This window comes from Ruegeria sp. SAZD013 (genome assembly GCF_059612525.1).
In genome coordinates this window covers 225,795-280,959 of the sequence record NZ_JBXWQT010000013.1, presented here as the reverse complement: position 1 = coordinate 280,959, position 55,165 = coordinate 225,795, and the positions used below count along the sequence as shown (strand labels likewise).

56 protein-coding genes (2 of these 56 only partly in view) are annotated in these 55,165 nt (G+C 58.9%); 26 read left to right on the top strand and 30 right to left on the bottom strand.

The genetic code is table 11. The features are described 5' to 3' along the window. Together AC2FLU_RS03500 and AC2FLU_RS03495 are read left to right on the top strand one after the other, a co-directional pair. A protein-coding gene (locus AC2FLU_RS03500) for a formate/nitrite transporter family protein (protein ID WP_496811864.1) crosses the window boundary here: on the top strand, positions 1-6 show its final stretch. 786 nt of this gene lie to the left of the window's left edge; 6 of the gene's 792 nt are visible here — the last part of the coding sequence; its start codon lies beyond the left edge, outside the window; the stop codon is at positions 4-6. A gap of 110 nt (positions 7-116) precedes the next feature. Continuing rightward, entirely contained in the window at positions 117-824 is a 708-nt protein-coding gene (locus tag AC2FLU_RS03495) for an ORF6N domain-containing protein (RefSeq protein ID WP_496811863.1), read from the top strand. A 15-nt stretch (positions 825-839) separates the two neighbouring features. Here AC2FLU_RS03495 and AC2FLU_RS03490 read toward each other — a convergent pair whose 3' ends face one another. The 6 genes from AC2FLU_RS03490 to AC2FLU_RS03465 all read right to left on the bottom strand — a co-directional run bounded on the left by AC2FLU_RS03490 (position 840) and on the right by AC2FLU_RS03465 (position 6,791). Further along, on the bottom strand, positions 840-1,268 hold the full coding sequence (locus AC2FLU_RS03490) for an excalibur calcium-binding domain-containing protein (protein ID WP_496715001.1): 429 nt from the start codon (positions 1,266-1,268) through the stop codon (positions 840-842). 132 nt (positions 1,269-1,400) lie between these two features. Then, positions 1,401-1,808 (bottom strand): universal stress protein, encoded by a 408-nt coding sequence (locus AC2FLU_RS03485; protein WP_480475256.1) that lies wholly within the window; start codon positions 1,806-1,808, stop codon positions 1,401-1,403. 64 nt (positions 1,809-1,872) lie between these two features. Beyond that, the gene (locus AC2FLU_RS03480; RefSeq protein WP_480475254.1) at positions 1,873-2,199 is read right to left on the bottom strand and encodes an antibiotic biosynthesis monooxygenase family protein; all 327 of its coding nucleotides are present in this window, start codon (positions 2,197-2,199) and stop codon (positions 1,873-1,875) included. Between the two features lie 140 nt (positions 2,200-2,339). After that, positions 2,340-4,628, bottom strand: coding sequence for a glycosyl hydrolase family 28-related protein (locus AC2FLU_RS03475; RefSeq protein ID WP_496808282.1), 2,289 nt, complete (start codon positions 4,626-4,628; stop codon positions 2,340-2,342). A 138-nt stretch (positions 4,629-4,766) separates the two neighbouring features. After that, positions 4,767-5,168, bottom strand: coding sequence for a DUF4864 domain-containing protein (locus tag AC2FLU_RS03470; protein WP_480475250.1), 402 nt, complete (start codon positions 5,166-5,168; stop codon positions 4,767-4,769). Between the two features lie 48 nt (positions 5,169-5,216). Next, positions 5,217-6,791: a lysine--tRNA ligase gene (locus AC2FLU_RS03465; RefSeq protein ID WP_480475248.1), complete on the bottom strand. Its 1,575-nt coding sequence runs from the start codon at positions 6,789-6,791 to the stop codon at positions 5,217-5,219. 390 nt (positions 6,792-7,181) lie between these two features. On the opposite strand from AC2FLU_RS03465, the gene AC2FLU_RS03460 reads away from it, so the two are divergent. From AC2FLU_RS03460 to AC2FLU_RS03450, 3 genes are all read left to right on the top strand, one after another. Then, positions 7,182-7,919 (top strand): class I SAM-dependent methyltransferase, encoded by a 738-nt coding sequence (locus AC2FLU_RS03460; protein ID WP_480518561.1) that lies wholly within the window; start codon positions 7,182-7,184, stop codon positions 7,917-7,919. Further along, the gene (locus AC2FLU_RS03455) at positions 7,916-8,290 is read left to right on the top strand and encodes an EamA family transporter (protein WP_480604824.1); all 375 of its coding nucleotides are present in this window, start codon (positions 7,916-7,918) and stop codon (positions 8,288-8,290) included. The genes AC2FLU_RS03460 and AC2FLU_RS03455 overlap by 4 nt, the downstream gene beginning before the upstream one ends. Positions 8,291-8,391: 101 nt before the next feature. Next, on the top strand, positions 8,392-8,814 hold the full coding sequence (locus AC2FLU_RS03450; protein ID WP_480518559.1) for a tellurite resistance TerB family protein: 423 nt from the start codon (positions 8,392-8,394) through the stop codon (positions 8,812-8,814). Between the two features lie 26 nt (positions 8,815-8,840). On the opposite strand, the gene dacB is transcribed toward AC2FLU_RS03450, so the two are convergent. The 3 genes from dacB to AC2FLU_RS03435 form a co-directional block, all read right to left on the bottom strand. After that, positions 8,841-10,319 (bottom strand): D-alanyl-D-alanine carboxypeptidase/D-alanyl-D-alanine endopeptidase, encoded by a 1,479-nt coding sequence (gene dacB, locus AC2FLU_RS03445; RefSeq protein WP_496808283.1) that lies wholly within the window; start codon positions 10,317-10,319, stop codon positions 8,841-8,843. Positions 10,320-10,385: 66 nt separating this feature from the next. After that, positions 10,386-11,006, bottom strand: coding sequence for a nicotinate-nucleotide adenylyltransferase (locus tag AC2FLU_RS03440; protein WP_480518555.1), 621 nt, complete (start codon positions 11,004-11,006; stop codon positions 10,386-10,388). Between the two features lie 32 nt (positions 11,007-11,038). Then, positions 11,039-11,509, bottom strand: a complete 471-nt coding sequence (locus AC2FLU_RS03435; RefSeq protein WP_496808284.1) for an MOSC domain-containing protein — start codon at positions 11,507-11,509, stop codon at positions 11,039-11,041. A 137-nt stretch (positions 11,510-11,646) separates the two neighbouring features. Here AC2FLU_RS03435 and ettA point away from each other — a divergent pair, with 137 nt between their 5' ends. Further along, on the top strand, positions 11,647-13,314 hold the full coding sequence (gene ettA / locus AC2FLU_RS03430) for an energy-dependent translational throttle protein EttA (RefSeq protein WP_480518551.1): 1,668 nt from the start codon (positions 11,647-11,649) through the stop codon (positions 13,312-13,314). Between the two features lie 51 nt (positions 13,315-13,365). Then, positions 13,366-14,160 carry a hypothetical protein gene (locus AC2FLU_RS03425; RefSeq protein ID WP_496808285.1) on the top strand — a complete coding sequence of 265 codons (795 nt, stop codon included), beginning with the start codon at positions 13,366-13,368 and terminating at the stop codon, positions 14,158-14,160. Positions 14,161-14,255: 95 nt separating this feature from the next. On the opposite strand, the gene AC2FLU_RS03420 is transcribed toward AC2FLU_RS03425, so the two are convergent. Next, on the bottom strand, positions 14,256-14,510 hold the full coding sequence (locus AC2FLU_RS03420) for a transposase (RefSeq protein ID WP_496811862.1): 255 nt from the start codon (positions 14,508-14,510) through the stop codon (positions 14,256-14,258). Between the two features lie 215 nt (positions 14,511-14,725). Beyond that, positions 14,726-15,163, bottom strand: a complete 438-nt coding sequence (locus AC2FLU_RS03415; protein ID WP_480518543.1) for a hypothetical protein — start codon at positions 15,161-15,163, stop codon at positions 14,726-14,728. A gap of 533 nt (positions 15,164-15,696) precedes the next feature. On the opposite strand from AC2FLU_RS03415, the gene AC2FLU_RS03410 reads away from it, so the two are divergent. Continuing rightward, complete coding sequence (locus AC2FLU_RS03410) at positions 15,697-15,903, top strand: cold-shock protein (protein WP_209506380.1); 207 nt, start codon at positions 15,697-15,699, stop codon at positions 15,901-15,903. Positions 15,904-16,072: 169 nt separating this feature from the next. Next, a complete protein-coding gene (locus AC2FLU_RS03405; protein WP_209506382.1) occupies positions 16,073-16,627 on the top strand; it encodes a L,D-transpeptidase in 555 nt (184 codons plus the stop codon). Between the two features lie 18 nt (positions 16,628-16,645). On the opposite strand, the gene AC2FLU_RS03400 is transcribed toward AC2FLU_RS03405, so the two are convergent. Continuing rightward, the gene (locus AC2FLU_RS03400; RefSeq protein WP_480604886.1) at positions 16,646-17,272 is read right to left on the bottom strand and encodes an arylesterase; all 627 of its coding nucleotides are present in this window, start codon (positions 17,270-17,272) and stop codon (positions 16,646-16,648) included. 65 nt (positions 17,273-17,337) lie between these two features. On the opposite strand from AC2FLU_RS03400, the gene AC2FLU_RS03395 reads away from it, so the two are divergent. After that, positions 17,338-18,033, top strand: a complete 696-nt coding sequence (locus AC2FLU_RS03395) for an ABC transporter ATP-binding protein (protein WP_480554174.1) — start codon at positions 17,338-17,340, stop codon at positions 18,031-18,033. Then, positions 18,030-20,558, top strand: a complete 2,529-nt coding sequence (locus tag AC2FLU_RS03390; protein WP_480604809.1) for an ABC transporter permease — start codon at positions 18,030-18,032, stop codon at positions 20,556-20,558. Before AC2FLU_RS03395 ends, AC2FLU_RS03390 begins: the two co-directional genes overlap by 4 nt. 2 nt (positions 20,559-20,560) lie before the next feature. Here the strand turns inward: AC2FLU_RS03390 and AC2FLU_RS03385 are convergent, their stop codons facing one another. Continuing rightward, complete coding sequence (locus AC2FLU_RS03385) at positions 20,561-21,007, bottom strand: RrF2 family transcriptional regulator (RefSeq protein ID WP_267366061.1); 447 nt, start codon at positions 21,005-21,007, stop codon at positions 20,561-20,563. Between the two features lie 93 nt (positions 21,008-21,100). On the opposite strand from AC2FLU_RS03385, the gene AC2FLU_RS03380 reads away from it, so the two are divergent. Then, a complete protein-coding gene (locus tag AC2FLU_RS03380; protein ID WP_480495485.1) occupies positions 21,101-21,670 on the top strand; it encodes a gamma-glutamylcyclotransferase family protein in 570 nt (189 codons plus the stop codon). A 52-nt stretch (positions 21,671-21,722) separates the two neighbouring features. Here AC2FLU_RS03380 and gltX read toward each other — a convergent pair whose 3' ends face one another. Together gltX and AC2FLU_RS03370 are read right to left on the bottom strand one after the other, a co-directional pair. After that, on the bottom strand, positions 21,723-23,048 hold the full coding sequence (gene gltX / locus AC2FLU_RS03375) for a glutamate--tRNA ligase (protein WP_496808287.1): 1,326 nt from the start codon (positions 23,046-23,048) through the stop codon (positions 21,723-21,725). A 75-nt stretch (positions 23,049-23,123) separates the two neighbouring features. Next, positions 23,124-23,558: a DUF1801 domain-containing protein gene (locus tag AC2FLU_RS03370; RefSeq protein ID WP_496808288.1), complete on the bottom strand. Its 435-nt coding sequence runs from the start codon at positions 23,556-23,558 to the stop codon at positions 23,124-23,126. 116 nt (positions 23,559-23,674) lie between these two features. On the opposite strand from AC2FLU_RS03370, the gene AC2FLU_RS03365 reads away from it, so the two are divergent. Beyond that, positions 23,675-24,607 carry an MBL fold metallo-hydrolase gene (locus AC2FLU_RS03365; RefSeq protein WP_480554179.1) on the top strand — a complete coding sequence of 311 codons (933 nt, stop codon included), beginning with the start codon at positions 23,675-23,677 and terminating at the stop codon, positions 24,605-24,607. Positions 24,608-24,611: 4 nt separating this feature from the next. Here AC2FLU_RS03365 and AC2FLU_RS03360 read toward each other — a convergent pair whose 3' ends face one another. From AC2FLU_RS03360 to AC2FLU_RS03350, 3 genes are all read right to left on the bottom strand, one after another. Further along, complete coding sequence (locus AC2FLU_RS03360; RefSeq protein ID WP_496811861.1) at positions 24,612-25,943, bottom strand: NAD(P)/FAD-dependent oxidoreductase; 1,332 nt, start codon at positions 25,941-25,943, stop codon at positions 24,612-24,614. 137 nt (positions 25,944-26,080) lie between these two features. Continuing rightward, entirely contained in the window at positions 26,081-26,305 is a 225-nt protein-coding gene (locus AC2FLU_RS03355; protein WP_245220582.1) for a hypothetical protein, read from the bottom strand. A gap of 308 nt (positions 26,306-26,613) precedes the next feature. Next, a complete protein-coding gene (locus tag AC2FLU_RS03350) occupies positions 26,614-28,272 on the bottom strand; it encodes an NAD+ synthase (RefSeq protein ID WP_496808290.1) in 1,659 nt (552 codons plus the stop codon). Positions 28,273-28,425: 153 nt separating this feature from the next. Here AC2FLU_RS03350 and AC2FLU_RS03345 point away from each other — a divergent pair, with 153 nt between their 5' ends. Then, positions 28,426-29,907, top strand: a complete 1,482-nt coding sequence (locus AC2FLU_RS03345; RefSeq protein ID WP_496714941.1) for an MORN repeat-containing protein — start codon at positions 28,426-28,428, stop codon at positions 29,905-29,907. A gap of 4 nt (positions 29,908-29,911) precedes the next feature. Here AC2FLU_RS03345 and AC2FLU_RS03340 read toward each other — a convergent pair whose 3' ends face one another. Continuing rightward, complete coding sequence (locus tag AC2FLU_RS03340; protein ID WP_496714939.1) at positions 29,912-30,577, bottom strand: SDR family NAD(P)-dependent oxidoreductase; 666 nt, start codon at positions 30,575-30,577, stop codon at positions 29,912-29,914. A 289-nt stretch (positions 30,578-30,866) separates the two neighbouring features. On the opposite strand from AC2FLU_RS03340, the gene AC2FLU_RS03335 reads away from it, so the two are divergent. After that, entirely contained in the window at positions 30,867-32,435 is a 1,569-nt protein-coding gene (locus AC2FLU_RS03335) for a 2-isopropylmalate synthase (protein ID WP_480483242.1), read from the top strand. Between the two features lie 48 nt (positions 32,436-32,483). On the opposite strand, the gene AC2FLU_RS03330 is transcribed toward AC2FLU_RS03335, so the two are convergent. Further along, a complete protein-coding gene (locus AC2FLU_RS03330; protein ID WP_496808291.1) occupies positions 32,484-34,223 on the bottom strand; it encodes an adenylate/guanylate cyclase domain-containing protein in 1,740 nt (579 codons plus the stop codon). A 118-nt stretch (positions 34,224-34,341) separates the two neighbouring features. Next, positions 34,342-35,130 carry a 23S rRNA (adenine(2030)-N(6))-methyltransferase RlmJ gene (locus tag AC2FLU_RS03325; RefSeq protein WP_496808292.1) on the bottom strand — a complete coding sequence of 263 codons (789 nt, stop codon included), beginning with the start codon at positions 35,128-35,130 and terminating at the stop codon, positions 34,342-34,344. A 155-nt stretch (positions 35,131-35,285) separates the two neighbouring features. On the opposite strand from AC2FLU_RS03325, the gene AC2FLU_RS03320 reads away from it, so the two are divergent. From AC2FLU_RS03320 to AC2FLU_RS03295, 6 genes are read left to right on the top strand one after another with little or no spacing between them, the layout of a single operon-like run. Next, positions 35,286-36,332, top strand: a complete 1,047-nt coding sequence (locus AC2FLU_RS03320; RefSeq protein ID WP_480475196.1) for a rod shape-determining protein — start codon at positions 35,286-35,288, stop codon at positions 36,330-36,332. Positions 36,333-36,390: 58 nt separating this feature from the next. Continuing rightward, positions 36,391-37,293 carry a rod shape-determining protein MreC gene (gene mreC / locus AC2FLU_RS03315; RefSeq protein ID WP_480554186.1) on the top strand — a complete coding sequence of 301 codons (903 nt, stop codon included), beginning with the start codon at positions 36,391-36,393 and terminating at the stop codon, positions 37,291-37,293. Next, complete coding sequence (locus AC2FLU_RS03310; RefSeq protein WP_480554187.1) at positions 37,286-37,822, top strand: rod shape-determining protein MreD; 537 nt, start codon at positions 37,286-37,288, stop codon at positions 37,820-37,822. The genes mreC and AC2FLU_RS03310 overlap by 8 nt, the downstream gene beginning before the upstream one ends. Then, a complete protein-coding gene (gene mrdA, locus AC2FLU_RS03305) occupies positions 37,819-39,768 on the top strand; it encodes a penicillin-binding protein 2 (protein ID WP_480475190.1) in 1,950 nt (649 codons plus the stop codon). Before AC2FLU_RS03310 ends, mrdA begins: the two co-directional genes overlap by 4 nt. Further along, positions 39,765-40,904, top strand: coding sequence for a rod shape-determining protein RodA (gene rodA / locus AC2FLU_RS03300; RefSeq protein WP_480475188.1), 1,140 nt, complete (start codon positions 39,765-39,767; stop codon positions 40,902-40,904). The genes mrdA and rodA overlap by 4 nt, the downstream gene beginning before the upstream one ends. A gap of 15 nt (positions 40,905-40,919) precedes the next feature. Next, on the top strand, positions 40,920-41,852 hold the full coding sequence (locus tag AC2FLU_RS03295; protein WP_480554188.1) for a 2-hydroxyacid dehydrogenase: 933 nt from the start codon (positions 40,920-40,922) through the stop codon (positions 41,850-41,852). Positions 41,853-41,854: 2 nt separating this feature from the next. Here the strand turns inward: AC2FLU_RS03295 and AC2FLU_RS03290 are convergent, their stop codons facing one another. The 6 genes from AC2FLU_RS03290 to AC2FLU_RS03265 all read right to left on the bottom strand — a co-directional run bounded on the left by AC2FLU_RS03290 (position 41,855) and on the right by AC2FLU_RS03265 (position 48,425). Continuing rightward, on the bottom strand, positions 41,855-43,870 hold the full coding sequence (locus AC2FLU_RS03290; protein WP_496811860.1) for a M3 family metallopeptidase: 2,016 nt from the start codon (positions 43,868-43,870) through the stop codon (positions 41,855-41,857). Between the two features lie 75 nt (positions 43,871-43,945). After that, on the bottom strand, positions 43,946-44,995 hold the full coding sequence (locus tag AC2FLU_RS03285; RefSeq protein ID WP_496714926.1) for a HesA/MoeB/ThiF family protein: 1,050 nt from the start codon (positions 44,993-44,995) through the stop codon (positions 43,946-43,948). Beyond that, complete coding sequence (gene dut / locus AC2FLU_RS03280; RefSeq protein WP_496714924.1) at positions 44,995-45,450, bottom strand: dUTP diphosphatase; 456 nt, start codon at positions 45,448-45,450, stop codon at positions 44,995-44,997. The genes AC2FLU_RS03285 and dut overlap by 1 nt, the downstream gene beginning before the upstream one ends. A gap of 15 nt (positions 45,451-45,465) precedes the next feature. Then, positions 45,466-46,662, bottom strand: a complete 1,197-nt coding sequence (coaBC, locus tag AC2FLU_RS03275) for a bifunctional phosphopantothenoylcysteine decarboxylase/phosphopantothenate--cysteine ligase CoaBC (protein ID WP_496808294.1) — start codon at positions 46,660-46,662, stop codon at positions 45,466-45,468. A 63-nt stretch (positions 46,663-46,725) separates the two neighbouring features. Next, on the bottom strand, positions 46,726-47,550 hold the full coding sequence (locus tag AC2FLU_RS03270) for a ChaN family lipoprotein (RefSeq protein WP_496811859.1): 825 nt from the start codon (positions 47,548-47,550) through the stop codon (positions 46,726-46,728). Further along, positions 47,547-48,425: an RNA polymerase factor sigma-32 gene (locus tag AC2FLU_RS03265; RefSeq protein WP_480475174.1), complete on the bottom strand. Its 879-nt coding sequence runs from the start codon at positions 48,423-48,425 to the stop codon at positions 47,547-47,549. The genes AC2FLU_RS03270 and AC2FLU_RS03265 overlap by 4 nt, the downstream gene beginning before the upstream one ends. A 100-nt stretch (positions 48,426-48,525) precedes the next feature. On the opposite strand from AC2FLU_RS03265, the gene cobU reads away from it, so the two are divergent. The 4 genes from cobU to AC2FLU_RS03245 are packed head-to-tail and all read left to right on the top strand — an operon-like array spanning position 48,526 to position 52,126. Then, a complete protein-coding gene (gene cobU / locus AC2FLU_RS03260) occupies positions 48,526-49,047 on the top strand; it encodes a bifunctional adenosylcobinamide kinase/adenosylcobinamide-phosphate guanylyltransferase (RefSeq protein WP_496714920.1) in 522 nt (173 codons plus the stop codon). Next, positions 49,044-49,622, top strand: coding sequence for a histidine phosphatase family protein (locus tag AC2FLU_RS03255; protein ID WP_496714919.1), 579 nt, complete (start codon positions 49,044-49,046; stop codon positions 49,620-49,622). The genes cobU and AC2FLU_RS03255 overlap by 4 nt, the downstream gene beginning before the upstream one ends. Before the next feature lie 58 nt (positions 49,623-49,680). After that, complete coding sequence (locus AC2FLU_RS03250) at positions 49,681-50,565, top strand: glutathione S-transferase (protein WP_496714918.1); 885 nt, start codon at positions 49,681-49,683, stop codon at positions 50,563-50,565. A gap of 46 nt (positions 50,566-50,611) precedes the next feature. After that, positions 50,612-52,126 carry a YifB family Mg chelatase-like AAA ATPase gene (locus tag AC2FLU_RS03245; RefSeq protein ID WP_480494275.1) on the top strand — a complete coding sequence of 505 codons (1,515 nt, stop codon included), beginning with the start codon at positions 50,612-50,614 and terminating at the stop codon, positions 52,124-52,126. Here AC2FLU_RS03245 and gshB read toward each other — a convergent pair. From gshB to rsmI, 3 genes are all read right to left on the bottom strand, one after another. Continuing rightward, positions 52,123-53,055: a glutathione synthase gene (gshB, locus tag AC2FLU_RS03240; protein ID WP_496808295.1), complete on the bottom strand. Its 933-nt coding sequence runs from the start codon at positions 53,053-53,055 to the stop codon at positions 52,123-52,125. The genes AC2FLU_RS03245 and gshB overlap by 4 nt on opposite strands. Positions 53,056-53,116: 61 nt before the next feature. Further along, positions 53,117-53,488: a YraN family protein gene (locus AC2FLU_RS03235; RefSeq protein ID WP_480494278.1), complete on the bottom strand. Its 372-nt coding sequence runs from the start codon at positions 53,486-53,488 to the stop codon at positions 53,117-53,119. A gap of 1 nt (position 53,489) precedes the next feature. Then, entirely contained in the window at positions 53,490-54,347 is an 858-nt protein-coding gene (gene rsmI / locus AC2FLU_RS03230; protein ID WP_496808296.1) for a 16S rRNA (cytidine(1402)-2'-O)-methyltransferase, read from the bottom strand. 88 nt (positions 54,348-54,435) lie between these two features. Between rsmI and AC2FLU_RS03225 the strand changes: the two genes are divergently transcribed. Then, on the top strand, positions 54,436-55,165 hold the 5' portion of the coding sequence (locus tag AC2FLU_RS03225) for a penicillin-binding protein activator (protein WP_496808297.1). 443 nt of this gene lie beyond the right edge of the window; the window shows 730 of its 1,173 coding nt (coding positions 1-730); it begins with the start codon at positions 54,436-54,438; its stop codon lies off the right edge, out of view.

The window sequence follows — 55,165 nt, the reverse complement described above, 5'->3', positions numbered from 1 at the left end:
GGCTGAGCACGCGGTTTATCAGGTTTAGGGCAGGGAGATCCCCACACTCCACCCTTGCACCCCGCCCCACCCTCCTCCACGTTTGAAATCACAAATTGTGATTCCAAACGGCTGCCATGACGAACCCGAAAAACCTGCCCAGCGCGCATGAGGTCAAAAGTGCCATTCACAGGGTACGCGGCACCCGTGTGGTGCTGGCCGAGGATCTGGCGCAGTTCTACGGAAAATCCGTCAGTGCCTTCAATCAGGCGGTGTCGCGCAACACCGACCTGTTCGAAGGCTACCGCTTTCAGCTTTCCGATGCCGAGGTTGCCGATTTGCAATCACAGAATGTGATTTCAAAACCCAAAGGCCGCGGCGGGCGGCGGGTCAATCCGTGGGTCTATACCGATTACGGCGTGGCCATCGCCTCGGCCCTGTTCAAGGACCCGCGCGCGATCAAGATCACGCGGATGATCACCGAAGCCTTTGTCGATGGCGCGAACGCCCTGGCCGAGACCCCGCGCAGCGTGCCGGAAATCCTGCCCCCCGAACAGGCCCCTGCCCCGCTGCTGCCCAATGGCGACCAACTGCGCGAACTGGCTGAAAACATCCTCGATTCCGGCCAGCAGAGCCTTGTCGATTACATCGCCAACCCCACCACCAAACGCCAACAGGCCGTGGCGGTGATCATGAAGACGCTGGCCGAAACCGCCGGGGAAGAGGTCCGCACCCAACAGGAACGCCTGCGCCTGCGAATCGCCGAACGGCTGGCCACCGGCGATTATGCCAGTGACGACGACCGCAAAGGGTTGTTGGAACTGCTACAGGCGATGAAAGGCTAAACCCTTCCCCCGAATTCAGGGGCGCACGAACTTGGCGCTTCCCACCGACCGTTCGCGCGGCTTCAGCTGGTCTTGCGCCTGCACGGTGGTCGCGCGCGGCAGCTCCAGCTCGGCATACCCGCAGGCCACCCCGTCACCATCCGGGTCGTTGCGCTCATGATATCCCGGCTGCCCAGCGCGGAATGGACCGATCCCCATGGCCTGTGTCGCATCACATCCCGCCAGCGCGATCAGGTGGATCACCGCCTCGTCCCGCTCATAGCCCGAGGTGCGCAGAAAGACGCCCGTGGCAATCAGCGCGGTCGTCAGCGGCAGCAGCAGAACCATGACCAGTATCCTCAGCGGGGACAGCGCCTGCCGCCGCGCCGCCTCGGCGCGCTGGTGTCGTTTGGCCGAGCGCGGGTTCAGGTCAGGTGCTTCCTGCGTTGGTTTCTTGAACAACATGCCCAGACCCATAAGGGCAATATGTGGCAAAGCCGAGGCAACACAGTTCCACCGGATTCAAAAAATATGGCCCGGCCTGAAACCACCGCCCGCACAGGCACAATTTTGCTTACTGCCAGTGATGTCCGACTGTCACCGAACCACATGCACCGCACAAGGGGCGTGGCGCACGATATGGGACGCGGTTGACCCCAACAGCAGATCCTGCATCCCCGGCCGGTGCGAGGCCACGATGATCAGGTCCGGGTGATGCGCCTCGGCCCAGTCCAGAATGGTCCGGCCGGAATGCCCTTCGATCACGACGCCCGTGGCATTCGGCAATTGCGACGCCAGCGTATCAAGCTCTGACTGAATCGCCTTTCGGGCCTCGGTCAGATATTCGGACGGCATGTACGAGATTGCATAATTTGGAATATGCTCAACCACATGCAGCAATGTGACTTGCGCGTCCGGCGTGGCCAGAACCCGGGCCAGTTTCAACGGCCCGGACGTGTCTCTTTCAGCATCGAAAGAGATCGGAACGAGAATGTTGTGATACATAGCATGCGCCTCCGTTTTGCAGGCTTACTTTGAAACAGACATGCACGGCAGGCTTTGATTCAGGTCAGGTAGAGCCAAATGTCTCTGCAACGTCATACATGACCGGCTCAAAGCTCTTGCACAGCTCGTTGATCTTGCGGTTGCGGTCGCGCATCTCGGCGGTCCGCAGCATGGCCAGGAAATCCTCGCGGCGTTGCCATTGCGAATAGTTGGCAATCCGGGTTTGCGCATCATTCACATGAAGCCCGGCAGAAACAAAGCCGGGCTGCTTCGAGATGAACTCGGAATAGGCGTCGGTCAGCGCCTCCAAAAGGTCCTGACAGGTGCCGGGCGTCATTTCAAACGTGGTGATAACTGTCTGAACACTGGCGTTTTTGGCGATTTTCGGCATCGGGATTCTCCATTTCTTTCCCCAAGCCTAGCACATCAGATTGAAACGTCGCCTATTTCCTTGCCGCTGCGCCAATCCGCGCTTTTCTGCGCCCGTTTGTCAGGTGGCTGGCCACCCGGTATGGGCGACCAGCCGCTGTTTCAACGCTCCATGCGCATCGTGACCGAGACTTCGCCTTTCAGGTGATCTGGCCAGCGCAGAATAAGACTGTCGCCACTGGCCCCCTGTTCGGTCAAAACATGAGGGGCCGAATAGACAAGGTTGTTGAACACCCCGGTCAGCGACCCGATGGCAGTGACCCCATCGCAGCCGCGCGCCTTGCCGCCAAATGGCAACTCGCCGTTTGCCGAAACCGCCCAGACATTCGCGACCGAGTTCTGCTGGCTGCGGACGCGCAGCGGGTTCGATGATCTCTTGGCAATCCCGTGATAGGTATTGTTCTCGTAGGTCACGTTCGAATGCCTGTTATTGTCCAGATCGGCAAAAGATGTATCGACCCGTTCCGCCCGATCGATCGAACCGCTGGTGGCGCGGAACTTGTTGCCGGTCACCGTCACGCCATTCAGGTAATGGCCAGCACCATAGGGGCGGATGATGATATAGCTGAACCAGGCCGGTGCATCGCTCGAGAAAAAGATATTGTCCGTGATGCTCATCGAACTGAACGAAAACCCGCTGGTATAGGTGGGCGCCGCATCCCGTTCATTGGTCCATTCGATAAAGCAGTTGTCGACATAGTTCTCGGCAATGGTCGAGGTGTTGTAGGTGCCGATCATGATCAGCCCTGCGGTACGGACCCCCTGCGGGATGCCGTCGCCCTGAAAGAAATGGTTGCCCAGAACCAAATTGGTGCCACCGCCCAGAACGGCAAAATGCTTGAACCGCACCGCCTGATTGTGACGCAGCTTCACATCGTTCGAGTTGGTGTTCAGCCCGATGGAGTTCCGGTCCGTCACGTCGAGCGCCTCTTCTGAGGACAGGAACTGGCAATTGTCGATCAGCAGTCCCTTGCACCCCGTCGCGGTCGAGGTCAGGCCCCGATCCTTCGGGCGACTGATAAAACAGTCTTTCAACGAAAACGTACTGCCCGAGGCCGCCAGACGAATGCCGCTGCACCGGCTGTTGCACTGAAACTCGATCTGCTCCATGCCGAACTTCCGCAACGTATCGAAACCGCTGAAATCCAGCAGGTATTTGAACGACTGAAAGGTAAAGGTCTGGGTACCGGCGGCGTCATAGATGGGCGCGCTCAGGGTCATCTCACCGGCGCCTATGTTCTTCGAGCGCACGTAAACCTCACGCCCGACACCACTGCCCTCAACCAGCGATCCCACGGGAATATTGGCCACATTGGCGACATTGGTCAGACGTGTCTTGTCCAGGGGGTCATAGGTGGCGACAGAGGTGAAGGTTTCTGTGTCCCAGGCGGTTCCGCTTTTGACATCGAACTGCCCGTTGCGGATCACGCGCCGCGTGGAAAAGCCGCTTTGCTTGTTGGGAACCGCAGCGGCCATGTCGATCGGCGCGGAAACGGAAATCTTGCGCCCGCCCAGATCCAGCGAATCGTGGTCCGAATTGTTCAGCAGCGCCTGAAACGCCTTCTTGAAGGCCAGCTCCTCATCTCCGAACGCCTCGATATATGCGGGCAGATGGAAATCCTTGGTCAGCAACAGCATCTTGTCATCCGGCATGGTGACGGTGCCTTCGAATTCAATCTCCGCATCGATGCTGGTGTTCTCCGCAAGGTGATAGGTGCCTTGCGGAACAAAGACCCGGCGGCCACCGGCGGCCTGATCCGCCGCCTCAAACGCAACCGAGTCATCCGTCACACCGTCACCAACCGCACCAAAGTCGCGTACGTCGACCAGGCTGATCATCTCGCGCAGAAAGAACCCGGTGACATCGGTGATCTCAAGATCATCGACGCGCACCAGCGCGCCGTTGGCCCCTTCGATATCCAGGCCGAAATGCCCGTAAAGGGCGGCCAGCCCCCAGGGCATGTCCACGCCCGGGCGCTGGCCGGTGCCGACAATCGCGGTGATCTCGTGAATCGTGCCATAGCCCGACAGCTGGGTGGCCGGCCCCTGCTCCACAACACCGGCTACGTGCACATCACCCGCGCCACCGGCCCAGGCTGCAATACGCACCGACGCCAACGGGCCACTGATCGCCTTGACCCGGGCTTTGATCTGCAAATAGCAACCGGGCAGAATCGGCGTCTGCCCCATGTAACGCAATTGCTGCGTTGTGTTGACCTTCAGGATTTCAAGACAACCGGCAAAATCCGCATCCGCCGGAACAAATACGCCCGTGCCGGACCCGCCATATGTGGGCGATCCAGGTGTTCCGTCCCCCGCAGACCAAACCGTCAGACCATTCGCGAATTGAGGCGGCATGAACACGATGCCGTCGGTGATTGCCTTGTTCATTGAAAACCCTTTCCCAATCGCGTCGCGCAAATCCGGCGACGCGTCCAAACCCCGTGTTCAGGTCCGCCCCGAACGCGACAGTCTGGATATCGAAAAGGAATTAATCACGGCTCATATCACCGTGACGGTGGTGTTGCCTCAGGCCGCAGGGTCAGCGGCACCCAACAGTTGCACCCCGTTGATCTTCCAGCCTTCCGTCAGCGGGATCATCTGATAGTCCAGAAGATGCACCCGCCCGTTACCGTCCGTAATCATCACCTTCTGCCACAGCGCGCCATCAACCTCGCGCAGTTCCAGAAAACGCACATCGGCAGGACGCCAGACCATGGGATAGCCATTGCGCACCATCGCGCCGAAATTGTCGGGGTTTCGAAACAGACGCTGGATGCTGGGGCTGGCAAAGGTGAAGGCGGTCGCAAAGTCATCCGCCCGGAAGGCCTGTATCTGCGCCGCGATATTGGCCTCGATCTCGGCACTCTGCGCAAACGCGCCCGACGCCAGCCCGGCGCTCAGGGATAATGCAAGCAATAATCGACGCATGGGGCCACCTCCTGTGCCAAGGATAGCCCCATGCCGGTTCAGGTCAAATCAGACCAGCTCTCCGGCCAGTGCCTTGTCGATCAGCGCGATGGTCTCGGGCACGCCGTAAAGCGCGATAAAACCCCCGAAGCGCGGCCCTTGCGAGGCCCCCAGCAGCACCTCATAAAGCGCCGAGAACCATCCTTTCATTGGATCAAACCGCTCGCGGCCGATGGCATAGACCACCGATTGCAACGCTTCATCCTCGGTCGGGCCATCATATGCCTCAAGCGCCGCCTTCAGCGCTTCCAGCGCCTCGCGCTCCTGATCCGTCGGCGCGCGATGCTTGCGCGTCGGCTTGACGAAATCGTTGAAGTACCGCACGGCGAAACCAGCAGCCTTGTCCAGATCGGGATGGCTCTCTGCCGTTGCCTCGGGCGCATAGCGGCGAATAAAGCCCCACAGCGCCTCCTTGTCTTCGGCACCGGAAACCGATGCCAGATTCAGCAGCATCGCAAAGGGAACGATCAGGGTCGATTCAGGGACGTCGCCGCCGTGAATATGCCAGACCGGGTTGTTCAACTGTGCCTTCAGGTCCTGCCCCGGATAGGCGCGCAGCTGCTGATGATACTCATCATAGGCTTTCGGGATCACGTCGAAATGCATCCGCTTGGCCGTCTTGGGCTTTTGGTACATGAAATAAGCCAGCGACTCGGTCGGCGCATAGGTCAGCCATTCGTCGATCGAGACACCATTGCCCGACGATTTCGAAATCTTCTGTCCGTTCTCGTCCAGAAACAGCTCATAGCTGAAATGCTCGGGCGCGCGGCCACCCAAGGCCCGGCAGATCCCGTCATAGATCTTTTCGTTGGTCGCGTGTTCCTTGCCGTACATCTCGAAATCAACGCCCAGTGCCGCCCAGCGCGCCCCGAAATCCGGCTTCCATTGCAGCTTCACGTTGCCACCGGTGACGGGAACGGTCCATTCCTTGCCGTCTTCATCATCGAAGGTAACGGTATAGGTTTCGGCGCAGACCTTTTTCATCGGCACATACAGAACCCGCCCGGTTTCCGGGTGGATCGGTAGGAAGATCGAATAGGTCTGCTGGCGTTCTTCCCGCAGGCTTTTCAACATGATGGCCATCACGTCGTCGTAGCGTTCAACCGCACGCTTCAGAATCTCGTCGAACTGGCCCGAGCGATAAAAGTCGCGCGCCGAGTAGAACTCGTATTCGAACCCGAAGGTATCAAGGAACCGGCGCAACATCGCGTTGTTGTGTTCGCCAAAGCTGTCAAATTCGCCAAACGGATCAGGAACCGAGGTCAGCGGGCGCTGCAAATGCTCTTCCAGCGCCTCGGGGTTCGGCACGTTGCTGGGAACCTTGCGCATCCCGTCCAGATCGTCCGAAAAACAGATCAGCTTGGTCGGGATATCCGACAGCGCTTCAAAGGCGCGCTTGACCATCGTGGTCCGCGCCACCTCGCCGAACGTGCCGATATGCGGCAGGCCCGACGGGCCGTATCCGGTTTCAAACAGCACATACCCCTTTTCCGGAGCACCTTTCTGATAGCGTTTAAGCAACCGGCGCGCCTCTTCAAAGGGCCAGGCCTTGGACGACATCGCGGTTTCGCGCAGTTCAGACATTTCAATGTGCTCCATTGGGGAAACGGTCGCGGCTGCACCACGCAACCCGACCGGCTCCTCCTATTGTGCCAGTGCAGCATGAGTCAATAAAGCACCCGTGTTTTAACTGCCCGGAACCCGTGGAAAACCGCCTTGTCACGGGGTTTTGCCGCTAAATGACTGTACTGCCCGCCCTCAGCCTCTGATCCACGCCAGGAGCGTCCGCAATCCCGTACCGGTTTTTCCATCCGCAAGCCTTACTCCAGCCACACTCATAAGATGGGTTTGGCGCGCGAAACATAAAAGACACGGGCGACAGGCTTTGACCTGACCCGGATATTTCACGTGTTTGCACTGCGGTGCTACGATAGAAAGACGCCGGGAAACCTCCCCGGGACCAAAGGAAACTAGATGCGACGCGAAACCAGCAACCTAATCCGCTTTGTGCTCGAGGATATCGTCCCGCCGATCCTTCGCGACAGCGCCGCTTTTCACTGGCTTGCGCGCCGTGTCTGGGGGGAACACATTACCCGGCTGGCAGCGTTCCGCGAACGCGCGCCTTTTCTGACGGACGAAGAATACGAAACGCTCTACCGGGAACACCCGCGCGTGCATGATGGTACTGACAATTCCGACGCCTGCATTGACCGGATCGCCAGCGACATTGTTGGCAACAGCATCTGCGACGTCGGCTGCGGCACCGGGGCTCTGCTGCAACGCATCCGCGCCCTGCGCCTGGACATCACGGCCATGACCGGTGTCGATTTCGTTATCGATGACGCTGAAGCCATCGAAAACATCAGATATGTTGCCGCCCGGATCGAAGACCTGCCTTTTGAGGATAACAGTTTCGACACGGTCATCTGCACCCATGTGATCGAACATCTGCTGGATTACCGCCGTGCCATCGCTGAATTGCGCCGGGTCGCGCGCAAGCGGGTTATCATCGTGGTCCCGCGCGAACGGGAATATCGCTACAGCTTCAACCCGCATTTCAATTTCTTTCCCTACACCCACAGCTTTCTGCGCGCCGTGCATCCCAGCCCCAGCCTTCACACCTGCGAGGATATCGGGCGTGACATCTATTACTGCGAGGATCGACCGGCCGAGGAATCCACCGGAAAGCCCCTCAAGGATCAGGCTGCATGAGCGCAACCGCACCCACAGCACTGGTCTGGACCGGGCTGCTTCTGACACCTGTCATGATTTCGGTCGGACAGGTATTGTTCAAACTCGCTGGCGGGCGGATCGAGGGTCGCACCGCGACCGGTGCGATGGGGCTGTTGCATACCCTGCTCGACCCTTTCTTGCTCGTCGCGCTGGCGATTTACGGCACTGCAACGATACTCTGGATTTACGTCCTCAGGCATGTGCCGCTGTCGCAGGCCTATCCGTTCATGGCCCTCAGCTTTGTCTTGGTCCCCCTCGCCTCGTGGCTGTTCTTCGGTGAAACGCTGGGGCTGCGCTATTGGATCGGGGCGGGCCTTTTGCTCGGCGGTATGGCGGTAATGAACACCTGACCGGCTCAACCTGCCGCACAGTGGGGCAAAACAAGATGTTGAACCTGCCTTGCCCCCCTTCTATCCTGCGCCATTGACGAACCCCAAGCAGGATGCACCGAATGACCGAGCAAGTTCCCCACCCGATGTCCCCACAGGATTGCCTTGTGGCGATCATGGTTGCGATTTCGGCCTCCGACGAAAACATCCGAACTGCCGAGCTGGTCAAGATCGAGGTCGCCGTGAACATGTTGCCGGTCTTCGCCGGGTACGACATCGACCGGATGCGCCACGTGTCGCAGATCGTGTTTGACCTGTTCGAACAGGAAGACGGGCTGGATGCGCTGTTTGGCCTGATCCGGGACAACCTGCCCGAACGCTTGAACGAAACGGCCTATGCTCTGGCCTGTGACGTCGCTGCCGCTGACGGAACGCTGGCCGAATCCGAACTGCGCCTGCTGGAAGAAATCCGGTACGAGCTGAACATCGACCGCCTGCACGCGGCCGCGATCGAGCGCGGGGCCAGGGCGCGCCATACCGTCTGACGCCCGCTTCAGGCGGGTTTCAGGTTTCAGCTTCCATAAAGTGACCCCCAGCGCTCCAGCAAAGCGCGCTGCAATTTTCGCGATCTGCTGTTCCAGCTGCGTGCACCGTCCGGGCGCTCACGCTGCGCGCGTGGGATCGTTGCGCGATGGTCCACGTCGGCGGTGAATATCGCAAAGGCCAGATCGACCCCGTCCGCAGTCGTCAGGAAACCGCCCAACCCGGATACAAAGTTCAATGTCCCTGTCTTGGCATCAACCTTGATCGGGTGGTTCTTGACGGGCCGCCCGTTCCGGTCGGTCAGTGCAAAAGGTTTCATCAAGGGCCGCAACATCCCCGACTTCTGTGTTGCGACAAGGGCCGCAACCAAATCCTCCGGTACCATGCGCGAGGCATCGCTCAGACCCGAATGATCGACCATGGCGATTCCTGTCACGCCGAAACGACTGGCGGCCCACCGGTTCATCTCGGCTGCCGAATCCGCCAGGGTGTGCGGGTCAACACCGCGCGCCCTGGTCGCGGCCAGCCCGACCATCTCGGCCGTCAGGTTGGTCGAGTATTTCAGCATCCCGCGCAGGACACGATCCAAACTGTCGCTGCGATGCACCACAAGATCGACACCCTGCACGCTCTGGCGTGTCACCTGAACGCGCTTCAAAACGATCCCGTTCGACCGCGCCAAGGTGCGAAATACATCGCCCGCGTACAAAGCGGGCTTGCGCACCGGCAACCAGCGGGCCCCGCCATTGCCCAGCGCGCCCTTGGCCACGGTCCAGCGATCCTGCCGCGCGCTTGCCTGATAGGTATAGATCGGCAGGCTACGATCCTCGACCCGCATGGCCGAGACATCCACCGCAGGCACATAACGCTCGCTGCGGGCATCCATGGTTATGTCATAGCCACTCCCTGCGCGTTTCCATTCGAAATGGACGCGATTGAAGTTCAGGGAAATGCCGCTGACGGCCGGGCTATAGCCCACATGATCCGGCTGCTCGGGATCGATGCTGAACACATAAGGCAACGCCCCGTCGTAAACCCTGAACGCGCCGCGCACTTCGATAATCCCGGCCTCGCGCAAATTGGCCGCCATCGTAGCCAGCGCATCCGTATCCAGCAGCGGGTCGCCGCCCCCAACCAGAATCAAATCGCCGTGCAAAACGCCCTTCTCGATCCGGCCATCCGCCACCAGACGGGTCTCGAACCGGTGTTCCGGCCCCAGAACGTCCAGCGCATAAAGCGCGGTCATTGCCTTTCCGACGCTGGCCGGGGGCAGACTTGCGCCCTCGCCAAACACTTCCAGCTGCGCCCCGGTCGCCACATCCGCAACCGCAAACACAACCTCGCCCTTCAGGCCTGCTGCGGCCACCAATCGCTCGGCACCGCTTAATATGACCCCGCGCGCCTGCGGCCTAAGCGATACAAGCGGCGCCTGCGCAAGGCCCGCTGCCGGGATCAGGGACGCCCCTAATCCCCCCAGAAATAAACGACGTGAAAAACGACCAGCCATAGCCGAATTAAAATCCCACAGATCAAAAGCACACAACCACCGTGTTAGATTATGCGCCCGTTGGGGCTATTCCGGCAACACTTCTGCGCCCCATTCGCCGCGTGTCCGGAGTTCGGTCGAACTGACATCGATCATCGGCACGTTCACGAAACACCAGGCCGGAGCCTGCGCCTGCCCCAAAAGGTGCCGCGCCTGCCCGTCAATCCGGTACTTCGCATAAACCCGCGCCGCAGGTGACATCCGGGCCGAGATCCGCTCACCCGGCCGCGCCACCACGCCCACCGGCACAGTGTCCATGATCAGCCGCCAGTCTTTCCAGCGATGAAACTGCGCCAGATTGTCCGCGCCCATCAGCCAGACAAACCGCACCTGCGGGTAAAGCCGCCTGAGCGCTGTCAGAGTGTCCGCCGTTGCCCGCGTGCCGACCAGCGCCTCGATATCCGTCACGTCGACCTTCGGATGCTGCATCACCCGCCGCGCCGCCGCCATGCGCCGCGCGATCGGCGCAGGCCCCCGCTCTTTCAACGGATTGCCGGGTGACACCAGCCACCACGCCCGATCCAACCCAAAGGCCTTCATCGCCTCACGCGTCACATGCACATGGCCCTGATGCGGCGGATCGAATGACCCGCCGAACAACCCAACGACCTGCCCGGGCCGCGCGTAAGGGATGTCGTACCGCTCCATAACCTGCTGATGTTCAGAACCGGGCCGCGTTGTCAATCAATCGGTTGCACGGCGTCGCCCAGCGCAACCCGCCCCGGCCTGACAACTTCGGCGCACCATCCCCCATGCCCCCGCACGGCAGAATAGCCGCCCTTGCCCAGCGCCTCTTCCATCCGGCTGCATGGCGCACAGATCACGGTAAAGCGCAAAACCGCCTCACCCACCTGCACCTCACGCCCCTTGAGCGCGGCCAGATTGATCCCCGAAACCACCAGATTGCGCCGCAGGGTTTCGGGGGCAACCGGTCCTTGCCCCAGATAAGAGCCAATGGCCGCCAGATGCTCCCGCTGGATCAAAGAAACCGCCCGCTTACCCGCACGGCCCCGGTCACCGTCGAGCCCATCGGCTGAGACCACCGCCTCCCTCACCACCTCCACCCCAACCCGCCGCTCGGGCCGCAGGCCAATCCACTCCACCCGCCCCGGTTGCGCCCAGCCTGATATCAGTTCCGCCAGTTCCACCACTTCATGCCCCTCATACAGCCCGGCAAACCTAGCCCATGCATATACGGGACGAAATTCACAAAACCACCAGCTTGCCCCGCCCGCCCCGCTCGGATATCCAGCGTTTCAACCCAATTTCCCGACCCAGAGGACGCGACATGGCCGCCTATCAATATGTCTACCACATGCAGGGTGTCTCCAAGACCTATCCCGGTGGCAAGAAGTGCTTTGAAAACATCCACCTCAGCTTTCTGCCCGGCGTGAAAATCGGTGTTGTCGGCGTCAACGGCGCGGGTAAATCGACGCTGATGAAGATCATGGCCGGGCTCGACACCGACTTCACCGGTGAGGCCTGGGCCGCCCAAGGTGCCAAGGTCGGTTACCTGCCGCAGGAACCGCAGCTGGATGAATCCCTGTCGGTCCGTGAAAACGTCATGCTGGGCGTGGCTGCTAAAAAGGCCAAGGTCGACCGCTTCAACGAGATTGCCATGGAGATCGCCGAGAATTACTCGGACGAGCTGATGGAGGAAATGACAACCCTGCAGGACGCCATCGACGCGGAAAACCTCTGGGACCTCGACAGCCAGATCGACGTGTCGATGGAGGCACTGCGCTGCCCGCCGGACGACGCCAACATTGCCAACCTTTCGGGCGGTGAAAAACGCCGCGTGGCGCTCTGCAAGCTGCTGCTCGAAGCGCCCGACATGCTGCTGCTCGACGAACCGACCAACCACCTCGACGCCGAGACCATCGCCTGGTTGCAACAGCACCTGATCGACTACAAGGGCACCATCCTGATCGTCACCCACGACCGTTATTTCCTCGATGACATCACCGGCTGGATCCTCGAACTCGACCGGGGTCGCGGCATTCCGTACGAGGGCAACTACTCCGCATGGCTGGAACAAAAGGCCAAACGGCTGGAGCAGGAAGCCCGCGAGGACAAGTCCAAGCAGAAGACCCTGCAACGCGAACTGGAATGGATGCGTCAGGGCCAAAAGGCCCGTCAGGCCAAGTCCAAGGCCCGGATCAACGCCTATAACGAGCTGGCCGAACAGTCCGAACGCGAAAAGCTGACCCGCGCCCAGATCGTCATCCCCAACGGCCAGCGCCTTGGCGGCAAGGTGATCGAGGTCGAGGGCCTGTCGAAGCACATGGGCGACAAGCAACTGATCGAAGGGCTGGACTTCGCCCTGCCCCCCGGCGGCATCGTCGGCGTCATCGGCCCCAACGGTGCCGGTAAATCGACGCTGTTCAAGATGCTCACCGGTCAGGAACAGCCCGACAGCGGCACCATCACGCTGGGCGACACGGTCGAGCTGTCTTATGTCGACCAGTCCCGCGACGACCTGAAAGACAACGACACCGTGTGGGAGGCGATCACCGGCGGTGCCGAGATCATTCAGCTGGGTGACGCGCAGGTCAATTCCCGCGCCTATTGCTCGTCCTTCAACTTCAAGGGCGGCGACCAGCAGAAAAAGGTCTCGCTGCTATCCGGCGGTGAGCGCAACCGCGTCCACATGGCCCGCCTGCTGAAAGAGGGCGGCAACGTCCTGCTGCTGGACGAACCCACCAACGACCTCGACGTCGAAACCCTGCGTGCGCTGGAGGACGCGCTGGTCGATTTCGCTGGCTGCGCCGTCGTCATCTCACACGACCGCTTCTTCCTCGACCGGATTTGCACGCATATTCTGGCCTTCGAGGGCGATGCCCATGTGGAATGGTTCGAGGGTAACTTCGAGGATTACGAAGAGGATAAGAAGCGGAGGCTCGGGCCTGATGCGTTGGAGCCCAAGCGGTTGAAGCATAAGAAGTTTGCGCGGTAAAGAGTACATACCTAGGGTTTTAGTCGTTGCATTTAAATCAGGAAATTGTCGGTGAAAAAGAAAGACCTTTATGACTTTGTATACTTTGGGTCCTGTGTCCAATACTTAAGGCGGGCAAAAAACTTGGACGTCTGCTGGTATCGCGGCGATGGGTTCATCAAGTACAACCTGTCCGTTTTTTTTGAGTTTTTGACCGAAAACAACATGCGCGTCACTAAGAATGCTTGTGGTGAACTGATTGAACTAGAAGAAAAGTTCGACGAGAAATATCCGGACGATACTGATGAAAAAATGAGCGCAGAAGACATTAAAGAGTTGTCGGATTGCTTTAATAAATTGGATATCGTCATCAATGCTGAGGCTCAAGAAATCTGTGCCTTTTTTACAAACGAGAAGAGGTACAACATAGACTTTCTTTTTGAGAGAATTGACAAGATTTTTGGCGAGAGTACATTTAACTCTCTTCCACAAAACGCAAAAATTGATTTTGAAGAAGCGGGACGCTGTATTGTTCTTGAGCGACCTACAGCAGCAGCATATCATTTAATGAGGGGAACTGAGTGTTGCCTAAAGCAACTGTATTTTTCGGTCATTAAGCAGAAAAGAATGAAGAAACCAATGTGGGGTCCAATGGTGCAGGCGCTTGAAGGGCGCAAAGCGCTTGATGCTGCCTTGAGCGGAACGCTGGACAACTTCAGAAACGGATTTAGGAACCCAGTAGCGCACCCTGACAAATTTTATACCATTGATGAAGCTCAAGATCTCCTTGGCACTACTACCCAACTTGTTTCACTTATTGTCAACCATGAGAAGTACTCACCCCCAAAACAAACAAGCATAGGATAAGCGCTCGCACCCCTCACGCCAACTGGTAGGCCGGGCTTCAGCCCGGCACCCCTCGAAACACCCACACCTTTACCAACATCCGCCGATGAATGGCCTCAAAACCCTTCAATCGCTCTGAGGGGAATGGTGGATGCCGGGCTGAAGCCCGGCCTACGGTTTGTCTTGTTCACGCGTATGGTGAACCGCGCTTTGATCGCACCCCACCGCGTGGAATAATCCGCATCGCCCGGCGGCAAGGTCCACACCGCGTGCAGATGATCGGGCAACACCACAAACGCATCACACCAGCACGGACGCTCCCGCCGCGCTTCGGCAAAAGCCGCGCGCAGCTGCGTCACCTCGCGGATCAACAGGTCTCACGACCGGTCGGCCAGCGAAACCGTGAAGAAATATCTGGCACCGGGAATGCGGACGCGGCGATAATCACTCATGCGCGCAAGGTGGCGCAGGTATGACTACCAAGTGGTTAACACGCGCCTTTGCAGGCAACTGCCGCAGGTCGCATGCTCCACCGACCCCCGGTGTCCCATATCACAGCATTCAAGGATGGTTGCAGACGCGGCGCTTACCCGAACCGGTTGCCACGCAGCCGTCCGACACCGAACAGCCCCGTCAGCGCACCAAGCAGCAGCAGCCAACTGGCCGGAAGCGGCACGGCCGAGACGTTCACGTCCACCGGCGTTTCTTCGGACCCGGGCTCATTGCACCACAGCTCGCAGAACTCAGGCCCGGATTCCTCCACGACCTCTGTCCGTTCAGTCAGTATCTCGGGCAAATGCTTGGGTCCACCAAGCTCGACAAGACGACGACGTCTTTCATTACGGCGCGGGTTCTCTTTCGCGAAGACCGGAGCCTTCAGCTCGTGTTCAAATTCGAACATGTTGTAGAGTTTGAGCCCGCCTTCACGCGCGGTCGGCATAAAACCCTCTGTCCCATATGGAACAGTCAGGGCCTGCGCGGCTCCTGCCCAGCACAACAAGGTTATCGTATAAACAGCTTTCATATCCGCCCCCACAGCTGCCACGCAGTATAGCACCAGATCGCAAGTTTTTCAAACATAGCGATTTATGAATAAAAACCGTCAGTTGTGAGGGGAACCCACGCTGAACCGGTCAGAATGACACTGGTCCTGAACACGTGCCTGCGACGAAAAAGTGTCACCCTCCCGCGCAGGCGTGGCACGTGGCGACCGCTCGGCATGGCCGACCGGGAAAGTGTGGATCCGGGTTTTTCACTGCCGTCGCGCGCGTCAACAGACAGGGTGACCAGAGCACCCAGAATGCTGTCAAACATCGCCAAAATCAGCCTGAAACCCATCAGCGGATTCTTGTACAAATCAAGCTATCTGCCCTCTGGCACTAGTACAATCCGTACAAACCACTCTTGCCACAGGCTTACCTCAATGCCATATGCAGGGTGCTAACGTTTTTCTATTTCGACCTACTGTCTCCTTCTACGGCGCTCAGTCTATCGATACAGACATACGACGCCAGGCTGCCGCAACTCCGTGGGCAGCACCAAACAGGAGACACGGAAATGCCAGCAGGCACCGTAAAATGGTTCAACACCACTAAAGGCTACGGCTTTATTGCGCCCGAAGATGGCGGCAAGGACATCTTCGTCCACATCTCGTCCGTCGAACGCTCGGGCCTGACCGGTCTGGCCGACAACCAGAAAGTCACGTACGAACTGCGTTCGGGTCGTGACGGCCGCGAGAGCGCCGACAACATCCAGCTTGCATAAGCTCTTGAAAGGGTGAGGGAAATTCCTCACCCTTTTGTTCAACCGCTGCCGTTTCAGGTGGCCGATTGATCACATCACGGATGCGTGATGCTTGCCCCAGAATTGACCAAATAACATATCATGATGAAACTGGTTCTTGGGTTTCATTGGTCAATTGATGAGGGTTTCGATGTTTACACGCCGAGTTTTTCTGGCCGGAACAGCGGCCACGCTGCTGCCGGGCATCGCCAGCGCCAAGAAAGCGGTCGAGTATGATCCGACACCGCAATTCGTGCGCATCAAAAAGCAGTTCCTGCCCGGGCAGCTGCTGGTCGCCCCCCGTTCATTCTATCTTTACTATGTCACCGAACCACGCAAAGCGATCCGCTATGGCTGCGGTGTCGGCAAGGCAGGTCTGGAATTCACCGGCACCGCTACTATCGATGTGAAAAAGGAATGGCCGACCTGGCGCCCGACCCAAGAGATGATCCAGCGCGATCCGGTGGCCTATGCAAAATTCAAGGACAATGACTATGTCCAGCCGGGAGGTGGGGATAACCCCCTCGGCGCGCGTGCGATGTATTTGTTCCAGAACGGTGTCGATACCTATTTCCGAATCCATGGCACGACCCAGCCACAAACCATAGGCAGGGCGGTGTCAAACGGGTGTATTCGGATGCTGAATGAACATGTCATCGATCTGTATAACCGGGTCCCTATCGGAACGGTTGTCACGGTCGTCTGATCGCTATCGCGGGAATGGTTAACCTTCCCCGCCCGCCTGCGTCACAAGTTGCAACACAGAGGGGCCCAGCGCTTCGACGATCTTCGCCACCCCGGCCGCATTTGGATGAATGCCGTCCGATTGCATGAATTGCGATACGGCTGCGGGGTCACCCTCCGCTGCAAGCCCTTCAAAGAAACTGCTGAAAAACAGAACTTCAAACTCCTGCGCCAGTGCAGGGTAAATGCCATCGAACGCCTGCTTGTATTCAGCGCCGTAGTTGCCCGGCGCCTGCATTCCGATCAACAAGACAGGAACCTTTGTATCGCGTGCAACCTGAAGTATCTTGCGCAGATTGGCTTGCGAAACTGCAGGATCGATCCCGCGCAACACGTCATTCCCGCCTAAGGCAACGATCAGTCCGTCCACATCGGGTGTCAGGGTCCATTCTACCCGCGCAGCGCCACCCGCCGTTGTATCGCCCGAAACGCCTGCGTTGATAACGCGAACATCTTCGCCCTTCGCCTGCAACCAACGGTCAAGCTGGGGAACAAACCCGTTCTCCTCCACCAGCCCGTAGCCTTGCGTCAGCGAGTCCCCAAGGGCTGCGATCACCACCTGATCGGCTGTGGCCGCAAAACCGCAGAACACAAATGGACTTGCCATCAAAACCTTGCGCAATACGGTGATCACTCCATATCCCAAAAACCGCTCCTTTATCGGGAAGACCCATGACGCCTGCTGTTCTCGCTCTTCAGAATGCCGCTTTATCGCTGGATGGCAATGCCGGGCGGGTCGATATTTTGCATGACATCACGTTGACCGTGAACAGGGGGGAAACGCTGGGGCTGATCGGGCCATCGGGGTCGGGAAAATCGTCGCTGTTGATGCTGATGGGTGGGTTGGAACAGGCAACAAGTGGTCAAATCTTGGCCTTGGATCAGAATTTGACAAGCATGGACGAGGACGCCCTGGCGCGGTTTCGGCGCGACAACATGGGCGTCGTGTTTCAGAATTTCCACCTGATCCCAACGATGACCGCGTTGGAGAACGTGGCGACACCGCTGGAACTGGCGGGGCACAAAGATGCGTTCGACCGTGCCGAGACTGAACTGAATGCCGTGGGGTTATCCCATCGTCGCGATCATTACCCGGCGCAGTTGTCGGGCGGCGAGCAGCAACGAGTTGCCCTGGCGCGTGCATCGGCACCACGCCCCAAGATCTTGCTGGCGGACGAACCAACCGGGAATCTGGACGAGACAAACGGTGCCGCGATTGTTGATTTGCTGTTCGGGCTTCGGCGCAAATATGATGCGACGCTGGTTCTTGTAACGCACAGCCGTTCACTGGCTGAACGATGTGACCGGGTGATCAGGCTGCGCGACGGCAGGATTGCCGAAATGACCCGGCAGGAGGCCGCAGAATGAGCCTTCGGCTGGCCGCGCGGCTGGCCCGTCGAGAGTTGCGCGGGGGCCTGCGCGGCTTTCGCATCTTTCTGGCCTGTCTGGCCTTGGGCGTCGCAGCCATCGCAGCCGTCGGATCGGTGAGTCAGGCGATTCAGACCGGGCTGACCCGTGAAGGCGCATCCCTGCTGGGCGGCGATGCCGAGCTTGAGTTCACCTATCGTTTTGCTACTGAGGCCGAGCGCCTCTGGATGCAGCAGTCATCCGAACAGGTGTCAGAAATTGTCGATTTCCGCTCGATGGCGGTTGTGCCCCGCGACGCCGGGCCGGAACGTGCGCTGACCCAGGTCAAATCCGTCGATAAGGCTTACCCGCTCATCGGATCGGTCAAACTGGAGCCGGGCATCACGCTGGACGACGCCCTGAATGGCAGGTCCGGATTACCCGGTGCCATTATGGAACCCGTTCTGATAGACCGGCTTGGTTTGTCGGTCGGTGATCACTTCGCGCTTGGCACGCAAGAGTTCATTCTGATGGCCGCACTTCGGAATGAACCCGACAGCGCCGCAGCTGGTTTTGCCTTGGGGCCACGTACAATGGTGCGTACCGAAGCGTTGCAGGCATCTGGCCTGCTGGAGCCCGGAACGCTTTTTTCGACCAGGTACCGGCTGACCTTGCCCCAAGACGCGAACCTGTCGGAGGTGTCCGCAAGAGCCAGCGCGGCGCTTGAAGGCTCGGGGATGCGCTGGAGCGATGCGCGCAACGGCGCGCCGGGCATATCGGAATTCGTCAACCGCCTGAGTGCCTTTCTGGTCCTTGTCGGATTGTCGGGGCTTGCCGTCGGTGGCATCGGTGTGTCCGCCGCCGTGCGAGCCTATCTGAGTCAGAAAACGGAAACCATTGCGACATTGCGGACATTGGGGGCGGATCGCTCCACCATTTTTCAAACTTACATGATTCAGATCGGGGTGCTGTCCCTGACTGGCATTGTAATTGGGCTGGTACTGGGCGGGATGGCACCGCTTTTGCTGGCACCGCTGCTGGAATACCAGTTGCCCGTTCCAGCAGTGTTTTCTCTGTATCCGCAACCGCTGATAGAGGCTGCGCTTTATGGCCTGCTGACAGCATTTCTTTTCACGCTCTGGCCGCTGGCCAGAACCGAAGATGTGCGCGCCGCAACCCTGTTTCGCGATGCGCTGAGTGCGGCTCGTCCCATCCCACGCGCAATTTACGTCGTGGCAAGCGGGATTGGATTGGCGTCCCTGATCGCGATTGCGTCCTGGTTCAGCGGCTCAACGCGCCTAACCCTGTGGACTAGCGGCGGACTTGCGGGCGCACTGATCCTGCTGGCGCTCGCAGCCCATGCCATTCGCAAACTGGCACGGGCTGGGACACCTTTGGCGCGGGGCCGCCCTGCCCTGCGATGGGCTTTGTCCGCCATCTCTGATCCGCGTGAGGGTGCGGGGTCAGTGGTTTTGTCACTTGGTCTGGGTTTGTCAGTGCTGGCGGCGGTTGGGCAGATTGACGGCACGCTGCGCAACGCGATCTCCGGCAATCTGCCGGATGTCGCGCCCTCATACTTCTTTGTCGATATTCAAAAAGACCAGATGCCCGGTTTTACCGAACGGCTGCAAACCGATCCTGCTGTCAGCCGCATTGAAAGCGCACCAATGCTGCGGGGCATCATCACCCAGATAAACGGTCGCCCTGCGCGCGAGGTGGCCGGAGATCATTGGGTTCTGGAGGGAGATCGCGGCGTCACCTATTCAGCCCGCCCCCCGGCAAATGCACGGGTGACAGCGGGGGAGTGGTGGGCAGAGGATTATTCTGGCGCACCACAGATCAGCTTTGCAGCCGAAGAAGCCGAAGAGATGGGTCTGAAACTGGGCGATCAGGTAACTGTCAACATCCTGGGGCGGGATATCACCGCAGAGCTGACCTCAACCCGAGAGGTGGATTTTTCCACAGCGGGTATGGGTTTTGTCATGTCGATGAACCCGTCGGCACTGGCGGGTGCGCCACACAGCTTTATTGCGACGGTATATGCAGAAGAACAGGCCGAGGCCGCCATTCTGCGAGATCTTGCAGGCCAGTTCCCGAACATCACGGCCATCCGTGTGCGCGACGCAATTGACCGTGTTTCGGGCCTTTTGGCAGGGATCGCCGCCGCAACCTCGTATGGCGCGGGCGTGTCTTTGTTGACAGGATTCCTGGTGCTGATCGGGGCGGCAGCCGCCGGCGAACCCGCCCGCAGATACGAGGCGGCAATCCTCAAGACGCTGGGGGCTGACCGTGGCCGCATCCTGCGCAGTTTTGGACTACGCTCGGTCCTGCTGGGCGCCGCAGCGGGCTGCGTCGCCTTGCTGGTTGGCATCCTGGGCGGATGGGCTGTGGCCACCTACATCTTCGACACAGGTTTTACCGTGATCTGGTCTTCGGCCTTTGGCATCGTTCTGGCCGGTGTCGGCGTCACGCTCTGCGCAGGTTTCGCATTCGCGCTGCGCCCTCTCTCTGCCCGGCCAGCCCGCATTTTGCGGGCCAGCGACTAAGGTCAGCGTACGCAGGCCACGGGCTGCAACAGCTTCAGCAACGGGTCGTTGTCACAAACCAGCGCATCCAACGACACTTCGTCCAGAGATGCATAGAAAACTTCCGCCGCATCCTGCAATGCCAGCCGCAGCCTACAGGCATCGGTCAAAGGACAGGTGTTGTCCGCATCCGCAAAACACTCGGCGATGGGCAAGGCCCCTTCGACGTGCCTGAACACCGCGCCGATCCGGATTTGGCTTGCCGGACGCGCCAACGACATACCGCCGTTGCGGCCGCGCTGAGTGCTCAGGTAATTCAACTGGCTTAACTGGTTGATCACCTGAGCCAGATGGTTTTCCGAGATGTTGCAGACTTCGGCGATCTCGGCTTTGGTGACCAGCCGGTCCGGGTGTGCGGCGCAATACATCAACAGGCGCACAGCGATATTCGTCCGTTTGGTAATCCGCATGAAGGCCTCCCTGAATAAAAGATGAAGCCTTATTGCATGTCGCGGAAAAAAGCGGTTTGACATACATCAATCGACCCAAAGGACACCTCTCGCATGGCCGACCCCTATTTCTTTGGTTATGGAAGCCTTGTGAACCTCGCCACACATGATTTTCCCGACCCCCGCCCAGCAAAACTGAAGGGGTGGAAACGCGCATGGCGACACACTGATCTGCGCCCGGTCGCGTTCCTGACAGCTGTCCCGGACCCCGAGTCTGAGATCGAAGGCATGATCGCACATGTCCCCAAGAACGACTGGGCTGCGCTGGATGAACGGGAATGGGCCTATGACCGAATTCCGGCAACCCGGTCGGTTTCACATCCGCTGAAACATGAAGTTGAAATAGCTGTCTACGCCGTCCCGCAGGATCGGCACAACGAGCCCAGCAACCGCCATCCCTTGCTGCTCAGCTATATCGACGTTGTTGTTCAGGGTTATTTGCGGGCGTTCGGAGAAGACGGGGCAGACCGGTTCTTTGCAACAACCAGCGGCTGGGATGCCCCGATCCTGAATGACCGGGCCGAGCCACGTTACCCGCGACATCAACAACTCAAACCTGTCGAGCGTGATTTTGTCGATGACCGCCTGACCGGTTTGTCGGTTCGGATTGAACAACCGGTTTGACGACAAAGGGCCACTCCGAAGGCGTGGCCCTTAAATGTCGCGTACTACCGCGTTAGACGCGCGCGCGGATCACCTGCAGCAACGGCAGCAACGCCGCCATTTCCGGGCCACGTTCTGCACCTGTCAACGCCTTGCGCAGCGGCATGAACAGGCCTTTTCCCTTGCGGCCTGTTGCCTCTTTCACGGCATTGGTCCAGGCTCCCCAGGTTTCACCATCGAACGGGCCTTCGGGCAGCAGCGACATGGCCTGAGCGATGAATTCGCGATCTTCATCGGCAACCAACGGTTCGGCGCCGTCACGGCACAGGTCCCACCACCCTTTGAGGTCGGCCAAAGTGGTGATGTTTTCGCGCGCCATGGCCCAGAACGGTTCGGCCAGTTCGGCAGGCACCCCGGCATCCGCGACAGCATCGGCCACATTCGCCAGCGGCAGCGATTGCAGGTATTTGGCGGTCAGCGGGAACAGGTCCTGCACGTCGAACTTGGTCGGCGCGGCACCAAACCGGCTCACGTCAAAGCCGTCGATCAACTCGGCCATATCCGAGCGCAGCTCGACCGGATCGGACGAACCCAGTCGCGCCATCAGGCTCAGCAGTGCCATCGGCTGCACGCCCTGTTCACGCAGATCGCGCAGGGCCAGCGTACCCAGGCGTTTCGACAGAGCTTCGCCCTGCGGGCCGGTCAGCAGCGAGTGATGCGCAAAGCGCGGGCAATCCCCGCCCAGTGCCTTGATGATCTGAATCTGGGTCGCAGTGTTGGTCACGTGATCCGAGCCGCGCACGACATCAGTCACGCCCATTTCAGTGTCATCCACCACCGACGCAATCGTATAAAGAACCTGCCCATCACCACGGATCAGAACCGGATCAGAGACAGAGGCCGCATCGATCGAGATGTCGCCCAGAATTCCATCGGTCCACTCGATCCGTTCGTGATCCAGCTTGAAACGCCAGACACCGTTGCCACGTTCAGCGCGCAGCGCATCCTTCTCGGCATCCGACAGGTTCAGCGCGTCACGGTCATAAACCGGCGGCTTGCCCATGTTCAGCTGTTTCTTGCGCTTCAGGTCCAGCTCGGTGGGCGTCTCAAACGCTTCATAGAACCGCCCCATCGCGCGCAACTTGTCAGCCGCTTCGGCGTAGCGATCCAAACGCTCGGATTGACGCTCGACGCGATCCCAGTGCAAACCCAGCCACTCAAGATCCTGTTTGATGGCATCGACATATTCCTCTTTCGAGCGCTCGGGGTCGGTGTCATCGATGCGCAGGATGAACGTACCGCCCGCCTTGCGGGCGATCAGATAGTTCATCAGGGCGGTGCGCAGGTTGCCCACATGGATGTAACCGGTGGGCGACGGGGCGAAACGGGTGGTTGTCATGGGTGTCTCCTGTTGGCGCGGCTCTTGTCACATGGGCGCGTTTTTGTCCAGCCGCCGCTTGATCCATCAGGTGATTCAACGCGGTTCCACGGGCCATATCCTGTCAAGGTCGTCTAACCCGGCGCGAATGAGTTCCGACAGAACCTGCATGTCGATATCCACCAGCTTGTTCACGTACAGGCAGGACTTGCCCAACTTGTGCTTACCCAACCGGGCCAGAATGCCGCCAAAATCCGCGTAACCCAGCATGATATAAATCACCAGCGCCGACTTGCGCGGGGAAAATCCGGTTGCCAGAAAATCGCCCTCTCGGCCCGAGGCGTAGCGATAGTGATAACGGCCATACCCTATCATCGACGGGCCCCACATGACCGGATCAAATCCGGTGGTAGCCCGAAACAGGTCGTCCAGAGCGCGCGTCTCTTCGGCCCGACGTTCTGATTGGACCGAATTAAGGAAGTCTTCTACACTTTGATCCGTTGGAACGGTTTTGTTCTGCGATCGCGACATGAACAAAAATTAACACGTATTGTTCATCCATGCACCCTGCGTGGATGTCGTAACATCTGGTCAGAATCTCACACCGTTCTAGTTTTTCCAAAGGTGTTCTGACAGGGAGAACGATAATGACGATCAAACTTACTCGCCGCGCCGCCTTGGGAACTGCTGCCGCCTTACCCTTTGCCACGGCAGCAGCGCCGGTTTTGGCCGCAGGCTCTGACGCCAAGGCCAACTCGACCATCGCCAAGTCATTCCATGTCGGCGACTTTACCGTCACGACCTTGCTGGATGGCAGCCTGCCCCGCGATGGCGCCCAGGATATCTTTGGCGGCGGAGCGTCAGATGAAGACTTCGCAAAGGTTTCGGCCGAGAACTTTATTCCCGCCGACACCGCCCAATTCTTCTTTACCCCCTCACTGGTCAACACCGGATCGGAACTGGTATTGTTCGACACCGGTCTTGGGCAGGGCGGCATTCAGGCCGCTTTGGCCGATGCAGGTGTCAGCCCGGATCAGATCGACGTTGTCGTACTGACCCACATGCATCCCGACCATATTGGCGGCATGACAACGGATGGCGCACCGACCTTTGCCAACGCACGCTATGTGACTTCGGCAACGGAATACGATTTCTGGTCCGCGCAGGAGGCCGGAAACAATGTCGGTGATCTTGTGGCCGCAAAAGTCACACCGATGGCCGAGAAGATGAGCTTTGTCGGTGATGGAGAGCAAGTGGCGTCAGGCATAACTGCGGTTGCGGCCCACGGCCATACCCCGGGTCATACGGTTTATCATCTGGAGAGCAACGGACAGCGCCTTCTGCTGACAGCGGACTTGGCCAACCATTACGTGTGGTCCTTTGCCCATCCGGAATGGGAGGTTCGGTTTGACATGGACAAGGCCGCCGCAACCGCCGCGCGCCGAAACGTTCTTGGCATGCTGGCAGCCGACAAGGTGCCGATGGTCGGCTATCACATGCCCTTCCCTGCCGCGGGCTTTGTCGAGACACGGGGCGAGGGCTTCCGCTTTGTTCCAGTCAGCTATCAGATGATGGGCTAAGCCCCTAGTAACCTGGATCCGGTCGCACTTTTGAGCCGTCAGTGAACCGAGACAGACGGAACGCGGTCGGATCCACACAAGGGGTTGAATCAGTGACAAGGTCCGCTGTCAGGCGGCCGGCGCCGGGCCCGATGCCAAAGCCGTGGCCGGAAAAGCCCGTGGCGATATACATACCCGGCATGTCATCCACGCCCGAGATTACGGGAATGGCGTCGGGGGTGACATCAATCATACCCGCCCAACTTTGGACGATTTCACTATCCAGCAAGGCAGGAAATCCTTTTCGTGCACTGGCCCAGGCTTGTCGCAAAAACTTCTGCGAAGGTTCAGGATCCAAAACCCGGCAGAGCTCGAACGGGGTTATGTCGGTCGGCAACCATCTTCTGTTTTGACGGGCCTCGATAGCCCACTGATTTGACCAGCGAAAGCGCAGGGATTTCCATTCCTGCGCAAAGGCAAAGCGAAACTGCAACCCCAGCCGGAAACTGTCCGGTACGATATCGACCGTGTTCTGATGTCCGGACGCGATGGTGTGCCCCCCATCAGCGCGCTTTCGGATCGCAACATCATCCGACCATAGCGCAGTTTCGGGCCCATCTTTCACCGGAGAGGTCCGCAGAACCGTATTCAGAACCTTAAGCTGCGGCAGGTTGATACCTGCATTACCCGCAAACAAACGCGACCACGCGCCCCCCGCCAGAACCACGCGCCCGCAGGCGACCTTGCCGCGCTCGGTGAATACACCCGCGATACGCCCATCCTGAATATCCATACTTCGCACGGCGCAGCCTGTCATGATTACAGCACCCAGACGCCGTGCGGCTTCGGCTATGGCCGGGGCAGCCCATTGCGGCTCGGCGCGCCCGTCCTGCGGCATGTACAGGGCAGATGTCAGGCCGGTTTCATGCCCGTGCAACAACTCTGCCAACTCGCGTCCCGACACCATTTTTGCCCCGGTCTGTAATCCTTCTACATGGCGCATCCAACGCTTCAGATTGACTTCGCCCCGCTTGCCGGACGCGCCAAAAAGAATGCCGGATTGCCTATATCCGGTATTGCCATCCAGGCGGGCATCAAGGGTCGGCCATATCCGCAACGCCTCTTGCATCAGGGGAATTTCGCGGGGGTCTCGCATACCCAAACGCACCCACCCCCAATTGCGCGAGCTTTGTTCAGCCGCAATCTGTCCCTTTTCGCACAAAAGGACGGAAGCGCCGCGCTCTGCCAGTTCCAGCGCTGTTGAAACGCCGATTATGCCGCCGCCAACAACGACGACATCAACAGATTTGGGAAGGGCAAGATCGGATTCTACGGGGTTCGGTTTTGGTGCCGTCATAAATACGCATTACTCTGTCGCCTGAACCCGTATGGGGACCAAGGTCTAGAAGTTTGGCAACACAAATTGTCTCAATGTTGGCACTATTTATGACGCCTGTGGCCCAGACGCCAACGGCATCGAAAATCCTCAGCACATCACGCTGCGCCGGACAGTTCCGCCCATTTCTGACGCAGCTTCGCGGTCAACCCGGTGTCTTTTTGCACGGTCTGGGCGGTTACGTCCTTCTGCGGCAACAAGCTTGGAAACTCAGCCCGAAGCGACGCCGCTGCCTGTTCGTCGGACAGCCGCTGTTCATTCAGGACACCGGCAATCGCCGCTTCCAGCTTTTCCTCATCCAACTCCTGCGGCGGAGATTCCATCGTCCGCCGTTTCAAAAGAGCATGATGCGATCTCTGATATTCACTATACATGTCAAAACCAAACCATTTACTCAGACATCCAACCCCGGATGCGCCACACATTATCAAAATCAGCTTGCGACTTTGAGAATTGCGCCGCATCCGCCCCACATGGGGCAATTTTCAAGCCAAAATGTGGCAGAAACTTGGCGCAACAGCAAGTCAGAGGCCGGTTTTAGCGCCCCTGGCGGATCAAAGAAGAAAAATATGAAAACAATAGGCGCGCTAAGCCTCTCACAGTTTCCAATTCAGCGCGCGAATTGCGGCAATCAAGGGCGATCACGCCAGCGATTCACAATCGGATACCGCCGGTCCAGCCAGAACGCGCGGTTGCTCAGGCGCGTACCGGGGGCGGACTGGAACCGTTTATACTCGCTGATATAGACCAGATGTTCGACCCTCTGAGCATCTGCTTCGTTGTACCCGGCGGCGACGCAATCCGCGATCGATCCGTCCTGATCAACCAGGATCTCAAGTATTCCGTCCAGCACCGGGTAATCCGGCAGGCTGTCGCTGTCTTTCTGATCTTCGCGCAGTTCCGCACTGGGCGGTTTGTCGATGACAGAGGGACGGATCACTTCGCCTGCAGGGCCCATCATCCAGTTGCGGTGATTGGCATTGCGCCAGCGACAGGTTTCGAACACACGGGTCTTGTAAAGATCCTTGATCGGATTATAGCCGCCGTTCATGTCGCCATAGATCGTGGCATAGCCCACGGCGACCTCGGATTTGTTGCCGGTGGTCAACAGCATTTCGCCAAACTTGTTCGAGATCGCCATCAACAGCAACCCGCGCAGGCGGGATTGAATGTTTTCTTCGGTCAACCCTTCATCCAGCCCTGCAAACAAGGGTGCCAAAGTGCTGGTAACGGCTGCACGGCTGTCCGAGATCGGCACGTAGTCATAATGCACGCCCAGCGTTTTGGCGACCGCCTCGGCATCGTCAAGCGAGGCCTGACTGGTGTATTCCGACGGGAGCATCACGCAGCGGACATTTTCGGCCCCGATGGCATCGACTGCAATGGTCGCGACCAGCGCGGAATCAACCCCGCCGGACAAACCCAGCAGCGCCTTTTTGAAACCGGTTTTCCCCATGTAGTCGCGAAGAGACTGCACCATCGCGCGGTAATCCTGCTCCCACTCATCCGGTTGGGGCACGATTTCACCTGATGCGATCCGCCAGCCGTCTTCGCCGCGCTCAAGGTCGACTTGAGAGAGTAGCTCGTCGAAAACAGGCATCCGGAACGCCAATTCCCCGCCCGGGTTTAGGCCAAAACTGGCACCGTCAAAGACCTGATCATCCTGCCCGCCAACCATATTCAGGTAAATCAGTGGCAGTCCCGTTTCGACCACGCGCGCGACCATATGGTTCAACCGCACATCGTATTTATCCCGGAAATAGGGCGACCCGTTGGGGACCAACAAAAACTCGGCCCCGGTTTCCTCCAGCGTTTCTGCCACGTCCGGGTGCCAGCTGTCTTCGCAGATCGGGCTGCCAATCCGGAAATTCCCTACCGAATACGGCCCACCCAGAGGTCCCGCATCGTAAAGGCGCACTTCGTCGAACACCGTCTCGTTCGGCAGGTGGTGCTTCAGAACCTTGCTGGTGATCCGGCCACCCTTCAGGATCAGGTAGGCGTTGTACAGCTTTCCATCATCGACCCAGGGACCACCTATGGCAATTGCAGGACCTTCGGCGCATTTTGCAGCCAGCGCTTCAACCGCAGACATGGCTGCGCGGTGGAATACCGGTTTGAGAACCAGATCCTGCGTGTTGTAGCCGGTGATGAACATCTCGGGGAAAGCCACCAGATCCGCGCCCGCTGCCTTGCCTTGTTCCCATGTCGCAAAGGCCTTTGCTGCGTTGCCTTCGATATCGCCAACGGTCGGGTTCAGTTGCGCCAGAGTGATGCGGAAACGGTCGGCCATGCTGCCCTCTTGCCTCGTAAGTCCTATTGCCATTTAGCAGATCACCGCGCGAGTAAAAGACCAATGCGGCAAAAGCCGTTGCTCTGCCTGCAACGGTACCTTAGTTTTGCGCAAGAGATATCACCAGCGACGACCGGGCAGACAGGACCAGAAATGAACGTGATCCGAAACTCAATTTTGGCAGCGGGGATGAGCCTGGCAGCTGCCACTGCTTTCGCGCAGGACGGGACTGTCATCGTCAAGGATGATGAAGTTGGCGGTGTCTATGAAGGCACTTACGAGAACGGGTTGCGGCACGGGACAGGAACGTATCGGCTGCCGAATGGGTTTGAATACACGGGGCAGTGGGTAGAAGGCGAAATTCAGGGTCAGGGTACGACACGCTACCCCGACGGGTCAGTCTACGAAGGCATGTTCGCCAAGGGTCAGCCCGAAGGGCGCGGCAAGATCATCTATGCCAATGGCAGCAGCTACGAGGGCGATTGGTCCAAAGGGTCAATCAACGGCACCGGCATCGCTGAATTCGCGAACGGCACGCGCTATGAGGGTGAGTTCAGGAACGCTCAGCGACATGGCAAAGGCGTGCTGAGTTTTCCCGACGGATATATCTATGATGGCGACTGGGTCGACGGTGAGCGGCAGGGCAAGGCCAGGATCACCTATACGGATGGCAGCGTTTACGACGGCGACGTCAACGCAGGTTTGCGCGATGGAACCGGCACGCAGACGATGCCCGACGGAATGGTGTATTCAGGGGATTGGTCCGGCGACCAGATCACCGGGACGGGCAGCCTGACTTATTCCAATGGCGATATATACGAAGGCGAACTTCAAGAAGGGCGCCGCTACGGTAAGGGCAAAGTGACCCACGCGCAGGGGGATGTTTACGAAGGCGATTTTGTCGACGACCGTCGCCACGGCAAAGGAACGTTCACCGGAACAGACGGCTTTGTGTATACCGGCGACTGGAACGCCGGGCAGATTGAAGGCCTAGGCGAAGTGACCTATCCGGATGGCTCTGTCTATGTCGGCGATTTCGTTGCCGATCTGGCCGAAGGAAACGGCAGCATCACCTATCCGGACGGATCGACCTATGAAGGCGAATGGATCGCGGGTGTTATCGAGGGTCAAGGCACGGCCACGTATACCAATGGTATGATCTACAAAGGCCAATTCAAAAACGCGCAAAGCCACGGCAAAGGTGTGGTTACGCGCGCAGATGGCTCGGTATATGACGGCGACTGGGTTGAAGGTGTGCGTCAGGGCAAAGGCAAGGCGACCTATTCCGATGGCACGGTCTACATCGGTGATTTCCAGAACGGAAAACGGCATGGCAAAGGCGAAATCGTAACCCCCGCCGGGTTCAAATATTCGGGCGACTGGTCGGACGGAAAAATCAACGGCGTGGGTACCGCCACCTACTCGAACGGCGACGTGTATGAGGGCAGCTTTGTCGACAACAAACGGCAGGGCAGTGGGACGATGCGCTATGCCAACGGCCAGGAGGAAAGCGGTGTCTGGGAAAACGGCGTGTTGCCGGACCAGACCTCGGACCAGCAGAGTGACGCTGACACCCCTGCCCCGCAACCCGGCCCGGATGCAAATACTGAGGCAACCGGAAGCTCGGACGGGTGAGGGCTCACCACGGGACCGGCTTACCGGCCCAATCATAGAACCCACCGGTATCAGCCAGCGTTAACCCGCGTATCACGTTCAACAGGTTGTCGGCGGCTGCTTCAGGTTCGACGGCAGGATGACGACCCAGGTATTTGTTCGTGAACTCTGTTTTTACCGTGCCGGGGTGAAGGGCGACGCAAATTGCTTGTTTATGTGTTCGGGCCAATTCAATTGCGGCGGTATGGACGACCTGATTGACCGCTGCCTTAGCCGCACGGTAGCTGATCCAACCACCTGTCCGATTATCCCCGATTGATCCCACCCGCGCCGAAAGCACCGCGAATACAGATCGTCTATGTCGCGGCAACAGCTGATACGCGCGGCTTAGCACCAATGCCGGACCAACGGCATTCAACGCAAACTGATCCATCATGGCTTTGGCTGAAATCGCCCGAATGGTCTTTTCCGGCAAAGCGCCGTCTATCTCTAACGCGCCCGAAGCCACCAGAATCAGATCAAACTGGTCTGGCAGGCTTTCAAGCATCAGCATCGTCCTGTCCCGATCAGTCAGGTCAAAGCCGTCCTCCGACCGGGACAAACGCGTGACCGAAACGCCCTGCTCAACCAGCCGTCCGGTAACAGCTGCGCCAATTCCGCCAGAAGCACCAATTATCAATGCAGTTTCCATCCGTGACCAGCTAGCGGCGCTGTGCGAACAATCAAGGCTGTCAAAAAAGGGCAGTTGCCAGAAGTTCGCGTATTGCAAATTGGTTCTTTCCATTCCCGGCGGGCTCTGTATAACCTCTATCCCATGATCAACCGCGCAGATATCCCTTGTGTCGACACCGCCCTTCGCGGTGCGTCGCTGCGTGGCCTACTGATCCTAATCCGCCTCTGAGCGTGCCATCCGGCGCGCCCGCTCAGAGGAGGACGCCAGCGCGCCATAGGCTTTAGGACAGAAGAAGAAAGAGAACCCCATGACCAACGTGACCGACCAAGACCGCGTCTTGATCTTCGATACCACTTTGCGCGACGGCGAGCAGAGCCCCGGCGCCACCATGACCCATGACGAAAAGCTCGAGATCGCCGAGTTGCTGGACGACATGGGCGTCGATATTATCGAGGCCGGCTTCCCCATCGCGTCGGAAGGCGATTTCAAGGCTGTGACCGAAATTGCACAACGGTCGAAAAACAGCCGCATCTGCGGTCTGGCCCGCGCGAATTTTGCCGATATCGACCGCTGCTGGGAGGCGGTAAAACACGCCGAGAAGAACCGCATTCACACGTTCATCGGCACTTCACCGCTGCACCGTGCCATCCCGAATCTGACGATGGACGAGATGGCCGACAAGATCCACGAAACGGTCAGCCATGCGCGCAACCTGTGCGAAAACGTGCAGTGGTCTCCGATGGACGCGACCCGAACCGAATGGGATTACCTGTGTCGTGTGATCGAGATCGCGATCAAGGCCGGGGCAACCACGATCAACATCCCGGATACGGTGGGCTATACCGCTCCGGTGGAAAGCGCGGACCTGATCAAGCGGCTGATCGAAACGGTGCCGGGGGCGGATGACGTGATCTTTGCCACCCATTGCCACAACGACCTTGGCATGGCGACCGCGAACTCGCTGGCCGCTGTCGCAGGCGGTGCGCGCCAGATTGAATGCACCATCAACGGTCTGGGCGAACGCGCAGGCAACACGGCGCTGGAAGAAGTGGTCATGGCACTGCGCACGCGCAACGATATCATGCCGTGGCACACTGGCATCGACACCACCAAGATCATGCACATCTCGCGTCGGGTTGCGACGGTCTCGGGTTTTCCGGTGCAGTTCAACAAGGCAATTGTCGGCAAGAACGCTTTTGCCCATGAAAGTGGCATCCATCAGGACGGGATGCTGAAAAACCGCGAAAACTTTGAAATCATGCGTCCTGAGGACATTGGTCTGTCGGGAACATCCTTGCCGCTTGGCAAACATTCGGGCCGCGCAGCCTTGCGCGACAAGCTCGAAACGCTAGGGTTTGAGGTTGGTGACAACCAACTCAAGGATATCTTCGTCCGGTTCAAGGATCTGGCGGATCGCAAGAAAGAGGTGTTCGACGACGATCTCATTGCGCTGATGACGCTGGACGAGGCTGACGACCACCTGCAACTGGTTTCGATGAAGGTGACTTGCGGCACGGGTGGTCAGGCGGAATCGACGGTCGAGCTGGAAGTTGAAGGCGTGGATAAAATCGCCACCGAACATGGCGACGGCCCGGTGGATGCAACCTTTAAGGCGATTCGTGCGATTTATCCCAACACGGCGCGTCTTCAGCTTTATCAGGTTCATGCCGTAACCGAGGGCACGGACGCGCAGGCAACGGTTTCCGTGCGCCTGGAAGAGGATGGCATGATCGCAACAGGCCAGTCGGCAAACACCGATACCGTCGTGGCGTCAGCTAAGGCTTATATCCACGCTCTCAACCGCCTGATCGTGCGCCGTGAAAAGGCTGGACCGGGCGCAGATGCGCGCGAGATCAGCTATAAAGACCTGACCTGATCGACGAAGCTCCAGAAAACGGCCCGAACTTCCGGGCCGTTTTTTACCTCAGGACAATCCGGCCTTAGCCAGCCCCTGGATAAGATGCTGCAAATCCTCTTCGCGTCCGTAATGAAGGTTCGCGACAAGGTCCTGAACAGTCAAATCCGGCTGTGACACATGGATTTCCTTGACATGTTGGCGGGCTTTGGCCTCGTTGCCCAGCCAACTGTGACACGCCGCAACATAGGCGTGCTGAACCACATCCAATGCCGGCAAGCGCGAAAAGTCCTCGATCGCAGCTTCATATTGCTTTGCGCCGAAATGGGCTTTGCCCAAATGGCTCCAGAACCGGGCCGGATGATGGGGGTTCAGACGCATCGCTTTTTCGATCCACCCGGCGCCTTCCTCGGGCCGACCAGACCAGGTCAGCAACTCTCCCATCTGCACCACGACCAAATCGTAGTTTGGATTCAAAGACAGCGCGCGTTCCTGATGGTAGCGGGCGCGCCCAAGGTCATTTTGCAAAATTTCCACCGCCGCCATCAGTCTGTGTACGTCGGCATCGTTATCGTCCAGTGACGCCGCCTTCTTGGCCGAATCCAACGCCAGCATCTTCATCGCCTCGCCGTCCTCGGCCCAGCCGTACCCCCAGGCCTGACCGCGAATGCAACCGCGCCAGGCATGGGCATGAGCATATTCCGGGTCCAGTTCGATGGCCCGCTCGATCAGCTTCATCGCTTCGGCATTGTCCTCACGTGTGCTGCGGTGGTGCAGAACCTTTGCGGCCAGAACGCACTCATACGCCGCGAAATTTGAAGGGGTCTTTCGCTTTAAGTCTTCCTGTTGCGACGCTTCGATGCGGCCCGGCAGTGTCGCCACAACTGCCGAAGTGACCTCGTCCTGGATGGTAAAAATATCATCCAGGTCACGGTCGTATTTCTCGGCCCAGATATGGGCGTCGTTCTGACTGTCGATCAACTGTACCGTGACGCGCAGGCGATTTCCGGCTTTGCGCACACTGCCTTCGACGATGTATTGCGCGCCCAGAGTCTCGCCGACTTGGCGAAGGTTCACGGCCTGCCCCTTGTAGACGAAACTGGAATTGCGCGAAATCACGAACAACTCGTGCCGACGGCTGAGTTCTGTTAACAGGTCTTCAGTCAAACCGTCGACGAAGAACTCCTGTTCGGGATCGCCGCTCATGTTCTCGAACGGCAGAACCGCAATTGTCGGTTTGACGACTCTGGTTGAGCCGTCCTCTTTGGAATTTTCACCAGCCGCCGCAGCAGGCGCGTCCAGTTCAACGCGGAAGGCATGAACCGGCTGGGAAATATTCTTGAGCGAAATCTCCCCCAGATCCTGAAAGCGAAGATCCAGCCGACTGGTCACCTGGTTGTGCACCGCGCCGGAAATCAACACGTCACCAGGAGAGGCAGATTGTTCCAGGCGCGCGGCCACATTGACCCCACTGCCGAAAATATCCCCGTCTTCAAAGATGATTTCATCCAGATTGATGCCGATCCGAAATTGGATGCGCTGATCCTTAGGCACATCTGCATTTCTGCGAAACATCCGGTTCTGGACTTCGACGGCACAAGCCACGGCATCGCAGGCGCTGGTGAACTCGACCAACATCCCATCGCCGGTTGTCTTGATAACAGTGCCTCGGTTTTTTTCGATCGACGGGTCGATTAATTCGATCCTATGAGTGCGCAAACGGGCCAAGGTGCCTTGTTCATCCGCTTCCATCAGGCGGCTGTAACCCACCATGTCTGCTGCCAGAACTGCTGCGAGTCTGCGATTCATTGCGATCCCCCCAGCGCCAAGTCTAGTGCCGCATGCCCTGACCGAACAAGAATTTTAATCGGTACATGCAGGGCGTGTATCGGCGAGGTGGCGTGCGCCTTCAACATGTCGTCTGGTGTCAGCCGAGACCGGAAAAAAGCGCATCCAGTTTTTGCGTTTCTTCGGCAAACCCGAATGGCGCATTCACAATGAACATCCCGGACCCCACCATCCGATGCCCTTCGCGCGCGGCGGGAAAGCGGACCTCATGACGCACAGATTTCGGCATATTCTGAGCCTTCAAAGCGGCGACCATCCCGACGTGCCTCTCATCCGTCAGGATCGGGTACCAAAGGGCAATCACGCCCACATTCCACTTGCGGTGCAGCTTGGCGATAATGCCGGGCATGCGGTCGTAATCGGTTTTCACCTCGTAACTGGGGTCAATCAGCATCATGCCCCGGCGCGGAGTCGGAGGCAGCAAAGACTGTGCCAGATCGAACCCATCCTGCTGATAGACCTTCGCCCCAAACGGCGACATCGCCAACGACAGGGCCGCAAATTCCTGTGGGTGCAGTTCCGCGAGGTGCAAACTGTCCTGTTCCCGCAACATAGTCGCGGCAATCATAGGTGATCCAGGATAGGCCATGTCGCCGTACCGGGTTTGTACTTGCTTCAGGACCTGCGCCATCGGGTGGTCGGGCCCGAACCACCCTTCCCGCTGTGCGCGACCGATCCCTGCCGCTGCCTCTCCTGTCCGAACGGATTCGTCTGCATCCAACCGGTACAACCCACGCCCGGAATGCGTCTCGATATAGCTGAGCGGCTTGTCTTTGCGTGTCAGATAATCCAGCACCCACGCCAGTAATGCGTGCTTTTGGACATCCGCCAGATTCCCGGCGTGGTAAATGTGTTGATAAGAGAGCATTTTGCCTTCTAAAGTCCCATTCAATAAGGCGGAAAGGTGCTGATTGTCGCGGAATCAGCCCTTTTACCGGGCGTGATGGCACCCTATAAGTCATCCGTCCCGAAACCGTCGAGTCGCGGGCAGTAGAAAACCGACATTACAGGATCAGGGAAAACATGGGGATCTTTGGCAATCTGGGCGGCCTGTTCACAGCGGACATGGCTATCGACCTTGGAACAGCAAACACGCTGGTTTACGTCAAGGGGCGCGGTGTCATCCTGTCTGAACCTTCGGTTGTGGCCTATCACGTCAAGGACGGTGTGAAGAAAGTTCTGGCCGTTGGCGAAGATGCAAAGCTGATGCTGGGTCGGACACCCGGTTCGATCGAGGCCATCCGTCCGATGCGCGAAGGTGTGATCGCCGATTTTGATACTGCCGAAGAAATGATCAAGCACTTCATCCGCAAGGTGCACAAGCGCTCGACTTTCTCGAAACCCAAGATCATTGTCTGCGTTCCCCATGGCGCAACCCCGGTCGAAAAGCGCGCAATTCGTCAGTCGGTCCTGTCAGCAGGTGCCCGTCGCGCGGGCCTGATTGCCGAACCGATTGCGGCCGCGATCGGGGCCGGCATGCCGATCACCGACCCGACCGGCAACATGGTTGTCGATATTGGCGGGGGCACCACCGAGGTTGCGGTTCTGTCGTTGGGCGACATTGTCTATGCCCGTTCGGTCCGTGTTGGTGGTGACCGGATGGACGAGGCCATCATTTCCTACCTGCGTCGCCAACAGAACCTTCTGGTGGGTGAATCCACGGCTGAGCGCATCAAGACAACCATCGGCACCGCCCGCATGCCCGACGACGGGCGCGGTCAGTCGATGCATATCCGGGGGCGTGACCTGTTGAACGGCGTGCCCAAGGAAATCGAGATCAGCCAGGCCCAGATAGCCGAAGCGTTGTCAGAGCCCGTGCAACAGATCTGCGAGGCGGTTATGACCGCACTTGAGACAACGCCCCCCGATCTGGCAGCTGACATTGTCGACCGTGGTGTGATGCTAACCGGTGGCGGCGCGCTGCTGGGCGATCTGGACCTGGCCCTGCGCGAACAGACAGGCCTGGCGGTATCCATTGCGGACGAAAGCCTGAATTGTGTGGCTTTGGGCACCGGCAAGGCACTGGAATATGAAAAACAGCTGCGCCACGCGATTGACTACGAAAGCTAAGGCGCGCACCCTCGGAAGATAGGGTTATATCGGCGCGAGCAGCACGGGAAGGTAACCTGTGGCAAAAGACCGATCACAGCGCGATGAGTACACGACCCCCCTGCGACGCTTGTTGCTGGGGATAGTTGTGCTGTGCCTGCTTGGTATCTTCCTTTTGTGGCGCATCGACAGCCCGCGCGTAGAACGGTTCCGCGCGCGAATCGTGGATACGGTTGTACCATCAATGGAATGGGCCATGGTCCCGGTGACTGCCGCCGTCAATCTGGTGCGTGACTTCCAAAGCTATCAGCGCCTGAGCGAGCAAAACAGGGAACTGCGTAGCGAACTGCGCCTAATGCGCGCCTGGAAAGAGGCTGCTTTGCAGCTCGAACAGGAAAACGCGCGACTGCTGGATTTGAACAATGTCCGCCTTGACCCTCGTCTGACCTACATCACCGGCGTTGTCATGGCCGACAGCGGGTCGCCATTCCGGCAATCCGTTCTGCTGAATGTCGGAGAGCGTGACGGGATCGTAGATGGATGGGCCACGATGGACGGCATTGGCCTGGTGGGCCGGATATCAGGTGTTGGCCCTGACACGGCACGCGTGATCCTTATGACGGACGCGACCAGCGCCATTCCCGCAACCATTCAACCTTCTGGGCAGACCGCTCTGATCAAAGGCGACAACAACCCCGCGCCCGCGGTGGAGTTTCTTGAGAACCGCGAGTTGGTTCGCCCCGGTGACCGGGTGATCACTTCGGGTGATGGCGGCGTGTTTCCTGCGGGCCTGCTGATCGGTCAAATCGCGGCAGACCCAGGGGGGCGCCTGCGGGTCCGACTGTCGGCAGATTTCGAAAGGCTCGAGTTTCTCAGGGTTCTGCGGTTTCACTCGGCTCCGCCCATTCAGGATCCGGGTAGTATCGTAGGCCCCACCCGCCCAGAGGTGGCATTGACCCCGGATGAGGTCAGCGATGGATAGACCGACTTCGCAAATCTGGGCCATGCGCAGCCTTTATGCCTTGCTGGCTTTTGCTGTGCTGTTTCTGCACCTGTTGCCATTGGACGCTCAACCCGATCGTTGGCCTTTTCCCGACGTCCTGATTGCCCTGACTTTTGCCTGGGTGTTGCGGCGGCCCGATTACGTCCCGACTGTTTTGGTCGCGCTTGTCATGCTGATGGCCGACTTTCTGCTGCAACGTCCACCGGGTCTATTGGCAGCGCTGACCGTAGTCGGGTCGACCTATCTGCGGTCAGCGGCTTTGGGTATGAGGGATGCGGGATTTGCCGGGGAGTGGATGTCTGTCGGCATTGTGATCACGGCGGTCATCTTGATGAACAGGTTAGTACTATCGGTGATGTCCGTGCAGCAGGCTGCACTGGGGCCGGTCGTGGTTCAGCTTGTGCTGACGGTCGCTGTCTACCCGTTGGTCGTGTTGCTTAGCCAAAGCGCGTTGGGGGTCCGCCGCATATCCGCTGCTGATGTCAGCGCTGTGAGAAGCCGGGCATGAAACAGCGCAAACCCAAATCCCAGGGCCTTGCCTATAAGCGTCTGCCACGCAGAGCGCTGTTGCTGGGCGGTCTACAGGCGGTGTTCATAGGCAGTCTGGCGGCACGAATGCGGTTCATGCAGGTAGAACAGGCCGACGAATATCGCTTGTTGGCCGAAGAAAACCGCATCAACATCCGGCTTATCCCACCGACCCGTGGGCGTATCTATGACCGGAACGGTCAGATCATCGGCCAGAACTCACCTTCCTATCGCATCGTCATTGTGCGTGAGGATGCCGATGACGTGGAAAAAGTCATCGCCAAACTGTCGGAACTGATCCCTCTGAACGAAGATGAGATCGAGCGCGCCAGGACTGAAATGCGCCGCTCGGCCCCGTTTCTGCCGGTGACGCTGGCGGATCAGGTTACGTGGGAGGATATCTCGAAGGTTGCGGTCAATGCTCCGGCGCTGCCGGGCGTAACGCCCGAGGTCGGCCTGACGCGGCAATACCCACGATACGAGGATTTCGCCCATATCGTCGGCTATGTCGGCCCGGTCAGCGACTATGACCTCAGCAAAATCGAAGACCCTGAGCCGGTATTGCGCATCCCAAGATTCCAGATTGGAAAGGTCGGCCTTGAGGCAAAGCAGGAAATCGAACTGCGCGGCAAAGCCGGTGCAAAGCGGGTCGAGGTCAACGCGACGGGGCGTGTCATGCGCGAGCTTGACCGGCAGGAAGGACAACCCGGGGCAGATCTGCAACTGTCCATCGACGCTGAACTGCAACAATATGCACAGGCGCGACTGGCGGGCGAAAGTGCGGCCGCAGTTGTCATAGACTGCGAAACCGGCGACCTGCGCGCGGTCGCCTCGGCACCCAGTTTTGATCCGAACCTGTTTGTTCGCGGCATTTCGGTCGCCGATTACCGGGCACTGACAGAAGACAAGTATCGTCCGCTGGCGAATAAGTCCGTGCAAGGCACATATCCTCCGGGATCGACCTTCAAGATGGTCACCGCGCTGGCCGCGTTGGAAGCTGGCGTAGTCTCCCCCGGCAACACCGTGTACTGCCCCGGGCACCTGAAGGTCGGCAGTCGTCGCTTCCATTGCTGGAAACGTGGTGGGCACGGGACGGTCGACCTCAACCTCTCGCTGAAACGCAGCTGCGATGTCTATTACTATGACGTGGCTCTGCGGGTTGGCATCGACAAGATCTCTGACATGGCCCGCACTTTGGGACTGGGGGTCAAGCATGATATCCCGATGTCTGCAGTGGCAGATGGGCTGGCCCCCAATCAGGAATGGAAGCAGCGCGCGTATGGTCAGGAGTGGCTTGTGGGCGATACGGCAAACGCGTCCATCGGTCAGGGCTTCATGCTGGCTTCGCCGCTGCAACTGGCTGTGATGACCGCCCGCATCGCCACCGGTCGTGCAGTCACGCCGCGCCTGGTGCGCTCGATCGACGGTGTTGAACAACCCTCGGGCGCCGGAGAACCACTGGGCCTCAATTCCTACAATCTGGAACAGGTCCGCAAGGCCATGTTCTCGGTCTCGAATGACAGGCGGGGCACGGCATATCGAAGCCGCATCATCGCGGATGAGTTCCGGATGGCAGGGAAAACCGGAACCAGCCAGGTTCGAAACATAACCAAGGCCGAACGGGCGGCAGGCGTGATCCGCAACGAGGACCTGCCGTGGGAACGCCGCGACCACGCACTGTTCGTTTGCTTTGCACCGTTTGATAACCCGAAATACGCCGTAGCCGTGGTTGTTGAGCATGGCGGCGGCGGGTCCACGGCCGCAGCCCCGATTGCACGCGACATCATGCTGCAAGCTCTTTATGACGGCACTCCGCCGCTTGAAGCCTACCCCGTCGCCGACCGCGAACACATCAAAGAACAGCAAAAACGGCTGGAGGGTGAAAAACGCCCCAAGGCGCGACCGGATGGAAAGGACCGTGCATGAGCTATCTTGAATATGCCGTCAAATCCACGCCGTCGGGGTTTCGCAAATTCCTGTATATGAACTGGCCGCTGACGTTGCTGTTGATCAGCACCGCCAGCGCGGGCTTTCTGATGTTGTATTCCGTTGCGGGCGGTTCGTGGACGCCCTGGGCCGAGCCGCAGATGGAACGTTTCGGGCTTGGTCTGGCAGTGATGTTCATCATCGCACTGGTTCCGATCTGGTTCTGGCGCAACATGTCGGTGCTGGCCTATCTCGGCTCGGTGGCTTTGCTGGTATTTGTTGAACTGTTCGGCACCATCGGAATGGGTGCGCAGCGCTGGATCGACCTTGGGTTCATGCGCCTGCAACCCTCGGAGGTCATGAAAGTCACGCTGGTCATGTTGCTTGCGGCCTATTACGACTGGCTTCCCTCGCATAAAACATCCCGCCCGCTTTGGGTTCTTATCCCGGTTGTCCTGATCATCCTGCCTACATTGCTGGTTCTGAAACAGCCCGATCTCGGCACATCTATCCTGCTTCTGGCCGCAGGAGGTGGGTTGATGTTTCTGGCAGGGGTTCACTGGGCCTATTTTGCCGCCGTTATTGCTGCTGTCGTGGGTCTGATCGCCACTGTTTTCAACAGCCGTGGGACCGACTGGCAATTGCTGAAGGACTATCAGTTTCGGCGCATCGACACCTTTCTGGACCCGTCCACCGATCCCCTGGGGGCCGGTTACCACATAACCCAATCCAAGATTGCCTTGGGTTCCGGGGGCTGGAACGGGCGTGGGTTCATGCAGGGCACGCAGTCCCGCCTGAACTTCCTGCCCGAAAAGCACACCGATTTCATTTTCACGACGTTGGCCGAAGAGTTCGGATTTGTCGGGGGAACGACCCTGTTGACCCTTTATGCCTTGATTCTGGTTTTCTGCATGGTCACGGCACTGGCAACCAAGGACCGGTTTTCATCTCTGGTCACGCTGGGTATCGCGCTGAACTTCTTCCTGTTTTTTGCCGTCAACATGTCGATGGTGATGGGCATGGCTCCTGTCGTGGGTGTACCATTGCCGATGGTCAGCTATGGTGGCTCGGCCATGCTGGTTCTAATGGCAGCCTTTGGCATCGTCCAAAGCGCCCATATTCACCGCCCCCGTTGATCTGAAAGGTCTCTGATGTCTGTGAACGTCCTGTTTTCCGCGCGCCCTGCCCTATGGCCGGTGTATGAGCCGCTGCTGACACAATATCTTGATGAGGCGGGTCTGGACGTTCAGCTTGGAACCGAGTTCGAACCGGATCAGGTCGACTACGTTGTTTACGCCCCAAACGGAGGGGTACAGGATTTCAGACCTTTCACGCGCCTGAAAGCGGTGCTGAGCCTTTGGGCCGGGGTCGAAAAAATCGTGGGTAACGAAACACTGACCGTTCCGCTGGCGCGGATGGTGGATCACGGTCTGACGCAGGGTATGATCGAGTGGGTGGTTGGCCACGTGCTGCGCTACCATCTGGGGATGGACCGGCACATCATGGTACAGGACGGTGTCTGGACCCCAGACGTCCCACCGCTGGCGCAAGAGCGCAACGTTTGTATTCTGGGGCTTGGTGCATTGGGCGAAGCCGTGGCCCGCGCGCTGACAGCGCTTGAGTTTCGGGTCTCAGGCTGGAGCCGTACAGCCAGGGACATTCCCGGTGTAACATGCCTGCATGGTGCCGAAGGGTTGCGCCAGGCGCTTTCTCACGCAGAAATTGTAGTACTGTTGCTGCCCGATACTACTGCCACTGAAAATGCGCTGAATGCGGAAACGCTGGCCCTGCTGCCCAAAGGTGCGCGGATCATCAACCCGGGACGCGGGCCGCTGATTGATGATGATGCGCTGTTGAATGCCCTGAACTCGGGTCAGGTGGGCCACGCAACGCTGGATGTGTTTCGTGTCGAGCCCTTGCCCGCCGACCACCCCTATTGGGCGCATCCGAATGTCACCGTGACCCCTCACATAGCGTCCGAGACACGCCCTGTCACTGCCGCACAGGTCATTTGCGAAAACATCCGGCGTGGCGAAGCCGGTGAGCCCTTTGTGCACCTGGTCGACCGCACGCTGGGCTACTGACGTCACGCCGCAATCAAACCGCGGCCTTTTAGCAGGGCATCCACGCCCGGCAATCGCCCCCGGAACGCAAGATACAGGTCCTCTGCCTCGCGCGAACCGCCGGTGGACAAGATACTATCTTCCAGCGCTTTGGCCCGTTCGGGATCGAAGGCGCCACCTGCTTCTTCGAAGGCGGCAAAGGCGTCAGCATCCATCACCTCGGACCACATATAACTGTAATAGCCCGAGCTATAGCCATCGCCTGCGAATACATGCGCAAAGTGGGGCGTGGCATGGCGCATTCCAATGGCTTGCGGCATCCCCAACCCGGCTAGAACCTCGGCCTGTTTTGCCATCGGGTCTGCTGGGGCGTCGCCATCGTGGAAGGCCAGATCAACAAGGGCCGAGGCGACATATTCCACCGTCTGGAACCCCTGGTCGAAATTGGCAGCATTCAGCACTTTTTCAAGCATCTCTTGCGGCATCGGCTCGCCCGTTTCGGCATGGGTGGCAAACTCGGCCAGAACTTCGGGCACTTCCAGCCAGTGTTCATAAAGCTGGCTGGGCAGTTCGACAAAATCGCGCGCAACCGAGGTACCCGAGATGCTTTCGTAGGTCACATTGGACAGCATCTGGTGCAAGGCGTGGCCAAATTCGTGGAACAGGGTGCGTGCATCGTCATAAGACAGCAGTGCCGGATCACCCTTGGCGAAGTTGCAGACATTGATGACAATCGGTGCCTGTTCATTCGGGAATCTGGCCTGTGCCCGCATCGCGCTGCACCAGGCACCTGATCGCTTTGACCCCCGTGCAAAGTAGTCACCGATGAACACGGCGACGTGCCGACCGTTGCGTGTAACCTCCCACGCGCGGCAATCAGGGTGATAAAGCGGCACGTTCAAAGGCTTGAATTCCAGCCCGAACAGGCGATTTGCGCAAGCAAACGATGCCTCGATCATTCGGTCAAGTTGTAGGTAGGGTTTCAGTTCCGCCTCATCCAGATCATGTTCCGCCTTACGCCGCTTTTCAGCATAATAGCGCCAGTCCCATGCTTCCAGCGGGCCGTTGACGCCGTCGTCCTGCATCATCCGGGTCAGGATTTCTGCGTCCGCATCGGCGCGGGCCCTGGCAGGTTCCCACACCTGCATCAACAGCTTACGCACCCGGTCCGGCGTGCGCGCCATCTCGGTTTCCACCTTGTAATCGGCGAAACTGTCATAACCCAACAGCTTGGCGCGTTCCTCACGCAAACCCAGAATCTCAGCCGCGATCTCGCGATTGTCGGTCTCGCCGCCATTCGCCCCGCGGGCAGCCCAGGCGCGATATGCTTTTTCGCGCAGGTCCCGACGAGGTGAAAACTGAAGAAACGGCACGATCAGCGACCGGGACAGAGTAACAACCGGCCCCCCCGCGCCCTTTTCCACACCAGCAGCGCGCGCCGCATTCACAACGAAATCCGGCAGGCCCTGCAGATCTTGTTCGGTCAGGTCCATGAACCAATCCCGCTCATCCGCCAGCAGGTTCTGGGTAAAGGATGTCCCCAACGAGGCGAGGCGCGACTTGATTTCTTGCATACGAGCGTCTTCCTCCCCGTCCAACGCCGCACCTGCACGAACAAAACCTCGATTGGTCAGCATCAGAACGCGTGCCTGTTCCTCGGTCAGGTTCAGGTCATCGCGCCGTGCCCAAAGGTCGGCAACGCGTTCAAACAGCGCCTTGTTCGAGGAAATTCCCGAGAAATGCGCCGAAAGCTTGGGTGAAAACGCGCGCTGCAACTCTTCCCGCTTTGGGTTGCTGTCTGCGCCTGCAACGGTGAAGAAGACCGACAGAACCTTGTCCAGCTGCTCGCCCGCAGCCTCGAGGGCTTCGACTGTGTTGGCGAAAGTAGAGGCCTCTGCATTTGCTGCAATCGCATCGATCTGGGCGTTATGCGCGGTCATCGCCTGATCCAGAGCCGGGGCAAAATCATCATCCGAAATATCGGCGAAAGGGGCTATTTCGAATGGGGTGGTCCAGTTGGACAGGATCGGGTTGGTCATGCGGATCTCCTTTGACCCTATAGCTAGTTCGCCATGGCCGGGTGTTCCAGAACCCCCAGCCCACGTTAAGAAAGGTTAATCGCTTGCGGTACCGCAGATGGGGCAATCAGCACGGCGGGTCAGTGTGATCTTGCGGCTTTCACCATATAGGGCGTCGTAGATCAGCATCTCACCCCGCAGCGCCATGCCAGCGCCCGTGATCACCTTTATCGCCTCAACCGCCATCATCGATCCGACGACGCCCGGCAACGGGCCAATCACACCGGCCTCGGAGCAGGACGGGGCCAGACCGGGGGCCGGGGCTTCGGGAAAGATACACTGATAGCACGGGCTGCCATTGGCTGGGTCAAACACGCTGAGCTGCCCTTCCCACTGCGACAAGGCCCCCGAAATCAGAGGCTTGCCCAGCGCGGCGGCAGTCCGGTTGGCCAGATAGCGGGTCTCAAAATTATCCGTACCGTCAAGGATCAGATCGAAGTCGGCAAAAAGATCTGCCGCGATATCATCGCTCAATCTGCGATGAAAGGGCAGAACCACCACATTCGGGTTCTGCGCCTCCATCGCTTGCTGGGCGGAAAAGACCTTGGGCATATCGATATCTGCATCGCGGTGGATCACCTGCCGCTGAAGGTTCGCATTCTCGACTATGTCGTCGTCAATGACCCCGATTGTACCCACACCTGCGGCCGCCAGGTATTGCAGCGCCGGGGCGCCCAAACCTCCCGCACCGATCACCAGAACACGGGCTTGTTTCAACTTTTTCTGACCCGGCCCGCCCAATTCGCGCAGCACGATGTGGCGGGCATACCGGTTCAGCTCGGTTTCAGTGAAACGGTCAGAGGGCAAGGTAGATTCCGGTTTGGAGGCCTTTACTGCACGGTTGCGAAGGGCCTTCAGCACACGGCCATATAGCAAAACGATGGCCGCGAAACCTGCAAGGATCAGCCACAGTGCCGCGGACCCACCGGTTGCTTCGCGCAGGGGATGCCCATCCGGAAAGATCAGATGAGACAGGATCACCCCGACCAACAACACACTCACCGACACCACACGCGCGGTTTTTGACGCGCCCGCGATATAGCCGACGCCCCATAGCCCAGCTGCCAGAACAAGAACCAGCAGCATCAGCCGCGCCCGGTCGAGCCGAAACCACCAGCCCCGCGATCTGTTTCACCCAATGCCTCAGCCAGTTCAAATGCCGCCTGCACAACAGGGGCAACTACCAGCTGCGCGATACGATCGCCATGAGCAATCTCGAACCGTTCCTGGCCGGAATTCATCACGATCACCCCCAAAGGTCCGCGATAGTCACTGTCAATAGTGCCCGGCGTATTGGGCAGCGTGATCCCGTGTTTCAGTGCAAGGCCCGAGCGGGGTCGAACTTGAACCTCGTATCCCTGCGGGATTTCAATGCGCAGACCGGTCGGCACAAGCGCCCGCTGTCCGGGCTCCAGCATAATCGAAACCCCCTCGGGCAAGTTGGCACGCACGTCCGCGCCAGCAGCACCCGCAGTTTCGTAAGACGGAAGCGCCACGGCGGGGTCTGCCCCGTCTTCGCGGATCACTCGAATTGCAACCATGGTTTTGCCTTTCCTTCAGCCCGCCAACGCGTCTGCGATCCTGCTTGCCAACCGCCGCGCAACCTCGGCCTTGCCCATACGCGGCCATTCTTCGGCTCCGCTGCCCGAGATCAGGATAACTGCATTCTCGGACCCGCCCATGATCCCGGTGGCAGGGCTGACATCGTTGGCAACAATCCAGTCACAGCCTTTGCGCAGTCGCTTGGCGGTGGCATGTTCGATCACGTCATCGGTCTCGGCTGCAAAGCCGACAACCAAAGGTGGGCGCCCATTTTCCATCCGCGAGACGCGTCTGAGAATGTCGGGGTTCTCGGCAAATTCCAGAACCGGCAGACCGTCGCGGCTTTTCTTCAGTTTCTTGTCCGACGCACTGGCCACGCGCCAATCTGCCACCGCCGCCGCAAACACGCCCGCGTCGACGGGCAGCGCCGCATCAACCGCGTCCGACATCTGTTGCGCGGTCTCGACCGGCACGACCTGCACACCCGCCGGTGGCGGTACGTCAGCAGGACCCGTGACAAAGATCACCTCGGCCCCCAAATCCGCAAGCGCCCGTGCCACGGCCGAGCCCTGCGCCCCGGAAGAGCGGTTCGCGATATACCGGACCGGATCAATCGGCTCATGCGTCGGGCCCGACGTCACCAGCACGCGCTTTCCCACCAAGGGTCCTGCCGCAAGCTGCGCCTCAACCGCCGCGACGATTTCCAGCGGTTCCGACATGCGTCCAGGGCCATATTCACCGCAGGCCATATCACCTTCGTTTGGGCCAACAAAGCGCACGCCATCCGCTTGAAGCTGCTTCAGGTTGCGTCGCGTCGCCGGGTGTTCCCACATGCGTACATTCATCGCGGGCGCACACAGAACAGGCGTGTCCGTCGCCATCAGAAGGGTCGATGCCAGATCATTTGCCAACCCCCCGGCCATCTTGCCCATCAGGTCCGCGGTTGCTGGGGCCACAACAATCAGATCGGCAGAGCGTGACAGCTGGATATGGCCCATCTCGGCCTCGGCGGTCAGATTGAACAGATCGCCATAGACCTTTTCTGAGGCAAGAGCAGACACGGACAGAGGTGTTACAAATTCCTCTGCCGCACGCGTCAGCACAGGCGTCACGGCCGCGCCACGCTCACGCAGCTTGCGGATCAGATCCAGCGATTTGTAGGCCGCTATGCCGCCGCCAATGATCAGCAGAATGCGTTTGGATGACAGCATGTTCAGCCCTTCCTGTCCCGGTCGGCCCCGACATTAGGCAAGGCCAGCAGGTTGTTCCAGCGATTAATTCTGAACCTGAAACGCCACACAGGGGTCTTCACGCTCTACTGTGGGGCTATCGATTACGAGATCAAAGTCGCCATCGATAATATCGTCCTCAGACTGTCCGACCGAGACCACCTTCCATCCGGGTTGTAGCCGTTCAAGATATGTCGGGATACCTCGGTCTTTGCGCGCATGTCCGTTCCCAGTGATCACGGCAACCGGGCCACCCGTTTCTTCCATCGCGCGCATCACGGCGCGAGCCAGCACAGCATCGCGCAGTCGCTGGATCGCAACCATCTGGGGTAACATCTCTGGCGGGAGAGCATCGCAATGCGCGGCCAGTTGATCCGCCTCGCGCGCCTCCTGCTCCTCAGGCGTCAGCGGTACAGTCAAACCATAACGCGCCGCATCTGCACCCAACGCGGTGGCTGCTCCGCGTTCCATCGCGGCCCGCGCGGAAGCACGCGGCACCATGGCCCCGTAAACCGGCGCGCCTGAGGCCTTGAACACCGGATAATACAGCCTAAGAGGTGGCCAACCGCTTTCTGCCCATTGCAGAATGCGGCTCAACTCTTCAGGGTTGGACACCGCTTTTTGCGCCAGCCGTTGCGCGCCTTCTTCGGTAACCATCTCCCAGACAACAGCCGAGGGTGAGATTTTCATAATCGCTTCAGCTTGAATAAGGTGGTGGCGGGGATTGTCGTGAACCTCTCCCAGAATGACCACATCCGCATCCCGCATCGCGAGAGCCACATCATCAGAAATAAGATTTTCCGCCAGTCCAGGTCGCGCTGCTGTAACCGTAAGGCCCAGAACACAGGCAAGAATCGCAAGCTGTTTCATGCGATGAAGTGTTGCACCTCGCTCGACTGGGCTTCAAGGTTCTTGCGCATTTTTGCGAACGCCGCAGCCTCAAGCTGTCGCACGCGTTCCTTGGACAGACCCAACTCGACGCCGAGACTTTCCAGTGTCCGCGCAGGCTCGCGCAGTTTGCGTTCGCGCACAATGAACCGCTCGCGGTCATTCAGTGCGTTCATCGCGATCAGCAACCACTGGCGCAATTGTTTGGTATCGTGGGTGTGTTCAACTGCTTCGGCGGCCTGTTCACGTTCATCTTCCAGCGCATCGATCCATTCACGCCCGTCTTCGTCGGCGGATTGCACCGCGTTCAGAGAAAAATCTGACCCTGACAGCCGACCTTCCATCAGTTCAACGTCGCGCAGAGGAACCCCGATTTCCGTGGCAATCATCTGATGCAGCTGGTGGCGATCCAATTCAAGACCTTCGGTCGCGGCCTCGCGTTCAAGGCGGGCCTGAACCCGACGCATGTTGAAAAACAGCGATTTCTGCGCCGAGGTGGACCCCGTTCGCACCATGGACCAGTTCCGCATCACATAGTCCTGAATGCTCGCCTTGATCCACCACACCGCATAAGTCGAAAACCGCACGCCGCGATCAGGGTCGAACTTGTCTGCGGCCTTCATCAATCCCAGACCGGCCTCTTGGATAAGGTCATTCATCGGCGCGCCATAGCGTTTGAACTTGGCCGCCATCGAAATTGCCAGCCGCATATACGCTGTGATCAGGCGGTGCAGTGCCTGTTCGTCACGCTGGTCACGCCAGGCATAGGCCAGCTTCAGTTCCGTTTCCGCATCCAGCAACTCGGCCTTCATCGCTTGCCGGGACATCGAAAAATCTGTCGCGTTGTCCAGTGCCATAAACCTCTCCCCTGTTTTGCAGGCGTTGGCCGGGCTTGCCATGCCGACCTATGACCGATACGCAAAACAGCACCAATTGGATCATCTTTAGGTAAGTACTGTGACGTCAGATTTAACCTTAATTCTGGGTGGAGCTGCTTCGGGCAAGTCGGCATTTGCCGAGAACCTCGTTGTTTCTACTGGGAAAAATAGAGTTTACCTAGCGACATCACAAGTGTTTGATGACGAGATGCGGCAGAAGGTTGATCGCCATCTGGTACAGCGGGGCGGCGGTTGGACCACGATTGAAGAGCCTCTTGACCTGGGACCGGTGCTGTCCAGCCTATCCTCGGATCAGGTGTGTCTGGTAGATTGCGCCACCATATGGCTCAGCAATCATTTGCTGGCCGAAACCGATCTGGGGGCAGTCCAAACTGACCTGCTAAAGGCCCTGCGCGCATGTACAGCGCAGGTAGTGATCGTGTCGAACGAGGTCGGGCACGGTATTGTTCCCGATAACCCGCTTGCCCGTCGCTTTCGCGAAGCGCAGGGTCGGCTGAACATCGCACTTGCGGCACAAGCTGATCTGGTGGTGCAAGTGGCTGCCGGGTTGCCGTTGGTCCTGAAAGGGCAGCTGCCGTGACGCGACTGCATCTTGTTCGCCATGGGCCTACGCATGCGAAGACGATGGTTGGCTGGTCCGATCTGCCTGCTGATCTAAGCGATACAGCAGCGCTGAAGCGCCTGCACGATCATTTGCCACCCGATGCACTTGTGATTTCGTCCGACCTGTCGCGTGCAATTGACACTGCTTCGGCCATTCAGGGCCAGCGTCACCGTCTGCCACATCACCCGAACCTGCGGGAAATCCATTTCGGTCAGTGGGAGCTTCGCGGGTTTGCCGATATTGAAGCCGAAGACCCCGAGCTGGCTCTTGCCTATTGGGACAACCCCGGTGATGTCCGCCCACCGCAAGGTGAAAGCTGGAATGAGGTCCGCGACCGGGTCGATTCCGCGATCGACGCGCTTATGTCCGCGCATACGGGCCGCGATCTGGTGATCGTCGCGCATTTCGGCGTAATCCTAACGCAAGTACAACGCGCCCTTGGTCTGGACGGGCAGCGGACCTTTGCGCATCGGATCGACAACCTTTCCGTTACGGATATTGCTGTCAACGGCGGGGTGTGGACTGTCGGATCGATCAATCACCTTCCGTGAACAGGTCCAACACAAATCACTGATTTACCGGTCCGCAAAGCTGAGGCATCGTCCGCGCATGACATATGACCTTTATATCGGCGATCGCCTCTTCTCCAGCTGGTCAATGCGCGGCTGGTTGATGCTTGAGAAATTCAACCTGCCCTATCGCAGCCACATGATCGGCCTCTATTCCGGCACCATGGCGCAAGACATGGAACCGCTGGCCCCTGCCCGCCTTGTCCCTGCCCTGCGCATGCCGGATGGAACGGTTGTGGGGGAAAGCCTGGCGATGGCCGAAACCCTGGCCGAACGCCACCCCGATGCCGGGTTGTGGCCTTCGGATGCCGCAGCCCGGGCAACAGCCCGCTGGCTATGCGCCGAAATGGTAGCCGGTTTCAGCGCCCTGCGTGGAGAATGCGCCATGCAGCTGCGCAACGTGTGGCAAGGCTTTACGCCGTCTGAGGCGACTTTGTCAGACCTGGAGAGGATTGAAACACTCTGGGCACATGCGCGGAGCGTGTCAGGGGCAGACCAAGGCCCGTTATTTGGTGCCTATTCACTGGCAGACGTCTTCTACACACCCGTTGCTGCGCGGATTATAGGATATGGGCTGCCGGTGTCAGAGGCGAACCGGGCTTATTGCATGGAATTGCTCTCTGATCCCATAGTCAGACAGTGGCGCGCCATGGGATTGACCGTTGTGTACGACACCTTCCCATACGCGCAGGGTTTACCGTCCAGCCCCTGGCCGGTCGGGGGTGTATCTGCTGCGAAGCCGGTTTCAGGTGGTCCGTCAATCAACGCCGCCTGCCCGTATTCCGGCAAGCCTGTCACCGATTTCCTGGAGCTAGACGGACAATGTTGGGGGTTCTGCAACCCATTCTGCCGGAACAAAACCGTGGCCGATCCCGAAGCATGGCCCAAATTCGCGGCCATGCGCGCAGCCGTTAACGACTCTTAAACCAGAACCGTGGCAGCAACGTCCTGTTAACCAAAACAGGACTGCCATGGTCGCCCGCGCCCACACCGTTGCTTTTCAAGGCGTTGATGCCCGCCCGGTCGAGGTGCAATGCGCAGTCTCACCCGGACTGCCAGCCTTTTCCATCGTGGGCCTGCCCGACAAAGCCGTGTCCGAGGCGCGTGACCGCGTCCGCAGCGCGCTGAACGCGATGGCCATTGCGCTGCCGTCCAAGCGGATCACCATCAACCTGTCCCCCGCCGACCTTCCTAAAGAAGGCAGCCATTTCGACCTGCCCATCGCGGTCGCGCTTTTGTCCGCGCTCGACATCATCCCTGCCGATGCCGCGGAAAGCACCGTTGCATTGGGGGAGTTGTCACTCGACGGTTCTCTGGTGCCCGTTGTTGGTGCTTTGCCCGCCGCGATGACGGCCGCGTCAGAAGACCGCACATTGCTTTGTCCGCGCGCCTCCAGCGCCGAGGCGGCCTGGGTCGATGCCACTCAGGTGATCGGTGCCGGATCGCTTGGAGAGGTCGTGCGCCATTTCTCAGGCCAATCCCCTTTGCCAGCGGCACAACCCGGCGAAGTGAACCTGACACCGTCCAACCGCGACCTGCGCGATGTGAAAGGGCAGGAGCGCGCCAAACGCGCCCTGGAAATCGCCGCCGCCGGACGTCACCATCTGATCATGATCGGCACGCCGGGATCGGGCAAATCCATGCTGGCGGCGCGGCTTCCCGGAATTCTACCGCCGCTTACAGCCGTGGAAGCCCTGGAAACGTCGATGATCCAATCGCTATGCGGGTTGCTGGATGAAGGCGGAATAAACCGCACACGCCCGTTCCGCGAACCGCACCACACGGCCTCGATGGCGGCCATAGTTGGTGGTGGGAAAGGGGCCAAACCGGGCGAAATCTCATTGGCCCACAATGGTGTGTTGTTCATGGATGAATTCCCTGAGTTTCCACGGCCGGTTCTGGAAACCCTGCGCCAACCCATTGAAACCGGCGAAGTCATGGTGGCGCGCGCGAACGCCCATGTGAAGTACCCTTGTCGTTTCATGCTGGTGGCCGCCGCCAACCCTTGCAAATGCGGCTATCTGACCGACCCGTCCCGTGCCTGTTCGCGGGCACCGGGATGTGGCGAAGATTACCTGAACCGAATCTCGGGCCCTTTGATGGACAGGTTCGATCTGCGGATCGAAGTTCCGCCCGTGGGCTTTATTGACCTTGATCTGCCCCCTTCGGGCGACAGTTCGTCGACGGTTGCAGCACGTGTCGAAAGGGCGCGTGCCATACAGGCAGACCGGTTCCGTGACACGCCGGAGTTACGACAAAACGCTGACGCAGAAGGCAAAATACTGGAAGAGATCGCCACGCCCGATGCCGAAGGAAAAGAACTGCTGTTGAAAGCTGCGGATCGGTTCGGCCTGTCAGCCCGGGCCTTCCATAGAATCCTGAGGGTGGCGCGCACCATCGCCGATCTGGACGGCGCGACCGATATCCGCCGCCCACACGTGGCCGAGGCACTGAGTTTTCGCATCTCTGCCCGGGTTATGGCCTAAAGCCTGGCCTCGATGGCCTGCCAGATCTTTTCCGCAATATTTACGCCATCAAACCGTTCCAGCTCTTGAATGCCAGTCGGTGAAGTCACGTTAATCTCGGTCAGATAGTCGCCAATAACGTCAATTCCGACAAAGACCTGACCCTTTTCCTTCAGCAGAGGCCCAATCGCCGCGCAGATCTCAAGATCGCGTTCGGACAAGCCGATCTTTTCCGGACGTCCGCCAACATGCATGTTCGACCGCGTTTCGCCTTCGGCTGGTACACGGTTAATCGCGCCGACCGCTTCGCCATCCACCAGGATCACCCGTTTGTCGCCATTGCTGACATCCGGCAGGAATTTCTGCACGATCAAAGGTTCGCGCGAGAATCCGGTGAACAGCTCATGCAAGGAAGTCAGGTTGCGGTCATTGGCATCAAGCCGGAACACACCCGCGCCGCCGTTCCCGTAAAGCGGTTTGAGGATGATATCGCCGTGCTTTTCCTTGAACGCCTTGATCGTCTGCAAGTCGCGCGCAATCGTTGTTGGCGGGGTCAGTTCGGGGAAATCCAGCACCAGCAGCTTTTCCGGGTAATTGCGCACCCAGAACGGATCGTTGACGACAAGCGTCTGCCCCTTGAGACGATCCAGCAAATGCGTGGACGTGATGTAATGCATGTCAAAAGGCGGGTCCTGACGCAGCCAGACGACATCGAAATCGGCCAGATCCACCTCACGTTCGGGGCCCAGAACCGCAGGATCTCCGGCAACCCTTTGCATGGTCATGTCGTGACCTCGCGCGGTGATGCGACCTTGCTGATAGGCCAAGTGATCCGGACCGTAGAAAAACAATGAATGCCCGCGCGCCTGTGCCTCTTCCGCCAGACGGAATGAGCTGTCGGCGTTGATATCCACGGCCCCGATCGGGTCCATTTGAAAGGCGATTTTCATGGCATGTCCCTCAGTTTCCCGCCAGATACATGGACCAGCACGCCTGTGGGTTCAATGGGGCTTAGCCAAAACCAAAGGCGTTTTCGATGATGTGAACAGCGCCAGAGCCATCCACAAGTGCCGCGTCAAAGCGTACGTTTGTCAGCTGCCCGGTCGGCTCGTTTTCCAAGAACTGAGCGGCAGAGGCATAGATTCGTTCGATCTGCCTGCGGCTGATCCGGGCAGCGGCCTTTTCAAAGCTGGTGCTTTTCTTAACTTCGATGAACACAAGCCCGTCGCCGTCGCGTGCAATCAGGTCGATCTCTCCGCCAGCGCCCCGCCAGCGGCGATGCGCTATGGCAAAACCCCGACGTTCGTAATCTGCGGCGACCTGTGACTCTGCGGCCTGTCCAGCGTGGTATGAGATCGAACCCTGTCGTTCACGCCGCCCCATGTCATCCCTTGCCCAATTTCAGAGCTTTCTGGTAAATCGGTCGGCGCGGCAGGTCGTACATTTCCGATACAAGATCCGCTGCATCCCGAACCGAGTGATTTTCCAAAGCTCGTTTCAAAGCTTCTTCTAGGTCGGATTCGTTAACACTTTGCGAATGACTGCGGTCCACCAACAGGACGATTTCGCCTTTGACGGTCTTGTCCCGATACTCCGCTGCCAGTTCGGACAGGCTGCCGCGGCGGACCTCTTCAAACTTTTTCGTTAGCTCTCGACAAAGCGCAGCCTGCCGTTCAGGCCCCAGGCACTCAGCCAGGTCCGACAGACAGGCGGCAACGCGTTTTGGAGATTCGTAGAACACCAATGTGCCGGGGATGTCCTTCAACGCCTCGATACGGGTACGGCGTGCTTTGGATGCGTTGGGAAGGAAGCCTGCAAAAAAGAAGGCGTCGGTGGGAAGCCCCGCCAACGTCAGGGCCGTTACAACAGCTGATGCGCCGGGGGCGCAGGTCACGGTATACCCGGCTTCCGCGGCCTGCTTGCCCAGATCGTAGCCTGGGTCAGCAATCAGCGGCATTCCCGCTTCGGACGCGTAGGCCACCGATTGCCCTTGCGCCAGTGCCTCGATGATCTTGCCGCGCGCGCCTGCGCCGCTGTGGTCGTGATAGGCTTGGATTCGCCGACCTTCCAGCGGGATGCCATGTATTTCCATCAAGCGACGTAAACTGCGGGTGTCTTCTGCCGCAATCACATCGGCTGAGGCCAAAACATCCAGGGCTCTGAGCGTAATGTCGCGTGCTGTTCCAATCGGAGTGGCAACAAAATACAGGCCCGCAGCCAACTTGATCTTTTGGAAATTCAAAGCTGGACCCTCACAGCGTGACGTTTATTATCGCGGCTCATCAGAACAGAAGCATTCGCAGCCGTCGGATCAGGGAGTTTTCATTTAGATGTTTACCGTTTGCAAGCCCGTAAGCAAGCTGGCGAAAGTCGCCGCTACCCTGACGACCGCAGCGTTTCTTGCTGCCTGTGAACCGAGTGGTCTTGGCGGAGGTCCATCGATCAATACCTCGAAACCGGTTCCTGTCGCCTTGCTGGTTCCCAGAGGATCTGCGCAATCTGGTGATGCAGCGCTGGCGCAAAGCCTTGAGAATGCCGCGCGTCTTGCGATGTCGGATTTGCCGAATGTCCAGGTCGACTTACGCGTTTATGACACGGCCGGAAACCCGAACACGGCGACGGCCGTTGCACAGCAGGCTGTCGCGGACGGAGCAAAAATCATCATTGGTCCGGTATATGCCCAGGCAGCAAATGCTGCCGGGTTGGCGGTGCTGAGCAAGAACGTCAACGTTCTTTCGTTTTCAAACAACGCCAGCATTGCAGGCGGCAACGTCTTTGTATTGGGCCCGACCTTTGACAACACGGCCAACCGGCTGGTGAATTATGCGGGCAGTCAGGGCAAGGTCAACACGGTGGTCGTGCACAGCAATGACGCCGCAGGACAGCTGGGCCGGTCCGCAATCGCCAATGCCATAGCGAACAGTCGGGTCAACAATGCAGGGACCGTCGCATACGACCGGTCGCAACAGGGCGTCATCAATGCGGTTCCCACGATCAAGGCCACCGTCGATTCGACGGGCGCGGATTCGATCTTTCTGACGGCGACCACGGCGGGGGCAT

Excerpts from the sequence above, each read along its gene's own strand:
- AC2FLU_RS03330 (WP_496808291.1), bottom strand. The coding sequence starts at position 34,223 with ATGAATCGCAGACTCGCAGCAGTTCTGGCAGCAGACATGGTGGGTTAC.
- AC2FLU_RS03310 (WP_480554187.1), top strand. The coding sequence starts at position 37,286 with ATGGATAGACCGACTTCGCAAATCTGGGCCATGCGCAGCCTTTATGCC.
- AC2FLU_RS03410 (WP_209506380.1), top strand. The coding sequence starts at position 15,697 with ATGCCAGCAGGCACCGTAAAATGGTTCAACACCACTAAAGGCTACGGC.
- AC2FLU_RS03360 (WP_496811861.1), bottom strand. The coding sequence starts at position 25,943 with ATGACGGCACCAAAACCGAACCCCGTAGAATCCGATCTTGCCCTTCCC.
- AC2FLU_RS03455 (WP_480604824.1), top strand. The coding sequence starts at position 7,916 with ATGAGCGCAACCGCACCCACAGCACTGGTCTGGACCGGGCTGCTTCTG.
- AC2FLU_RS03345 (WP_496714941.1), top strand. The coding sequence starts at position 28,426 with ATGAACGTGATCCGAAACTCAATTTTGGCAGCGGGGATGAGCCTGGCA.
- AC2FLU_RS03405 (WP_209506382.1), top strand. The coding sequence starts at position 16,073 with ATGTTTACACGCCGAGTTTTTCTGGCCGGAACAGCGGCCACGCTGCTG.
- AC2FLU_RS03250 (WP_496714918.1), top strand. The coding sequence starts at position 49,681 with ATGACATATGACCTTTATATCGGCGATCGCCTCTTCTCCAGCTGGTCA.
- AC2FLU_RS03450 (WP_480518559.1), top strand. The coding sequence starts at position 8,392 with ATGACCGAGCAAGTTCCCCACCCGATGTCCCCACAGGATTGCCTTGTG.
- AC2FLU_RS03365 (WP_480554179.1), top strand. The coding sequence starts at position 23,675 with ATGACGATCAAACTTACTCGCCGCGCCGCCTTGGGAACTGCTGCCGCC.
- AC2FLU_RS03465 (WP_480475248.1), bottom strand. The coding sequence starts at position 6,791 with ATGTCTGAACTGCGCGAAACCGCGATGTCGTCCAAGGCCTGGCCCTTT.
- AC2FLU_RS03265 (WP_480475174.1), bottom strand. The coding sequence starts at position 48,425 with ATGGCACTGGACAACGCGACAGATTTTTCGATGTCCCGGCAAGCGATG.
- AC2FLU_RS03295 (WP_480554188.1), top strand. The coding sequence starts at position 40,920 with ATGTCTGTGAACGTCCTGTTTTCCGCGCGCCCTGCCCTATGGCCGGTG.
- AC2FLU_RS03415 (WP_480518543.1), bottom strand. The coding sequence starts at position 15,163 with ATGAAAGCTGTTTATACGATAACCTTGTTGTGCTGGGCAGGAGCCGCG.
- AC2FLU_RS03370 (WP_496808288.1), bottom strand. The coding sequence starts at position 23,558 with ATGTCGCGATCGCAGAACAAAACCGTTCCAACGGATCAAAGTGTAGAA.
- AC2FLU_RS03270 (WP_496811859.1), bottom strand. The coding sequence starts at position 47,550 with ATGAAACAGCTTGCGATTCTTGCCTGTGTTCTGGGCCTTACGGTTACA.
- AC2FLU_RS03380 (WP_480495485.1), top strand. The coding sequence starts at position 21,101 with ATGGCCGACCCCTATTTCTTTGGTTATGGAAGCCTTGTGAACCTCGCC.
- rodA (WP_480475188.1), top strand. The coding sequence starts at position 39,765 with ATGAGCTATCTTGAATATGCCGTCAAATCCACGCCGTCGGGGTTTCGC.
- AC2FLU_RS03355 (WP_245220582.1), bottom strand. The coding sequence starts at position 26,305 with ATGGAATCTCCGCCGCAGGAGTTGGATGAGGAAAAGCTGGAAGCGGCG.
- dacB (WP_496808283.1), bottom strand. The coding sequence starts at position 10,319 with ATGGCTGGTCGTTTTTCACGTCGTTTATTTCTGGGGGGATTAGGGGCG.
- mrdA (WP_480475190.1), top strand. The coding sequence starts at position 37,819 with ATGAAACAGCGCAAACCCAAATCCCAGGGCCTTGCCTATAAGCGTCTG.
- AC2FLU_RS03485 (WP_480475256.1), bottom strand. The coding sequence starts at position 1,808 with ATGTATCACAACATTCTCGTTCCGATCTCTTTCGATGCTGAAAGAGAC.
- AC2FLU_RS03400 (WP_480604886.1), bottom strand. The coding sequence starts at position 17,272 with ATGGCAAGTCCATTTGTGTTCTGCGGTTTTGCGGCCACAGCCGATCAG.
- AC2FLU_RS03350 (WP_496808290.1), bottom strand. The coding sequence starts at position 28,272 with ATGGCCGACCGTTTCCGCATCACTCTGGCGCAACTGAACCCGACCGTT.
- AC2FLU_RS03385 (WP_267366061.1), bottom strand. The coding sequence starts at position 21,007 with ATGCGGATTACCAAACGGACGAATATCGCTGTGCGCCTGTTGATGTAT.
- AC2FLU_RS03235 (WP_480494278.1), bottom strand. The coding sequence starts at position 53,488 with ATGGGGCGGCGTGAACGACAGGGTTCGATCTCATACCACGCTGGACAG.
- AC2FLU_RS03390 (WP_480604809.1), top strand. The coding sequence starts at position 18,030 with ATGAGCCTTCGGCTGGCCGCGCGGCTGGCCCGTCGAGAGTTGCGCGGG.
- AC2FLU_RS03470 (WP_480475250.1), bottom strand. The coding sequence starts at position 5,168 with ATGCGTCGATTATTGCTTGCATTATCCCTGAGCGCCGGGCTGGCGTCG.
- coaBC (WP_496808294.1), bottom strand. The coding sequence starts at position 46,662 with ATGCTGTCATCCAAACGCATTCTGCTGATCATTGGCGGCGGCATAGCG.
- AC2FLU_RS03395 (WP_480554174.1), top strand. The coding sequence starts at position 17,338 with ATGACGCCTGCTGTTCTCGCTCTTCAGAATGCCGCTTTATCGCTGGAT.
- AC2FLU_RS03290 (WP_496811860.1), bottom strand. The coding sequence starts at position 43,870 with ATGACCAACCCGATCCTGTCCAACTGGACCACCCCATTCGAAATAGCC.
- AC2FLU_RS03490 (WP_496715001.1), bottom strand. The coding sequence starts at position 1,268 with ATGTTGTTCAAGAAACCAACGCAGGAAGCACCTGACCTGAACCCGCGC.
- AC2FLU_RS03480 (WP_480475254.1), bottom strand. The coding sequence starts at position 2,199 with ATGCCGAAAATCGCCAAAAACGCCAGTGTTCAGACAGTTATCACCACG.
- AC2FLU_RS03475 (WP_496808282.1), bottom strand. The coding sequence starts at position 4,628 with ATGAACAAGGCAATCACCGACGGCATCGTGTTCATGCCGCCTCAATTC.
- AC2FLU_RS03245 (WP_480494275.1), top strand. The coding sequence starts at position 50,612 with ATGGTCGCCCGCGCCCACACCGTTGCTTTTCAAGGCGTTGATGCCCGC.
- AC2FLU_RS03285 (WP_496714926.1), bottom strand. The coding sequence starts at position 44,995 with ATGCTGCTGGTTCTTGTTCTGGCAGCTGGGCTATGGGGCGTCGGCTAT.
- AC2FLU_RS03460 (WP_480518561.1), top strand. The coding sequence starts at position 7,182 with ATGCGACGCGAAACCAGCAACCTAATCCGCTTTGTGCTCGAGGATATC.
- AC2FLU_RS03335 (WP_480483242.1), top strand. The coding sequence starts at position 30,867 with ATGACCAACGTGACCGACCAAGACCGCGTCTTGATCTTCGATACCACT.
- gltX (WP_496808287.1), bottom strand. The coding sequence starts at position 23,048 with ATGACAACCACCCGTTTCGCCCCGTCGCCCACCGGTTACATCCATGTG.
- AC2FLU_RS03495 (WP_496811863.1), top strand. The coding sequence starts at position 117 with ATGACGAACCCGAAAAACCTGCCCAGCGCGCATGAGGTCAAAAGTGCC.
- gshB (WP_496808295.1), bottom strand. The coding sequence starts at position 53,055 with ATGAAAATCGCCTTTCAAATGGACCCGATCGGGGCCGTGGATATCAAC.
- AC2FLU_RS03325 (WP_496808292.1), bottom strand. The coding sequence starts at position 35,130 with ATGCTCTCTTATCAACACATTTACCACGCCGGGAATCTGGCGGATGTC.
- AC2FLU_RS03340 (WP_496714939.1), bottom strand. The coding sequence starts at position 30,577 with ATGGAAACTGCATTGATAATTGGTGCTTCTGGCGGAATTGGCGCAGCT.
- dut (WP_496714924.1), bottom strand. The coding sequence starts at position 45,450 with ATGGTTGCAATTCGAGTGATCCGCGAAGACGGGGCAGACCCCGCCGTG.
- ettA (WP_480518551.1), top strand. The coding sequence starts at position 11,647 with ATGGCCGCCTATCAATATGTCTACCACATGCAGGGTGTCTCCAAGACC.
- AC2FLU_RS03440 (WP_480518555.1), bottom strand. The coding sequence starts at position 11,006 with ATGGAGCGGTACGACATCCCTTACGCGCGGCCCGGGCAGGTCGTTGGG.
- AC2FLU_RS03320 (WP_480475196.1), top strand. The coding sequence starts at position 35,286 with ATGGGGATCTTTGGCAATCTGGGCGGCCTGTTCACAGCGGACATGGCT.